This window comes from Burkholderia sp. BCC0405, from assembly GCF_902833075.1.
Classification (GTDB): Bacteria; Pseudomonadota; Gammaproteobacteria; order Burkholderiales; family Burkholderiaceae; genus Burkholderia.
The window spans coordinates 282,565-330,549 of the sequence record NZ_CADFEO010000008.1 but is presented as its reverse complement, the minus strand read 5'-3'; the positions used below and the strand labels follow the sequence as shown (position 1 = coordinate 330,549).

The 47,985-nt window shown below is 67.7% G+C and carries 41 protein-coding genes and 1 pseudogene (1 of these 42 only partly in view); 28 read left to right on the top strand and 14 right to left on the bottom strand.

Annotated features, from left to right (window positions below; translation table 11 throughout):
* Window positions 1-208: 208 nt before the first annotated feature.
* Window positions 209-469: a transposase gene (locus HWX36_RS16445; RefSeq protein WP_175953092.1), complete on the top strand. Its 261-nt coding sequence runs from the start codon at window positions 209-211 to the stop codon at window positions 467-469.
* A gap of 519 nt (window positions 470-988) precedes the next feature.
* On the opposite strand, the pseudogene HWX36_RS16435 reads toward HWX36_RS16445, so the two are convergent.
* The 3 genes and pseudogenes from HWX36_RS16435 to HWX36_RS16425 form a co-directional block, all read right to left on the bottom strand.
* Window positions 989-1,456: pseudogene (locus tag HWX36_RS16435) on the bottom strand (transposase); the annotation flags it as partial.
* A 380-nt stretch (window positions 1,457-1,836) separates the two neighbouring features.
* On the bottom strand, window positions 1,837-3,654 hold the full coding sequence (glmS, locus tag HWX36_RS16430) for a glutamine--fructose-6-phosphate transaminase (isomerizing) (RefSeq protein ID WP_175953090.1): 1,818 nt from the start codon (window positions 3,652-3,654) through the stop codon (window positions 1,837-1,839).
* 48 nt (window positions 3,655-3,702) lie between these two features.
* Window positions 3,703-4,791, bottom strand: coding sequence for a hypothetical protein (locus tag HWX36_RS16425; protein ID WP_175953089.1), 1,089 nt, complete (start codon window positions 4,789-4,791; stop codon window positions 3,703-3,705).
* A gap of 1,319 nt (window positions 4,792-6,110) precedes the next feature.
* Here HWX36_RS16425 and wecB point away from each other — a divergent pair.
* From wecB to HWX36_RS16390, 7 genes are all read left to right on the top strand, one after another.
* Window positions 6,111-7,328 carry a UDP-N-acetylglucosamine 2-epimerase (non-hydrolyzing) gene (gene wecB / locus HWX36_RS16420; RefSeq protein ID WP_175953088.1) on the top strand — a complete coding sequence of 406 codons (1,218 nt, stop codon included), beginning with the start codon at window positions 6,111-6,113 and terminating at the stop codon, window positions 7,326-7,328.
* Window positions 7,325-7,468, top strand: a complete 144-nt coding sequence (locus HWX36_RS16415; protein ID WP_175953087.1) for a hypothetical protein — start codon at window positions 7,325-7,327, stop codon at window positions 7,466-7,468. Before wecB ends, HWX36_RS16415 begins: the two co-directional genes overlap by 4 nt.
* A gap of 571 nt (window positions 7,469-8,039) precedes the next feature.
* On the top strand, window positions 8,040-8,501 hold the full coding sequence (locus HWX36_RS16410) for a (2Fe-2S)-binding protein (RefSeq protein ID WP_175953086.1): 462 nt from the start codon (window positions 8,040-8,042) through the stop codon (window positions 8,499-8,501).
* The gene (locus tag HWX36_RS16405) at window positions 8,498-10,822 is read left to right on the top strand and encodes a molybdopterin cofactor-binding domain-containing protein (RefSeq protein WP_175953085.1); all 2,325 of its coding nucleotides are present in this window, start codon (window positions 8,498-8,500) and stop codon (window positions 10,820-10,822) included. The genes HWX36_RS16410 and HWX36_RS16405 overlap by 4 nt, the downstream gene beginning before the upstream one ends.
* A gap of 68 nt (window positions 10,823-10,890) precedes the next feature.
* Window positions 10,891-11,658 (top strand): class II aldolase/adducin family protein, encoded by a 768-nt coding sequence (locus HWX36_RS16400; RefSeq protein WP_175953084.1) that lies wholly within the window; start codon window positions 10,891-10,893, stop codon window positions 11,656-11,658.
* A gap of 107 nt (window positions 11,659-11,765) precedes the next feature.
* Window positions 11,766-13,595: an acyl-CoA dehydrogenase gene (locus HWX36_RS16395; protein ID WP_175953083.1), complete on the top strand. Its 1,830-nt coding sequence runs from the start codon at window positions 11,766-11,768 to the stop codon at window positions 13,593-13,595.
* A 148-nt stretch (window positions 13,596-13,743) separates the two neighbouring features.
* Window positions 13,744-14,724: an NADPH:quinone oxidoreductase family protein gene (locus HWX36_RS16390; protein WP_175953082.1), complete on the top strand. Its 981-nt coding sequence runs from the start codon at window positions 13,744-13,746 to the stop codon at window positions 14,722-14,724.
* 77 nt (window positions 14,725-14,801) lie between these two features.
* Here HWX36_RS16390 and HWX36_RS37635 read toward each other — a convergent pair whose 3' ends face one another.
* Window positions 14,802-14,930 (bottom strand): hypothetical protein, encoded by a 129-nt coding sequence (locus HWX36_RS37635; protein ID WP_264165985.1) that lies wholly within the window; start codon window positions 14,928-14,930, stop codon window positions 14,802-14,804.
* A gap of 22 nt (window positions 14,931-14,952) precedes the next feature.
* Window positions 14,953-15,489, bottom strand: a complete 537-nt coding sequence (locus tag HWX36_RS16380) for a PadR family transcriptional regulator (protein WP_175953081.1) — start codon at window positions 15,487-15,489, stop codon at window positions 14,953-14,955.
* 151 nt (window positions 15,490-15,640) lie between these two features.
* On the opposite strand from HWX36_RS16380, the gene HWX36_RS16375 reads away from it, so the two are divergent.
* Together HWX36_RS16375 and HWX36_RS16370 are read left to right on the top strand one after the other, a co-directional pair.
* On the top strand, window positions 15,641-17,665 hold the full coding sequence (locus HWX36_RS16375; RefSeq protein WP_175953080.1) for an NADPH-dependent 2,4-dienoyl-CoA reductase: 2,025 nt from the start codon (window positions 15,641-15,643) through the stop codon (window positions 17,663-17,665).
* Window positions 17,666-17,714: 49 nt separating this feature from the next.
* Entirely contained in the window at window positions 17,715-18,155 is a 441-nt protein-coding gene (locus HWX36_RS16370; RefSeq protein WP_175953079.1) for a nuclear transport factor 2 family protein, read from the top strand.
* 96 nt (window positions 18,156-18,251) lie between these two features.
* Here the strand turns inward: HWX36_RS16370 and HWX36_RS16365 are convergent, their stop codons facing one another.
* Entirely contained in the window at window positions 18,252-19,133 is an 882-nt protein-coding gene (locus HWX36_RS16365) for an intradiol ring-cleavage dioxygenase (RefSeq protein WP_175953078.1), read from the bottom strand.
* Window positions 19,134-19,251: 118 nt separating this feature from the next.
* Between HWX36_RS16365 and HWX36_RS16360 the strand changes: the two genes are divergently transcribed.
* The 5 genes from HWX36_RS16360 (at window position 19,252) to HWX36_RS16340 (ending at window position 25,737) form a co-directional block, all read left to right on the top strand.
* Window positions 19,252-20,175: a LysR family transcriptional regulator gene (locus HWX36_RS16360; RefSeq protein WP_175953077.1), complete on the top strand. Its 924-nt coding sequence runs from the start codon at window positions 19,252-19,254 to the stop codon at window positions 20,173-20,175.
* 636 nt (window positions 20,176-20,811) lie between these two features.
* Complete coding sequence (locus tag HWX36_RS16355) at window positions 20,812-22,902, top strand: TonB-dependent receptor (protein WP_175953104.1); 2,091 nt, start codon at window positions 20,812-20,814, stop codon at window positions 22,900-22,902.
* Complete coding sequence (locus HWX36_RS16350) at window positions 22,902-23,699, top strand: ABC transporter ATP-binding protein (RefSeq protein ID WP_175953105.1); 798 nt, start codon at window positions 22,902-22,904, stop codon at window positions 23,697-23,699. The genes HWX36_RS16355 and HWX36_RS16350 overlap by 1 nt, the downstream gene beginning before the upstream one ends.
* On the top strand, window positions 23,696-24,700 hold the full coding sequence (locus HWX36_RS16345; protein ID WP_175953076.1) for an ABC transporter substrate-binding protein: 1,005 nt from the start codon (window positions 23,696-23,698) through the stop codon (window positions 24,698-24,700). The genes HWX36_RS16350 and HWX36_RS16345 overlap by 4 nt, the downstream gene beginning before the upstream one ends.
* Window positions 24,697-25,737, top strand: coding sequence for an iron ABC transporter permease (locus HWX36_RS16340; protein ID WP_175953075.1), 1,041 nt, complete (start codon window positions 24,697-24,699; stop codon window positions 25,735-25,737). Before HWX36_RS16345 ends, HWX36_RS16340 begins: the two co-directional genes overlap by 4 nt.
* A gap of 63 nt (window positions 25,738-25,800) precedes the next feature.
* Here the strand turns inward: HWX36_RS16340 and HWX36_RS16335 are convergent, their stop codons facing one another.
* Window positions 25,801-27,177, bottom strand: coding sequence for an ATP-binding protein (locus HWX36_RS16335; protein WP_175953074.1), 1,377 nt, complete (start codon window positions 27,175-27,177; stop codon window positions 25,801-25,803).
* On the bottom strand, window positions 27,178-27,906 hold the full coding sequence (locus HWX36_RS16330) for a response regulator transcription factor (protein ID WP_175953073.1): 729 nt from the start codon (window positions 27,904-27,906) through the stop codon (window positions 27,178-27,180).
* Between the two features lie 241 nt (window positions 27,907-28,147).
* Between HWX36_RS16330 and HWX36_RS16325 the strand changes: the two genes are divergently transcribed.
* Window positions 28,148-28,894 carry a MipA/OmpV family protein gene (locus HWX36_RS16325; protein WP_175953072.1) on the top strand — a complete coding sequence of 249 codons (747 nt, stop codon included), beginning with the start codon at window positions 28,148-28,150 and terminating at the stop codon, window positions 28,892-28,894.
* A gap of 339 nt (window positions 28,895-29,233) precedes the next feature.
* Window positions 29,234-29,563 (top strand): hypothetical protein, encoded by a 330-nt coding sequence (locus HWX36_RS16320; protein WP_175953071.1) that lies wholly within the window; start codon window positions 29,234-29,236, stop codon window positions 29,561-29,563.
* A 270-nt stretch (window positions 29,564-29,833) separates the two neighbouring features.
* On the opposite strand, the gene HWX36_RS16315 is transcribed toward HWX36_RS16320, so the two are convergent.
* Together HWX36_RS16315 and HWX36_RS16310 are read right to left on the bottom strand one after the other, a co-directional pair.
* Window positions 29,834-31,054 carry a transglycosylase SLT domain-containing protein gene (locus HWX36_RS16315; protein ID WP_175953070.1) on the bottom strand — a complete coding sequence of 407 codons (1,221 nt, stop codon included), beginning with the start codon at window positions 31,052-31,054 and terminating at the stop codon, window positions 29,834-29,836.
* Window positions 31,055-31,469: 415 nt separating this feature from the next.
* Window positions 31,470-32,630 (bottom strand): porin, encoded by a 1,161-nt coding sequence (locus HWX36_RS16310; protein ID WP_175953069.1) that lies wholly within the window; start codon window positions 32,628-32,630, stop codon window positions 31,470-31,472.
* Between the two features lie 482 nt (window positions 32,631-33,112).
* Between HWX36_RS16310 and HWX36_RS16305 the strand changes: the two genes are divergently transcribed.
* The 4 genes from HWX36_RS16305 to HWX36_RS16290 are packed head-to-tail and all read left to right on the top strand — an operon-like array spanning window position 33,113 to window position 38,077.
* Window positions 33,113-33,622, top strand: coding sequence for a sigma-70 family RNA polymerase sigma factor (locus HWX36_RS16305; protein WP_175953068.1), 510 nt, complete (start codon window positions 33,113-33,115; stop codon window positions 33,620-33,622).
* 3 nt (window positions 33,623-33,625) lie between these two features.
* Complete coding sequence (locus tag HWX36_RS16300; protein ID WP_175953067.1) at window positions 33,626-34,612, top strand: FecR domain-containing protein; 987 nt, start codon at window positions 33,626-33,628, stop codon at window positions 34,610-34,612.
* A 53-nt stretch (window positions 34,613-34,665) separates the two neighbouring features.
* Window positions 34,666-37,242 carry a TonB-dependent receptor gene (locus HWX36_RS16295; protein WP_175953066.1) on the top strand — a complete coding sequence of 859 codons (2,577 nt, stop codon included), beginning with the start codon at window positions 34,666-34,668 and terminating at the stop codon, window positions 37,240-37,242.
* Between the two features lie 55 nt (window positions 37,243-37,297).
* Window positions 37,298-38,077, top strand: a complete 780-nt coding sequence (locus HWX36_RS16290) for a hypothetical protein (protein WP_175953065.1) — start codon at window positions 37,298-37,300, stop codon at window positions 38,075-38,077.
* Window positions 38,078-38,284: 207 nt separating this feature from the next.
* Here the strand turns inward: HWX36_RS16290 and HWX36_RS16285 are convergent, their stop codons facing one another.
* Window positions 38,285-39,160 carry a LysR family transcriptional regulator gene (locus HWX36_RS16285; RefSeq protein ID WP_175953064.1) on the bottom strand — a complete coding sequence of 292 codons (876 nt, stop codon included), beginning with the start codon at window positions 39,158-39,160 and terminating at the stop codon, window positions 38,285-38,287.
* A gap of 112 nt (window positions 39,161-39,272) precedes the next feature.
* Here HWX36_RS16285 and HWX36_RS16280 point away from each other — a divergent pair, with 112 nt between their 5' ends.
* A complete protein-coding gene (locus HWX36_RS16280) occupies window positions 39,273-39,698 on the top strand; it encodes a VOC family protein (RefSeq protein ID WP_175953063.1) in 426 nt (141 codons plus the stop codon).
* A gap of 133 nt (window positions 39,699-39,831) precedes the next feature.
* On the top strand, window positions 39,832-40,416 hold the full coding sequence (locus tag HWX36_RS16275; protein ID WP_175953062.1) for a flavin reductase family protein: 585 nt from the start codon (window positions 39,832-39,834) through the stop codon (window positions 40,414-40,416).
* 42 nt (window positions 40,417-40,458) lie between these two features.
* On the opposite strand, the gene HWX36_RS16270 is transcribed toward HWX36_RS16275, so the two are convergent.
* Window positions 40,459-41,355, bottom strand: a complete 897-nt coding sequence (locus HWX36_RS16270; RefSeq protein WP_175953061.1) for a LysR family transcriptional regulator — start codon at window positions 41,353-41,355, stop codon at window positions 40,459-40,461.
* Between the two features lie 97 nt (window positions 41,356-41,452).
* Between HWX36_RS16270 and HWX36_RS16265 the strand changes: the two genes are divergently transcribed.
* From HWX36_RS16265 to HWX36_RS16255, 3 genes are read left to right on the top strand one after another with little or no spacing between them, the layout of a single operon-like run.
* Entirely contained in the window at window positions 41,453-42,751 is a 1,299-nt protein-coding gene (locus tag HWX36_RS16265) for a citrate:proton symporter (protein WP_175953060.1), read from the top strand.
* A 40-nt stretch (window positions 42,752-42,791) separates the two neighbouring features.
* Complete coding sequence (locus tag HWX36_RS16260) at window positions 42,792-44,150, top strand: acyclic terpene utilization AtuA family protein (RefSeq protein WP_175953059.1); 1,359 nt, start codon at window positions 42,792-42,794, stop codon at window positions 44,148-44,150.
* The gene (locus HWX36_RS16255) at window positions 44,150-44,461 is read left to right on the top strand and encodes a hypothetical protein (RefSeq protein ID WP_175953058.1); all 312 of its coding nucleotides are present in this window, start codon (window positions 44,150-44,152) and stop codon (window positions 44,459-44,461) included. Before HWX36_RS16260 ends, HWX36_RS16255 begins: the two co-directional genes overlap by 1 nt.
* 30 nt (window positions 44,462-44,491) lie before the next feature.
* Here the strand turns inward: HWX36_RS16255 and HWX36_RS16250 are convergent, their stop codons facing one another.
* Entirely contained in the window at window positions 44,492-45,313 is an 822-nt protein-coding gene (locus tag HWX36_RS16250; protein ID WP_175953057.1) for a nitrilase-related carbon-nitrogen hydrolase, read from the bottom strand.
* Window positions 45,314-45,488: 175 nt separating this feature from the next.
* On the bottom strand, window positions 45,489-46,280 hold the full coding sequence (locus HWX36_RS16245; protein ID WP_175953056.1) for a helix-turn-helix transcriptional regulator: 792 nt from the start codon (window positions 46,278-46,280) through the stop codon (window positions 45,489-45,491).
* A gap of 105 nt (window positions 46,281-46,385) precedes the next feature.
* On the opposite strand from HWX36_RS16245, the gene HWX36_RS16240 reads away from it, so the two are divergent.
* Entirely contained in the window at window positions 46,386-47,153 is a 768-nt protein-coding gene (locus tag HWX36_RS16240) for a hypothetical protein (RefSeq protein WP_175953055.1), read from the top strand.
* A 56-nt stretch (window positions 47,154-47,209) separates the two neighbouring features.
* A protein-coding gene (locus HWX36_RS16235) for a topoisomerase IV (RefSeq protein WP_175953054.1) crosses the window boundary here: on the top strand, window positions 47,210-47,985 show its 5' portion. The gene runs 37 nt beyond the window's last position; the window shows 776 of its 813 coding nt (coding positions 1-776); the start codon lies at window positions 47,210-47,212; the stop codon falls past the right edge of the window.

The window sequence follows — 47,985 nt, the reverse complement described above, 5'->3', positions numbered from 1 at the left end:
GCGTTGAAATATCGCTCGCCAAGAGCGTTCCGTCGCGCAATGGATTCAGCAACCTTAGTGTGACGCTGTGTCCGGGATTACAGGGTCAACTCCAGTGACAGATCCCGACCTCGTCGATAGTGCGGTGCTGTTGCTTCAATGGCCTTTTGACCTGCTCCCCGCGTTTGGTACGGTAGCGGTGTAGAGTCCGTTCCAGAGAGGAACGGCAATGAAAAAGCGATTCACCGAAGAACAAATCATCGGCATCTTGAAGGAAGCTGAGGCTGGCCTGAAGCCGGCGGAGCTGTGCCGCAAGTACGGCATATCGGAAGCGACCTACTACAACTGGAAAGCGAAGTTCGGCGGGATGACTGTCTCCGAAGCGCAGCGCCTGAAGGAACTGGAGCAGGAGAATAACAAGCTCAATCGCCTGCTGGCCGAATCGATGCTTGACAACGCCGCGCTGAAGGACCTACTGGTTCGAAAGTAGCAAGCCCGCAGGCCAAGCGCGAAGCGGTCCGGATATTGATGACCGAACGCGCCATGGGTGTTACCCGTGCCTGCGGGCTGGTGGGGATTTCGCGGTCGCTGTTTCGCTACGAATCACGCCGCAGCAGTGAGGACGCGGCGCTAACCGAGCGGATGATGGCTATTGTGGCGCAAAAGCGGCGCTACGGCTATCGCCGTATTCACGTGTTGTTGCGGCGTGCGGGTTGGCTGACGAATCACAAACGCGTTTGGCGCCAGTACAGCAAGGCGGGGCTGAGCGTGCGCAAGCGGCGACGCAAGCGTATTGCGGCTGTCGAGCGCACGCCGCTGCCGTCGCCAACAGGCCCGAATCAGAGTTGGTCGATGGACTTCGTTTCCGACGGGCTGGCCTATGGTCGGCGGTTTCGATGCCTGAACGTGGTCGACGACTATACGCGTGAATGCCTTGTTATCGAGGTCGACACATCGTTGCCCGGACTTCGCGTGAAACAGGTTTTACAGCGCTTGGGTGAGATGCGTGGACTACCGGCTTCGGCTCAAGCGGACGGTTCTGCCAGCTCAGGGCCTCGGCCATCACCTCGTCGGTGACCGAGCTGATGAAGTCGGGCGAGACCTCGGTGCCATAGTGCTCGGCCAGGAATCCCTGAATCTCGCGCACGCTCATGCCGCGGGCGTACATCGCGATGATGCGTTCGTCGAAGCCGGTGAAGCGACGCTCGTGCTTGGGAATCAGGATCGGCTCGAAGCTGCCGTCACGGTCACGAGGCACGTCGACCCGGACCGGACCACGATCGGTGATAACCGTCTTGCCGCTGGCGCCGTTGCGCTCGTTGGCCTGACCGGGCGGCTTGGGCTGGCAAGGCGCGTAGCCCAGATGCTGATTCATCTCGGCGCCCATCGCCCGTTCGATGACCGCCTTGTTGAACGCCAGCATCAGATCCTGCACCTCGGCCGGCGTCATCGGCCCCTTGACCAACTGGTCCAGCAGTTCCTAGGACAGTTCAGGCAGCGGCCCTCGGGCCGCTGCCTGACGCGCTACGGTTTGCCGTTTCTTCTTCATTGGCATATCCATGACTTTTACACCTCATGATATGCCTCGCCCACGAAATCACGGATAGGTCCACGTCCTTCGTTGTTGCCCTGCCTCCAGACCAACTGCAAATCCTCCCCCAGGCCCCCCTCCTAACTAGAGAGATATGCTGAACGGCGTCTAATATGCAACTGATTGCGTATTAGACGACATTGATGGTTAAGGCTACAGGACGATCCAAGGGCAAAACACCAAATATAAGGGTTCGAATCGTGTAGGGCGGGCCAGCTACATCCCTCGAAAACCTTCACCAGTCCGCCCCGGTTCAGGCAACCCCCTCACTCCACCGTCACCGATTTCGCCAGATTCCTCGGCTTGTCGATATCCGCGCCGCGCAAACACGCCGCGTGATACGCGAGCAGCTGCAACGGCACGACATGCAGGATCGGCGACAACAACCCGTAGTAATCTGGCATCCGCAGCACCGACACGCCTTCGCTGTTGTCGATCCGCGTATCGGCATCGGCGAACACGTAAAGCTGCCCGCCGCGCGCGCGCACTTCCTGCATGTTCGACTTCAGCTTCTCGAGCAGCGCATCGTTCGGCGCGATCGTCGCGACGGGCATCGTGTGCGTCACGAGCGCCAGCGGCCCGTGCTTCAACTCGCCCGCGGGATACGCCTCCGCGTGGATATACGAAATCTCCTTCAGCTTCAGCGCACCTTCGAGCGCGATCGGGTAGTGCAGCCCGCGCCCGAGAAACAGCGCATTCTCGTGCTGCGAGAATTCCGCCGCCCAGCGCTCGATCTGCGGTTCGAGCCCGAGCACATCTTCCAGCGCGCCGGGCAGCCGCCGCAGTTGCATCGTATAGCGCGCGAGCTGCGCATCGTCGACGTAGCCGCGCAGCCGGCCGAGCGTGACGGCGAGAATGAACAGCGCGACGAGCTGCGTCGTGAACGCCTTGGTCGACGCGACACCGATTTCCGGGCCGGCCCGCGTCAGGAAGCGCAGGCCGGTCTGCCGCATCATCGCGCTGGTCGGCACGTTGCAGATCGCCAGCGTGTCGATATGGCCGAGCGCCTGCGCGTACTTCAACGCGGCGAGCGTGTCGGCGGTCTCGCCGGATTGCGACACGCTCACCACCAGCGTATTCGGCGTCGCGAGCGCGTCGCTGTAACGGTATTCGCTCGCGATCTCGACCTGCGCGGGCACGCGCGCGATCGTTTCGAGCCAGCGGCGCGCGGTCAGGCCGGAATAGTGACTCGTGCCGCACGCGAGAATCAGCACGTTGTCGATCTGCGCGAACGCCCGCGCGGCGTCCGGGCCGAATACGGCCGGATCGAACAGCCCTGCATCCGGGATGGTCGCGGCCACGGCCTGCGGCTGCTCGAAAATCTCCTTCTGCATGAAATGCCGGTACGGCCCGAGTTCGACCGCGGCCTGCGCGGAGGAAATGGTTTGTACCGCGCGCTCGACGGGGGCGCCGCTGCGATCGAGCACGCGCACGCCGCCCGGCGTCAGCTCGACGATGTCGCCTTCCTCGAGAAAGATGAAGCGGTCGGTGATGCCGGCGAGCGCGAGCGCGTCGGAGGCGAGAAAGCATTCGCCGTCCTTTATACCGACGACGAGCGGCGAGCCGGCCTTTGCGCCGATCAGCCGCTGGGGCTCGTGCTTGCTGAACACCGCGATTGCGTACGCGCCGTGAAGCTGCGACGTTGCTGCGCGCACGGCGGCGAGCAGGTCGCCTCGATACTTGCTGTGGATCAGGTGCGCGACGACCTCGGTGTCGGTCTGGCCATCGAATTCGTAGTGCGCGTCGGAAAGTTGCTTGCGCAACGTTTCGTGGTTTTCAATGATGCCGTTGTGCACGAGCGCGATTTCGTCTCGCGAGAAGATCGGATGCGCGTTGCAGGTGGCCGGCGCGCCGTGCGTCGCCCAGCGCGTGTGCGCGATGCCGGTGCTGCCGGTCAGGCCGGCGGTGCGCACGTGCGCGTCGAGATCGGCGACGCGCGACACGCTGCGCTCGCGACGCGCCTGGCCGTTCACGACCGTCGCCACGCCGCATGAATCGTAGCCGCGATACTCGAGGCGACGCAAACCTTCAATCAGAACCGGGACGATGTCCCGTTGCGCGACCGCGCCGACGATGCCACACATGACACGTCACCTCCCTGTTAGTCATCGTGGACCGCACGCACCGTTGCGTCAGCGCGATGCGGTTGCCGTTGCCGCCGCCGTCGTGAATCCGCATCGAGCGGGTATGACGGGGTCGGCCATCCGGCTTTCGAATGCCAGATAAAGCGACTCCTCCAGTACGTTCCAGTGCGCGCCGTGCCGATATGGGCCCGACCGTGCTTTCCAGCAGGCAACCGTGCCCCAATCGTTCATCTTGAGCGCGACCAGCGCGATCAAGCTCCACGGATAGTCCGTGTCGGCGAGTTGCGGCCAGCTCTTGCCGTACTTTCGCATCCACTGCGCATAGATCGTCTCGCTGGATTGTTCGGGTACCTGAATACCGGACAGGAGCGGGAGGATCTGCGCGATCTTCGCCGGATAGAAACTCGTATCGCTGACCTGCTGCGTGCTGGCGCGAAAGCCGGATTCGGCGCCGCGCCAGAAGACCTTCAGGATCGCGGATGCCAGCCGGTCGGCGCGCTGGCTCCACGGCCCCGCATGCGTGTAGTCGGCGCGGCGGACGTAGTACGCCGCGAGGGCCTGGAACGCGCTGTGTACTTCGACGTTGTCCATCAGCAATGCGACGTGCTGCGACGACGAGATCTGATAGACGCCGGAGGGCTTGTCGAGCAGCGTGTCCAGATGCACGCCGGCGCGGTTCAGGCTGAGTTCCCACGCGGCAGGCAAGCCGTCGTGCGGCGCGAAGCGGGCGAGCAGTTCGATCCAGGTCGCCATCATCGCGTCGTCGGTTTCCGCGCCGGCGCATGCGCGGTAGCGGCCGTTCCTCGCGCAGTAGCGATCGAAGCCGCCATCCGGGCGCTGGCGCGGCAGCAACCATGCGATCCACGCGCGTGCAGCCTGACGGGCGTCGAGTTGCGCGTCGGACGCGGCGAGCAGCGCCTTCGCCGCGAAATACGGGTCGATGCCCACGCCGTTCAGGCGCACGGTGATCGCACCGTCGGCGCGTTGGTACAGGTCGTCGAGGCGGAGTTCGGCGGCGCTCGCGTGCAGCGCGAAGCCGCACGCGGCGAGACAGCAGGCGACATGCCACCGGCGACACAGCGCGACGGTGGCCGCGACGCGAGAGCGTCCGGTCGGGCAAAGCGCGGGCCGGTTCATGGTCTTGGGCTCCTGCGCGGCGGTCCAGTGCAATTGTCGCCGGGCGCGGCGTTGGCCGCGTCGCACCCGGCGAGCGTGTCGACGTTGCGGCTCGGTTCACCGTGGCGCGGTTGAACCCGAGGCTGGTAACGCTATTGGCGTTCACGGGCCGGTTCCTTACTTCGGAGCCGGAACCAGGTTCGTGGATCGCGCGTACTTCAACAAGGCACGTCGGCACGGTCGGCGCGCGGGAGCGCTGGTCTTTCGCTCCAGGCGGACGCGTCGCGTTTCCTCCCGGCCTCGTTGCCTGGGCGTCCCCGTTGGTCCGCTGCCGGACGAGTGCTTCGGGGCACACCTGACTGTCATTAAGCAAGGCATGAGCCATCGGCCGCGATGCCGCGCGCAGCAAGGGGCGGGGGGGAGGGCGGGCGCGTGGCGCGAACGAAGGCGGTGAATTTTGATTCATCGAAGAATCAGCGCGCGCAGGCCGAATGCCCGCACTCGATCGACGTCGCAGCCCGCGCGTCGTGCGTCGTGCGAATCGTCTGCCGAACCTGTGCCGCCTTGGCGGCACGACCCTGCACGGCGATGCGCACCGCGTCGTTCGTTGCGTGTGCATCGGCCGGAACGCCGGTGCATTCCAAGAGGCGCGTGCGTTGCATGAGCCGGACTTCGATGCAACACCCTCGTTTCGGACCCGCGTTACACATTCGCAACATTTCCCGCCCGTTGATTCGTGCGACGTGAATGACGTTGCCTGTGGAGTTAATTCCTCGCGCATGACCGTGGCCAGGCGATCGACCGCGCCGCCGGCTGCACAGACAAAAGCGGCGGATCAAGGAAGCGCAACGCGCTTCGACAGATGCGAGAGATCCGATGCGCAATGGACGCTCGACATGAGTTCGGGATTCGTCGGACGACGTTGTCGAAGGGGCCGGGCGATTGTCCCGATGTTTGCCGGTGTCGCGCTTGACCGGCGCTGCGACGCGCGTAGCAGTTGTGAAACATTCCGTCGCGCGCCGCGTGTGCGCAGTGCACGCAGTGCGAACCGGACACGGTCACAGGGCGGCTGGTTTGAATATTGCTGTAGAGGAACAGGCGTGACGAAAAGACGTGGCGCCTGGCCAAGCGAGGAAGGACTCATGACGTGACCGATCAAGCGTAACAGGACGCCGGTAGTACGACGATTCGCGTAGCGTAGACCGTGCGAATCGGGCGGCGCGCTCGCTCCGCGACACCGCAATGTGTCGATCGTGACGAGTACGGAAGGCGCCGCTTGAATTCATGCTTCGCGCCACGAGCAGGGTCATTCAGCGCGAAATGGCTCAACGAGGATAACGATGAAAAAGATTTTGCTTGTGTTCGGGACTCGGCCGGAGGCCATCAAGATGGCGCCGCTGGTGCGTGCATTGAAGGCACGAGCGGATGTCGACGCCAGGGTATGCGTGACCGCGCAGCACCGTGAAATGCTCGATCAGGTGCTGACGCTGTTCGACATCAAGCCCGATTACGATCTCAACGTGATGCGCCAAAGTCAGACGCTGACCGACGTGACGACCGGCATTCTGCAGGCAATCGGCATCGTGTTCGACGAATTGCGTCCGGACGTCGTGCTGGTACACGGCGATACGACGACCACGCTCGCGGTCAGTCTCGCGGCGTTCTACCGCTATTTGCCGGTCGGGCACGTGGAGGCCGGCTTGCGTAGCGGCGACATCTGGTCGCCCTGGCCGGAGGAGTTGAACCGCCGCGTGACCGATGCGGTGTCGTCGTGGCATTTCGCGCCGACCGGTCAGGCCCGCGACAACCTGCTCAGCGAGGGCGTACCGGGCGGGGCGGTCGTGCTGACCGGCAATACCGTGATCGATGCGCTGCACGAGGTCAAGCGCATGCTGGACTGCACTGCGGCGCTGTCGGAGAAGGTCGCCGGACAGTTTCCGTTTCTCGAGCCGTCGCGGCGCGTGGTGCTGATCACCGGGCATCGCCGCGAAAGTTTCGGCGAGCCGTTCCAGAATTTCTGCGACGCGCTACGCACGCTCGCGAACCGCTATCCCGATGCGCAGTTCGTCTATCCGCTGCACATGAATCCGAACGTGCGGAAGCCGGCGCGCGCACGGCTCGGCCACGTGCCGAACATCTACCTGATCGAGCCGCAAGAATATCTGTCGTTCGTATTCCTGATGTCGCGCGCGCATTTCATCATCACCGATTCCGGCGGCATTCAGGAAGAAGGGCCGGCGCTGGGCAAGCCGGTTCTGGTGACGCGCGAGACGACGGAGCGGCCCGAAGCGATCCAGGCCGGTACCGCACGGCTCGTCGGCACCGATCAGGAGCGGATCGTGTGGGAGGCGTCGCGGCTGTTCGACAGCGAGAGCGCGTACGGGGAAATGGCGCGCGCGAGCAATCCATACGGAGACGGTCACGCGAGCGAGAGGATCGTGCATGCGCTGATGCGCAATCCGGGGGCGCCCACGAAGGCGACGAGCTTTTCGATGGGGGCGTCGGAGATGCCGTTCAACGCGCTCACGCTGGGGTTGCAGGCGTTGAGATCGCCGTGAGCGTGGCGGGGCACCCGCATGCCGTGCGAGCGGGATGCCCGGCGCTCGATTCGCACGGCGGCCTGATGAAGCAGGCCACGATCACGATCGAGCGCGTCAAGGACCACAAGAAGACCGGTGTGGACGTGGTCTCGATGTAACGAAACACTGCCGCGAACCGTCGGCGCGTTGGTTCGCGGCAGCGTCGCGCTCCCATCGCTCGCCTGGACCGGCGCGTCGGTCGGCTCCACTCGCATGACAGACGTCATGCGTCATCGATTCCCTTTCAACCTCTCCGCGGTTTGCCTCGCCCGTGCCGATATGCACCGGCGGCGCAAAACTGCCGCACATCAGGTAGAGTTGAAGCCCGGGCCATTCCGCATACGATTCCGGTTCCCCCGAGCGACGTCGAAACCGCCGGGGCCGAACATGGCACGCAGGCGCCGCGATCCGGGGCGCCGTTTCTGGCCGTCCCGACATGGTCGCGTTGCCTGAATGACGGTTGGCATGGAGCAGAATCCGGGCTGGTGCGTGTCCGCTGTCGATCCGGATCGCATGCCCGATTGCCCTCCCCAGCCAGTCGCACCGATAACCACGCATTGACCGCTGGTCCTGCCGGCGGAGCAGTCGACAAGACGGCACGGGCCGGCGCAGCAGCACGCACCCGCTGTCGTTTGAATCCCCACCCGGCACCCGTGGTGCGATGCGGGCGCCTCGACCAGGAGGTGAACGATGATCACGCTGAGCGTCAACGGTAGCGAGCAGCACTTCGACGGCAATCCCGATATGCCGTTGCTCTGGTATCTGCGCGATGTCCTCGGCCACACCGGCACCAAGTTCGGCTGCGGCATGGCACTGTGCGGTGCATGCACCGTGCACCTCGACGGCGTTGCGATCCGGTCGTGCATCACGCCGGTCGCAGCGGCTTCCGGCAAGCGCGTGACGACGATCGAGGGACTGTCGACGGCCCTCGACCATCCGCTGCAGCAGGCCTGGCAGGAACTGAACGTCGCGCAGTGCGGCTACTGCCAGTCCGGGCAGATCATGCAGGCCGCGTCGCTGCTGAAAACGAATCCCCATCCGACCGACGCCGACATCGACGACGCGATGTCCGGGAACATCTGCCGCTGCGGCACCTATACGCGCATTCGCGCGGCCATCCGCCTGGCCGTTCGCCGCGGAGGTGCCGCATGAGTGCGTCCGAACTCTCCGTCCATAACGAAAGCCGCCGTGCGCTGCTGCTCGGCTTCGCATCCGGCGGGCTGCTGCTCGCGTTCGGCGTGCCGTCGCTCGCGCGCGCAGCCGTGCCGGTGCAGCCGCCCGTCAGCGCGAATCCGCAGTATGGCGGCGCGGGGATGCCGCACGGGTTGCGCGACGATCCGCACCTGTTCGTCGCGATCGCGCCGGACGGCACGGTCACCGTGACCTGTATCCGTTCCGAGATGGGGCAGGGCGTGCGCACGAGCGTCGCGCTCGTGGTGGCGGACGAACTGGGCGCGGACTGGGCGCGCGTGAAGGTCGCGCAGGCCGTCGGCGACGAGCCGCGCTATGGCAACCAGAACACCGACGGATCGCGCAGCCTGCGCCAGAGCTTCGCCGCGCTGCGCCGCGCGGGCGCGGCTGCGCGCACGATGCTCGAACAGGCGGCTGCCGCGGTGTGGGGCGTCGATACGCATCAGGTCAAGGCGATGGTGCATGAGGTCGTCGACACGAAGAGCGGGCGCACGCTCGGCTTCGGCGAACTAGCGGCGAAAGCAGCCGCGCTGCCGGCGCCGGATCCGGCAACGGTGGTGCTGAAGGCGCCGGCCGAATTCCGCTATATCGGCAAGGGCGAAACGGCGCTGATCGACGGGCGCGACATCGTCGGCGGTCGCGCGCACTACGGGATCGACACGCGGCTCGACGGCATGCTGTATGCAGTCGTCGCGCGACCGCCGGCCTACGGTGACACGGTTGCGTCGTTCGACGCATCGGCGGCAGAGAAGCTGCCGGGCGTGGTCAAGGTCGTGCAGCTCGCGCCGACACCGCTGCCGTCCGGTTTCCAGCCGCTCGGCGGCGTGGCGGTCGTCGCCCGCGATACGTGGACGGCGATCCAGGCGCGCGCGCAACTGAAGATCGACTGGAAGCGCGGGCCCCACGCGAACTACGATTCGGCCGAGTATCGCAAGACGCTCGAAGCGGCTGCCGCGCAACCGGGCGACGTGATCCGCAACGACGGCGACGCGGCGGCCGCGCTGGCCGGCGCCGCGAAGCGCGTGCGTGCGACGTACTACATCCCGCATCTCGCGCACGCGACGATGGAGCCGCCCGCGGCCGTCGCGCGCGTGGCCGACGGCCGCTGCGAAGTGTGGACCTGCACGCAGGCGCCACAGACCACGCGCGACGAGGTCGCGAAAGCGCTCGGGTTGCCGACGGAGCGCGTGACGGTCAACGTGACGCTGCTCGGCGGCGGTTTCGGCCGCAAGTCGAAGCCCGACTACGTGGTGGAGGCGGCGCTGCTGTCGAAGGCGGCCGGCGCGCCCGTCAAGCTGACGTTCACGCGTGAGGACGACATCGCGCACGACTATTTCCACGCGGTGTCGCTCGAGGCGTTCGATGGCGGGCTCGATGCGTCGGGGAACGTGGTCGCGTGGCAGCATCGCACGGTCGCGCCGTCGATCCAGTCGACGTTCCGGGCCGGCGTCGTACACGAGCAGCCGGGCGAGCTCGCGCAGGGGATTGCCGACCTGCCGTTCGCGATTCCGAACGTGCGGATCGAGAATCCGGCCGCGCAAGCGCATACGCGAATCGGCTGGTTCCGTTCGGTCTACAACATCCCGCATGCGTTCGGCATCCAGAGCTTCGTGTCGGAGCTGGCGCATGCGGCCGGCCGCGACCCGAAGGATTTCCTGCTCGAACTGATCGGTCCCGCGCGGCGATTCGAGCCGCACATCGCGGTGAGGAACGTGAACTACGGCGAGGATCCGGCGCTGTATCCGGTCGATACCGGGCGGCTGCGGCGCGTGGTCGAGACGGTCGCGCGCGGAGCAGGCTGGGGGCGCGCGCTGCCGAAGGGGCACGGGCTCGGGATCGCCGCGCATCGCAGCTTCGTGTCGTACACGGCGGCGGTGTGCGAGGTGCAGGTCGATGCCGACGGCAAGATCACGGTGCCGCGGGTCGACATCGCGATCGACTGCGGGCCGCAGGTCAATCCGGAGCGGGTACGCTCGCAGCTCGAGGGCGCGGTGGTGATGGGGCTCGGGATCGCGCTGCACGGGGAGATCACCTTCAAGGACGGCCATCCGGAGCAGAGCAACTTCAACGGCTTCCAGGTGCTGAGAATGAACGAAGCGCCGCGTGAAATCCGCGTGCATCTCGTCGCGCCGGACGATTTTGCGACGCCGCTCGGCGGCGTGGGCGAGCCGGGTTTGCCGCCCGTCGCGCCGGCGCTGACCAATGCGATCTTCGCGGCGACCGGCACGCGCATTCGCAGCCTGCCGGTCGCCGATCAGCTCGCGAAGCGCCGGGCGGGGTGACACCATCCCCACGCCGGGCCGCATCGTGCGGCCCGGTACGCATCCATCCATGAACAAGGAGTGTCGACGTGGCCTCATCCGATGTCAGCGTGAAGCAGGCAGTTTCCCCCACCGAATGGGATGCGCGAGTCAACCTGGCGGCGGCTTATCGCCTCACCGCGCTGTTCGGCTGGGACGATCTCGTGTTCACCCATATTTCCGCGCGCGTCCCCGGCCCGGAGCACCACTTCCTGATCAACCCGTACGGCATGATGTTCGACGAGATCACGGCATCGTCGCTGGTCAAGGTGGATCTCGACGGACGCAAGGTGTCCGAATCACCCTACGAGATCAACCCGGCCGGCTTCACCATCCACAGCGCGGTGCATGCGGCCCGCGACGACGCGCTGTGCGTGATGCATACGCACTCGATCAACGGCGTCGCCGTGTCGGCGCAGGAAGGCGGCTTGCTGCCGCTGTCGCAGCAGTCGCTCGGCGTGCTGGCGTCGCTCGGTTATCACGACTACGAGGGCATTGCGCTCGACGAGGGCGAGAAGGCGCGCCTCGTGCACGACCTCGGCGCCAACACGCACCTGATGTTGCGCAACCACGGCCTGCTGACCGTTGGCGCGACGCCGGCAGACGCGTTCGTCGCGATGTACTTCTTCGAAGCGGCCTGCATGATCCAGGTCCGTGCGCAGGCGGGCGGCTCGGCGCTGCTGCTGATCGCGCAACCGATTCTCGACGGCATCAAGCAGCAGATCGCCGCGGTGACGCGCGGGATGGGCGCCGGGGCGCTCGTCTGGCCCGGCTTGCTGCGCCGGCTCGATCGGCGCAATCCCGGGTACGCGAACTAGCGCATCTGTCGTTGTCGGTTTAGAACGACCGTGCTAAATTCCCGGCAGCACCTGCAGTCACGGAACCCTTCATTCGGCTGACGAAGCCGGCCCCGGGAGGCAGCACGATGAGCTTGTTGATGTCGCGACGCGATCTCGCGTTCCTGCTGTATGACTGGCTCGACGCGGAAGCGCTCGTCGCGCTGCCACATTACGCCGAGCACAGTCGCGAGACGTTCGACGCGGTGCTCGACACCAGCGAGCGGATTGCCGAAGACCTGTTCGCGCCGCATGCGGCGCGTGGCGATCGCGAGGAGCCGCGGTTCGACGGCGAGCGCGTGACGTTGATCCCGGACGTCGAACCGGCCGTGCGCGCCTTTGCGGACGCCGGGCTGATCGCCGCGGGCCATGACGAAGCGCTCGGCGGCATGCGCTTGCCGAAGCTGGTCGAAGCCGCGTCGTTCCTGTACTTCCAGGCCGCGAACATCGCGACGGCCGCCTATCCGTTCCTGACCGTCGCCAACGCGAACCTGCTCGTCGCGCACGGCAGCCCCGCGCAGATCGACGCGTTCGCGCGCCCGGAACTGGAAGGGCGCTACCTCGGCACCATGTGCCTGTCCGAGCCGCAAGCCGGTTCGTCGCTATCCGACATCGCGACGCGTGCGGATTTCGAAGGCGATTCGCCGCTCGGCCCGCGCTACCGGCTGACCGGCAACAAGATGTGGATCTCGGGCGGCGAGCACGAGCTGACGGAGAACATCGTTCACCTCGTGCTCGCGAAGATTCCCGACGAACATGGCCGGCTGCCGCCCGGCACGCGCGGCATCTCGCTGTTCATCGTGCCCAAGTACCTGCCGGGCAGCGACGGCGCGGCGCAGGGCGAGCACAACGACGTGGTGCTCGCCGGGCTGAACCACAAGATGGGCTACCGCGGCACCACCAACTGCCTGCTGAACTTCGGCGAAGGCACGCGCTATCGCCCGGGAGGGCGGGCAGGTGCGATCGGCTATCTGGTCGGCCAGCCGAACCACGGTCTGGCGTACATGTTCCACATGATGAGCGAGGCGCGCATCGGTGTCGGCGCGGGCGCGGTGGCGCTCGGCTACACGGGTTACCTGCACGCGCTCGACTACGCGCGCAACCGGCCGCAAGGGCGCCCGCTCGGGCCGGCGGGCAAGGATGCCGCCGCGCCGCAGGCGCCGATCGTCGAGCATCCGGACGTGCGGCGCATGCTGCTCGCGCAGAAGGCTTATGTCGAAGGCGGTCTCGCGCTGATCCTGTACTGCGCGAAGCTAGTCGATGAAGCACGCGCGCACGACGACGCGGCCGTGCGCGCCGAGGCCGCGCGCCTGCTCGACATCCTGACGCCGATCGCGAAAAGCTGGCCGTCGCAGTGGTGCCTTGCGGCGAACGACCTCGCGATCCAGGTGCACGGCGGCTATGGCTACACGCGCGATTACGCGGTCGAGCGGCTTTATCGCGACAATCGGCTCAACCCGATTCACGAAGGCACGCACGGGATCCAGGCGCTCGACCTGCTGGGCCGCAAGGTCGCGCAGGACGATGGCGCATTGCTGCGCGCACTGGATGCGCGGATCGGCACGACCATCGAACGTGCGCGCACGCTCGATGCCGGCCTGCGCGAGCACGCCGACGTGCTGGCGCGGCGCTGGGCGCGGCTGGTCGAGGTCACGCGGCAACTCGGCGCGATCGGCGATCCGCAGGTGCGGCTCGCGAATGCGAGCGTCTATCTGGAAGCGTTCGGCCATCTCGTCGTCGCATGGCTGTGGCTCGACGTGACGCTCGCCGCGCACGGGCAAGCCGACGATTTCCACGACGGCAAGCGTGCGGCCGCCCGTTATTTCTTCAAATGGGAAGTGCCGAAAGTGGATGCGCAGCTCGATCTGCTCGCGAGCGTCGATACGACGACGCTCGACATGCGCGACGCGTGGTTCTGATCATTGCTTCATCGACATTCCGGAATGCAGACGATGTCGCGGATGCCGATTCCGTCGGCTGTCGCGTATGCGTCGTGAACCGGTCGTGCGGGCGTGCCCCGCAGGCTGACCCAATGCGCGGCCACGCCGCACAAGGAGAGAGAAGCGCATGAAAGCCCTGTTGTGTACCGCATTCGGCCCGATCGACAGCTTGCGCATCGAGGACGTGGCGACTCCCGAGCCGGCCGCGGGCCAGGTCCGGGTTCAGGTGAAGGCCGCATCGCTCAATTTCCCCGACGCGCTGATCGTCCAGGGGTTGTACCAGGTGAAGCCGGCGCTGCCGTTTTCGCCGGGCGCGGAATTCGCCGGCGTGATCGACGCGGTGGGTGAAGGCGTGACCGCGTGGCGGCCGGGCGATTCGGTGGTTGCGTTCACCGGGCACGGCGGGTTCGCGCAGCAGTGCGTGGCTGACGTGCACCAGATTGCCGCGCTGCCGCCGGGCATGACGTTCGAGCAGGGCGCGGCGCTTGTGCTCGCGTATGGCACGTCGCTGCACGCATTGCAGCAGCGCGCGCGGCTGCAACAGGGCGAGACCTTGCTGGTGCTGGGCGCGGCGGGCGGGGTCGGGCTCGCCGCGATCGAGATCGCGAAGGCGCTCGGCGCGCGCGTGATCGCGGCGGCGTCGAGCGCGGACAAGCTGGCGTTGTGTCGTGAGGCGGGCGCTGACGAGACGATCGACTACGCGACCGAAGACCTGCGCCGCCGTGTGGACGAACTGACCGGCGGGCGCGGTGCGGACGTCGTCTACGATCCGGTGGGCGGCGCCTACAGCGAGGCGGCGTTGCGCGCGACTGCCTGGCGCGGCCGGTTCCTCGTGGTCGGTTTCGCGGCCGGCGAGATACCGAAGATCGCGCTGAACTTGGCGCTGCTCAAGGAGCGCGACATTCTGGGCGTGTTCTGGGGCGATGCCGTGCGCCGCGATCCGAAGCAGCATGTCGCGAACATGCGCTTGCTTGCCGAGTGGTTCGCGGCCGGCAAGGTGCGGCCCGCGATCACCGAGCGTGTGTCACTGGCAGGTGCGGCCGATGCGATCGCGCGGATGGCGAACCGGCAGGTGAAGGGCAAGGTGGTGATTCTGCCGGACGCGTGACGGCTTTGCGCACGCGGCGTGCCGGTGGACGCCGCGTGGTTGTGGCGCAGTGCTCGCGCGTGTCAGGCAACCCTTCTTCAATGACCCGCCGGCACGCGGGTCCAGCGCTCTTCGCGCGCAAACCGCTCGAGTATGCCGGCACGCGTCATCGGGCCTGTGCCGTGCGTGTTCGAATCGCCGTGGCAGAGCACGGTTTTCTGCGTCATCGTCCTTTCCTCCGTCAGCCGGTCAGTCTTTCGGCGAGCGCAGCACGTCGAGCGCCTGCTGCGAGAACTCGACCCAGAACCGCTCGTTCGCGATGCCGGCCTGCAGCACCAGGTGCTGAAGACGCTTCGTGCGCGAATCGGTGTCTTCCGGGAAATCGCGCGCCTCGATCTGCAGATACAGGTCGAGCTTCTCCTGGTGCAGCGCGATGCGCCGCCTGATTTCGTCTTCGAGGCCGGCCGGGCCGAGCACCGCTTCCGCGCGCAGACGCACCATCAGCGCTTCGCGCAGCGGCGTCGGATCCTCCTGTTCGGCGATCCAGCGCCGCAACTCCTTCTTGCCGGCCGGCAGGATCCGGTACGTGCGCTTGCGGCCGCGCCCCGATTCGGCCGGCAGCGATTCGATCCAGCCCGTTTCTTCGAGGCGCCCCAGCTCGCGATAGATCTGCTGGTGCGTCGCCTGCCAGAAATAGCCGATCGAGCGATCGAAGCGGTCGGCGAGTTCGGAGCCCGAACCGGGGCGTTCGGCGAGGGCGGTGAGGAGTGCGTGGGGCAGGGACATGTCGGGTCGGAGGAGGCCGCAGAATGAACCGCATCTTGCCATATCGGGATCACGGTACAAGATGACGGATGCGTTTATGCAACGGGTTGCATAAACAAAAGCGGTCGACTAACATTTGTGCAACTTGTTGCATAAAAATGGGAAGCCCCCGATGACACAGCGCTATCCGCATCTGACGACCCCGCTCGAGCTCGGCTTCACGTCGCTCAGGAACCGTGTACTGATGGGGTCGATGCACGTGGGCCTCGAGGAAGCGCCGAACGGCTTCGAGCGGATGGCGGCGTTCTATGCGGAGCGCGCGCGCGGCGAGGCCGGCCTGATCGTGACGGGCGGATTCGCGCCGAACGAACGGGGCCGTCCGGCGCCGGGCGGCGCGATGCTGACGACCGAAGCGGAGGCCGAGCGCCATCGTGTCGTGACGCACGCGGTGCACGCGGAGGGCGGCAAGATCGCGCTGCAGATCCTGCACTTCGGGCGCTATGCGTATCACCCGGCGCTCGCCGCACCGAGCGCGCTGAAGGCGCCGATCAACCCGTTCACGCCACATGCGCTGAGCAGCGACGAAGTCGACGAGACGATCGCCGATTTCGTGCGATGCGCGGCGCTCGCGCAGCATGCGGGTTACGACGGCGTCGAGATCATGGGGTCGGAGGGCTACCTGATCAACGAATTCATCGCCGCTCGCACGAACCACCGCGACGACGCATGGGGCGGTGCCTACGAGAACCGTATCCGTTTCCCGGTCGAGATCGTGCGGCGCGTGCGCGAGCGGGTCGGCACGAACTTCATCCTGATCTACCGGCTGTCGATGCTCGATCTCGTCGAAGGCGGCTCGACGCTCGACGAAGTGATCCGGCTCGCGCAGGCGATCGAAGCGGCCGGGGCAACGATCATCAATACGGGTATCGGCTGGCACGAGGCGCGCATTCCGACCATCGCGACGAAGGTGCCGCGCGCCGCTTACGCATGGGTCACGCGGCAGTTGATGGGCAAGGTCGGCATCCCGCTCGTCGCGACCAACCGGATCAACACGCCGGAAGTCGCGGAGCAGCTGCTGGCCGACGGTTATTGCGACATGGTGTCGATGGCGCGGCCGTTGCTCGCCGATGCCGAATTCGTCCGCAAGGCGCGGGAAGGGCGCGCGGACGAAATCAACACGTGCATCGGCTGCAACCAGGCCTGCCTCGACCATACGTTCAGCGGCAGGATCACGTCGTGCCTCGTGAATCCGCGCGCGTGCCATGAAACCGAGCTCGTGATTCGCCCCGCGCAGCAGCGCAAGCGGATCGCCGTGGTCGGCGCCGGGCCGGCGGGCCTCGGCTTCGCGGTGACCGCGGCCGAGCGCGGTCATGCGGTGACGCTGTACGAAGCCGGCGCCGAGATCGGCGGCCAGTTCAACATCGCGAAGAAGGTGCCCGGCAAGGAAGAGTTCAACGAGACGCTGCGCTATTTCCGCCGCCAGATCGCACTGCGCGGCGTGACGCTCCACGTCAATACGCGGGCGACCGCCGAGATGCTGCTGCAAGGCGAATTCGACGAAATCGTGATCGCGACGGGCATCGTGCCGCGCACGCCGCCGATCGATGGCGTCGGGCATGCGAAGACGCTCGGCTACCTCGACGTGTTGCGCGACGACAAGGCCGTGGGCCGCAGCGTCGCGATCGTCGGCGCCGGCGGCATCGGCTTCGACATTGCGGAATATCTCGTTCATCGCGAAGACGGTGAACAGGGCGGCCCGGACCGCTTCTTCGCCGAGTGGGGTGTCGATCCGTCGTATGCGAACGCAGGCGGCTTGCGCCGTGCGCAGCCCGAACCGGCGGCGCGACACATCCATCTGCTGCAGCGCAAGGCGTCGAAGGTCGGCGACGGGCTCGGCAAGACCACCGGATGGATCCACCGCACGGCGCTGAAGGCGCGCGGTGTCGGGATGTCGTCGGCGGTGACCTACGGCCGGATCGACGACGAGGGATTCCACGTGACGATCGACGGCGTCGAACAGACGCTGCCGGTGGACAACGTCGTGATCTGCGCGGGACAGGAACCGTTGCGCGAACTGGCGGCGCAACTGGAGGCGGCCGGGCGCAAGGTGCACGTGATCGGCGGCGCGTACGACGCGGCCGAACTCGATGCGAAGCGCGCGATTCACCAGGGTACGACGCTTGCCGCCGCCCTCTGAGGCTTGAGACTGATTCGCTTTTTTCCGCCCGACGATATTGGAGTCTTCGATGACGAACGCACCGCTGCATCTTCAACCCGCTGTCGCGCAATCGCTCGACAAGTGGCATGCGATGATCGAACGCAAGGATTTTGGCGCACTGGAATCGATCGTCCATCCGGACGCCGTGTTCCGTTCGCCGATGGCGTTCAAGCCCTACGGGCCGGCGCCCGCGCTGTTGCTGGCGCTGCGCACGGTCATCACGATCCTCGAGGATTTCACCTATCACCGGCAGTTCGTTACCGGCGACGGCAAGAGCGTGGTGCTGGAATTCAGCGCGGCCGTCGGCGACAAGGCGCTGACGGGGATCGACATGATCCGTTTCGACGACGAAGGGCGAATCGTCGAATTCGAGGTCATGATCCGGCCGTTCAACGCGCTGCAGGCGCTGGGCGCGGAAATGGGCGCGCGGCTCGGGCAGCAGTTGCCGACGTTCAAGATCGGCGGCTGAGCGTCGCATCGCCGGACGGCACGTCGACGAGCACGCGCATGGCGCGCGTGCTTGCGCGGATCGTCCTCGTTGACGACCTGCCCGAGACGTGGCGGATCATGCGGCGCGCGCCGCAGGATTGAGCACGAAGTCGTAGTCGAGCGTGTAGAACGGCGTGTCCATGCGCGATCCGTCCGGCGCGATGCCGGGCGCGTGCCGGACCCAGTCGGCAATGAGCGTCGACCGTACGCCGAACACCGCATCGGAGTCGAGATAGCGGTCGCCGTCGCGGAACACGTGCGTGATCAGCGTTTCGTAGCCGCGCGCCTCGATCATGAAGTGCAGGTGCGCGGGGCGCCACGGATGACGGCCGAGCGCGTCGAGCATCGCGCCGACGGGGCCGTCGTGCGGAATCGGATACGGCTCGGCGAGGATCGAGCGGAATGCGTAACGGCCGTCGGCGCCGGTGCGCAGCCGGCCGCGCGCGCGGTGCGTGACCGAGCCGTCGTCGGCCGGCAGCTGCACGTCGTAGTGCCCGTCCTCGTCGGCTTGCCAGACTTCCAGCGACGCGTGCGCGATCGGCATGCCGTCGATGCCGCGCACGTGGCCCGACACGAAACAGGGTTCGCCGCATGCGCCGTTCGCGATGTCGTCGAACATACCGAAGTCGCGGCTGCCTTCGACGTAGAACGGGCCGAATACGGTCGCTTCGGTACAGCCAGCCGGCTTCGCGTGATTCTGCGCGGTGACGAGGGTCGACAGCCCGAGCACGTCGGAAAGCAGGATGAACTCCTGACGCTTGTCGTCGGTGATGTGGCCGACGGCGGTCAGGAAGCCGATCGCGGCTTGCCATTCGGCCTCGGTGAGCTTCGTCTCCCGCGCAAACGAATGCAGGTGCTGGACGAGGCTGGTCATGACCGTGCGCAACCGCTCGTCGCGACAGCCGGCGAGCGACGCGATCACCGCCTGCGTAATGGTGTCTTCGTCGAGATTGCGCATAGGGGGTGTCTCCTGATGTCGTTGGATGGCGCGCAGACGTAACATTAATTCTTCCTTGAATCGTAAAAAAGAGGGTGGGGAGGAGTTTTGTTCTCCGCCAGGTGGAAGAATCGAACCCATGGACAAGTGGACGCAGATCGAATTTTTCGTGCAGGTCGCCGAGCTGGGCAGCCTGTCGAAGGCCGCCGAGCGGCTCGGGATGTCGAGCGCGGCGGCGAGCCGCTGCCTGAACGCGCTGGAGGAACGGCTCGGGGCGCGGCTCGTCGAGCGCACCACGCGGCGCCTGTGGCTGACCGACGCCGGGCATGAATATCACCGGCGCTGCGTCGCGATCCTGATGGAACTGTCGGAGGCCGATGCGGCGGTCAACGAAGCGAGCGTCAACCCGGCCGGCACGCTGCGCGTGACCGCGTCGGTATCGTTCGCGTCGATCTATCTCGCACCCGCATTGCCGGAGTTTCACCGGCGCTACCCGAACCTGAACGTGCAGATCGTCGCGGCGAACCGCTATCCGGATTTCATCGAGGCCGGCATCGACGTGGCGATCCGCACGCGCGAGCATGAAGCGGATTCGGGCATCACCGTGCGCAAGCTCGCCGAGACGCGGCGCGTGCTGGCCGCGTCGCCCGGGTATCTGGCGAAGCACGGCGCGCCGGAGACGCCCGATGCGCTGGGCGACCACCGGCTGCTGGTCTACAACCTCGCGAACGACCCGTACGTCCTGCATTTCCGCCACGGCGCGAAGAAGCGGTCGGTCACGATCAAGAGCGTACTCGATGCGAACGAAGGGCAGGTGATCCGCGCCGCGGCGCTTGCCGGGCTCGGCATCCTGATCCAGCCGCTCTACATCATTCACGACGATATCGTCGCGGGGAAGCTGGTGCCGGTGCTCACCGACTGGCAACTGCCGCTGCTCACCGTCAACATCGCGTACCAGAGTCGCCGTCACCAGCCGGCGAAGATCCGCGTCTTCACCGAGTTCCTGATCGAGCGGTTCGAACGTCTCGGGCTCGCGCGCAAATGGAAGGAAGTCGGCCGCTGAGCGCAGGCAGGTGCTGCACCGTTGTGCATTTCTCCATGTCACGAAGAACGGATCCCCCGAGCGTCGTCTGTTGCGCCGCTGTCGTGCGCTTGACATGGCGTCTCCCCGGGCCTGCGATGCCCGGCTGGCGGTGACACGATAGCAATCCGCTCAGGAAACGGCATGAAATTCGCATTGCGACGGATGTCGTTGGCATTCCTGATCGCCTGGGACATTCAGGTTCCGGCGCCGGCGACGGAGAACGGGCAGATCCGCTATCCGTTCGGCGTCGACACGGTGCCGAACGGGCGGCTTTCGCCGCCCGGCAACACGCGGTACTTCAACGACACGCCGTACTCGGCATCGAACCGGTTTGCCGGGCGGATGGCGGTAGCGCGACACCCGTCGGCAGGGCGGTTGGCTCAACCTGACAAATTCCCGACGAATCGGGTTGATATTTTGTATCATCTGACGTTTTGCGTTGCCGCCCGCCCGGGCTACCCGGTGCGGCCGCGCGCGGCGACTCCATCCGAAGATCGATACGACGTGACGAACACCAGATTCAACCCGGCGCGCGGGGAGCGGCACGCTGCCGCGCCGCGCCGGCAGGCTCGCGCTTGGCGCGCACGCGGCTGCACGACCCTGCTGGGTTGCGCGATGGCGACCTCCGGCGCGATGGCCGGCGAAGCGGCCGCACCCGCACCGGACGAGCGGCATGCGCTGCCGGCGATCAACGTCAGCGCGCAAGCCGCACCGGCCGACCCGCTGACGCAGCCGCTCGAGACGGGCTCGCGGCTCGGGCTCGCGAGCCTCGACACGCCCGCGAGCGTCGAGACGGTCACGGCCGCCACGATCGACGCGCGCGGCGATCGCACGGTGCTCGACGCGGTGACGCGCACCGCGGGGTTCTCGAGCGCGATGGCGCCCGGCAACGGCGGCACCGCATTGAGCGTGCGAGGCTTCAGCGGGCAGGAATCGGTGATGACGCTGCTGGACGGCGTGCGGCTGATGCCGGCCGCCGGCACGATCACGTTCCCGTTCGATACGTGGTCGGTCGAGCGTATCGAGGTGCTGCGCGGCCCGGCATCGGTGCTGTACGGCGAAGGGGCGATCGGCGGTGTCGTGAACGTCGTGCCGAAGCGGCCGCAGCGCATGCGCGAGACCACGCTGCAGGTCGGTGTGGGCCCCGACGGCGCGAAGCGCGTCGCGTTCGATACGACGGGTGCGCTCGGCTCGCAGCTGTCGTATCGCTTCTATGCGAGCGATGCGCGCGCGAACGGTCTCGCCGAGCGGGCCGATGCGCATACGACGGCCGTTGGCGGCGCGCTGAAGTTCGACGTGAGCCCGAAGCTCACGCTGACGCTCGACTTCGACTACGGCCGCCAGATGCCGGCGACCTACTATGGCGTGCCGGCGCCAAACGGCGTGCTCGATCCGTCGCTGCGCAAGCTCAACTACAACGTCGCCGATGCGACGATGTCCTACTACGACCAGTGGACGCGCCTGTCGGCCCGCTACCGGCCGACGGCCGGCGTGACGATCGACAACCAGCTTTACTACCTGACGTCGAATCGCCACTGGCGCAATGCCGAATCGTATGCGCTCGATGCCGCGACGGGTCTCGTCACGCGGGGCGACTATCTCGACATCGGCCACCATCAGCGGCAGATCGGCGACCGGCTGAGCGCGCGCTTCGACAGCACGCTGTTCGGCCGTGCGAACCGCTTCGTCGTCGGCACGGAATTCAGCCAGATCACGTTCAGCGGCACCAACAATTCGCCGTATGGCGGTGAATCCACGGTGCCCGCGCACGGCTTCGATCCCGGCGTGTTCACGAGCCCCGACCCGACGGTGCCGCAGTTCAGCACGCGGGCGCGGCAGGCCGCGGTGTTCGCCGAGAACCGGCTCGAAGTGCTGCCGCGGCTTGCGTGGGTGAGCGGCCTGCGCTACGACCACATCGCGTTCAGTCGCGAGCAGGCGGCGACCGGAGCGGGCTTCGACAAGCGTTTCGCGAATGTCGGCTGGCGCACGGGCTTCGTGTTCGACGTTGCGCCGACGCTCAGCGCGTATGCGCAGTACACGACGGGCGCGGAGGGCCTCGGCTCGCTCGTGACGCTGTCCGCGTCGCAGGCAAGCTACCGGCTCGCGACCGGCGAGCAGTGGGAGGCCGGGCTCAAGCAGACGCTGCTCGACGGCCGCGCATACTGGACGTTCGCCGTGTACGACATCACGAAGCGCAACCTGCTGAGTACCGATCCGTTCAATCCGGCGCTACGCCAGCAGGTCGGCCGGCAATCGTCGCGCGGCATCGAGCTGACGGGCGGCGCGCGGCTGCCGCACGGCTGGACGGTCGATGCGAACGTCGCGCTGCTGCGTGCACGCTACGACGCGTTCAACCAGACGACCGGCGGCGCAACGGTGTCGCGGGCCGGCAACGCGCCGGCCAACGTGCCGCAGCAGACCGCGAACCTCTGGCTCGGCTGGGCGTTTGCCGAGCGCTGGCAGGCGAATGCGGGCGTGCGCTATGTCGGCGCGACGTACGGCGACGACGCGAACCGCGTGCAGGTGCCGTCCTACACGGTGTTCGATGCATCGCTGCGCTGGCAGCCGACGTCGCGCACCGAGCTGGCGTTGTACCTGCGCAATCTCGCGAACCGCACGTATGCGGTGACGACGTCGAACGGCGGCGAGCAATGGCTGCTCGGCCCGTCGCGGTCGGCGGAGCTCGTCGCGACGATGCGCTTCTGATGCGGCGCGACGAGCCTCCCGTGGCGCACATGCTCGATATCGAGCGCGTGAGCTGGTCTCCCGGCGGCGCGGTCACCGTGCTCGATTCGGTGACGCTGAGCGTGGCCGAAGGCGAGTTCGTCGGGCTGGTCGGCCCGAACGGCAGCGGCAAGACGAGCCTGCTGCGCTGCGTGTTCCGTTACGCGCGGCCCGATGCCGGCCGCGTCGCGTTCGATGCGCAGGACGTGTGGCGCATGCGGCCGCGCGCGGTCGCGCAGCGCATCGCGGTGCTGCAGCAGGAGACGCCGGACGATTTCGGGCTGACGGTCGACGAACTGGTCGGCATGGGGCGCACGCCGCACCTGCGGCCGTTCGATGCGGAGACGGCGGACGATTGCCGGATCGTCGAATCCGCATTGCGCGACGTCGGCCTCGTCGAGCGCCGTGCGCAACGCTTCGCGTCGCTGTCGGGTGGCGAGAAGCAGCGCGCGCTGCTGGCCCGCGCGCTCGCGCAGCAGCCTGAATTGCTGCTGCTCGACGAGCCGACCAACCATCTCGACCTGCGCCATCAGCTCGAACTGCTCGCGCGCGTGCGACGCCTCGGCATCGCGACGCTCGCCACGATTCACGACCTCAATCTCGCGGCCGCGTATTGCGACCGGCTCCACGTGCTCGCGCACGGCAGGGTCGTCGCATCGGGCGTGCCGGCCGACGTGCTGACCGAAGCGCTGCTGCGCGACGTGTTCGGCGTCGCCGCGCTCGTCGATCGCCATCCCGTCACGGGCCGGCCGCGCATCACGCCGCTTCATCCGGAATGACCGCCATGCCGTTTCCTGTCTTGTCCTCCGCTTTGTCATCCCTGTCCCGTCGGCTGGTTGCCGCGACCGTGCTCGGCTGCGCGGCCGCTCATGCGGGGGCCTATCCCGTCACCGTGCGCAGTTGCGATCGCGACGTGACGTTCGAGCGTGCGCCGACGCGTGCGGTGAGCAACGACGTGAACCTGACCGAGATGATGCTCGTGCTCGGCCTGAAGGACCGGCTCGTCGGCTACACCGGGATCGGCGGCTGGAAGACAGGCACCGCGCGCGTGCGCGATGCGCTGCGCGGCGTGCCCGAACTGGCAAGCCAGTATCCGTCGCTCGAGGTGCTGGCGGCCGCGCGCGCCGACTTCTATCTCGCGGGCTGGAACTACGGGATGCATGTCGGCGGCCCGGTGACGCCCGCGACGCTCGCGCCATTCGGCATCCGTACCTACGAGCTGACCGAATCGTGCTCGCACGTGATGAAACAGTCGGCGGCCTCGTTCGACGACGTGTTCCGCGACCTGAACAATCTCGGCCGGATCTTCGGTGTCGACGCGCGCGCCGCGCAGGTCGTCGCCGCGATGCGCGCGCGTCTCGCGGCGGTGTCGCGTACGATCGGGCGCCCGCAGCCGCTGCGCGTGTTCGTGTACGACAGCGGCACCGACAAGCCGATGACGGCCGGCGCTCTCGCGATGCCGACCGCGCTGCTGGCCGCGGCGGGCGCGCGCAACGTGATGGACGACCTGCCGCGCAGCTGGACGCAGGTGAGCTGGGAGAGCGTGGTCGCGCGCGATCCGCAGGTGATCGTGATCGTCGACTATTCGGCCGTGACGGCCGCGCAGAAGCAGCAGTTCCTGCTGAGCCAGCCGTCGCTCGCTCGCGTGGCTGCGATCCGCGACCGGCGCTTCGTCGTGATTCCTTACGACGCGGCGACGCCGGGCCCCGAGAACGTCGCGGCCGTCGAGACGTTGGCGCGCGCGTTGTATCCGGCCGCGTTCGCCGGGCCGGCGCGATGAGCGTGCGCGTGCCTGCATCGCGGCCCCACATGCGCGTGGTGCTGCCGGCGCTGGCGCTGCTGCTGGTCGTGTCGATCGTCGGGTCGGCCGCGTTCGGCCCGGCGCCGATTGCGATGCCGGCTGCGGTGCGGATCGTCGCCACGCACATCGTGTCGGCGTTCGGCGAGACCGGCGCGTTCGCGGCGGGGGCGGGCGACGACAGCATCGTCTGGCTGATCCGGATGCCGCGCGCGCTGCTGGCCGCGATCGTCGGCGCGACGCTGGCCGCGGTCGGCGTGGCGCTGCAGGCCGCGACCGCGAACCGCCTGGCCGATCCGCACCTGCTCGGCGTGAGCGCGGGCGCGATGCTCGGCGCCGTCGCGGTCACCGTGATGGCCGGTGCGGCATTCGGCCCGTTCACGCTGTCGGCTGCCGCGTTCGCGGGCGCGCTCGCGGCGACCGCTTGCGTCGTTGCGCTTGCTTACCGGCGTGGCCGGCTCGAATCGGACCGGCTGCTGCTCGCCGGCGTATCCGTGTCGTTCATGATGGCGGCGTTCGGCAACCTGCTGCTGTATCTCGGCGACCAGCGCGCAGCGTCGTCGGTGCTGTTCTGGATGCTCGGCGGCGTCGGGCTCGCGCGCTGGGATCTGTTGCCGGTGCCGGCCGTATGCGCGGCGCTTGCCGGCGGCGCGTTGTACGCGCGCCGGCGCGAACTGAATGCGCTGATGTCGGGCGATGCTGCCGCGGCTGCGCTCGGCGTGCCGAGCGCGCGGATGCGGCGCGAGGTGTTCGTCGTCGCGTCGTTCGCGACCGGCGCGATGGTGGCGGTGAGCGGGGCGATCGGCTTCGTCGGGCTCGTGACGCCGCATCTGTGCCGTCGCGTCGTCGGCGCCGAGCACGGCAGGCTGCTGCCGGTGGCCGCGCTGACCGGTGCGATTCTGCTCGTATGGGCCGATGTGGCCGCTCGCACGCTCGCGGCGCCGGAGGATCTGCCGATCGGAATCGTGACCGCGATGTTCGGCAGCCTGTTCTTCGTCGCGCTGCTGCGCCGCCGCTGAGCGGCGCGCACGCCCCGGCGGCAGGCGGTCAGGCGAAGGCGGCCGGGGCGCCTGCCGCGCGCTTCATTGCCGCGGGATGGCCATGCCGGCGCTGCCGCCGAACGCGTCGGTACGCGCGAGGGTGTCCGGCAAATCGAGCAGATTGGCCGGCAGCGCCAGCGCGGGCAGTGTGATCACGAAGCGTGCGCCGCCAAGCGGCGAATCCTCGAGCCGCACGTCGCCCCCATGCACCAGCGCGACGCGCCGCACGATCGCGAGCCCGAGCCCGAAGCCGCCGGTCTGCCGGTCGCGGCTGGAGTCGAGCCGCTGGAACGGCTCGAATACGCGGGCGCGTTCGGCGGCCGGAATACCGGGGCCATCGTCGTCGACGCTCAGCACGAGCGCGCCGGACGCGTTGCGCTCGGCGGCGAGCAGCACCGTGCGCGATGCGTAGCGCGCGCCGTTGCGGATCAGGTTCAGCAACGCGCGGGCGACCAGCTTCGGGTCGCACACGTGGGTCGCGGGCGCGCCGAGCGCCGACACGTCGAGCGTGATGCCGCGATCGACGATGTCGTTCGCGACGTTGCCGGCGACGCTGTCGAGCAGCGCATCGACGACGACTTCCATCGGCGCGAGCTGGCTCGCGCCCTGTTCGAGCCGGCCGATCGTCAGCAGCTCGGTCACGAGTTCGTCGAGCTCGCGCACATCGCGCCGCAGCGCGTCGCGGCGTTCGCGCATGCGGCCTGTCTCGTCGGGCTCCGCGAGCAGCGCGAGCCCGAATTCGAGCCGCGCGAGCGGCGTCTTCAGTTCGTGCGAGATGCCGTGCATCATTTCGCGCTGCTGCTTGATCGACGCTTCGATGCGTTCGGCCATGTCGTTGAACTGCTGCGACAGCTCGTAGATGTTCGACCGGCCCGACAGCTTCACGCGCGTCGACAGGTTGCCCGCGCCGAACGCGCGCGCGGCTTCCTGCAGCCGGCGCAGGTCGCGCCAGTGATACGAGGTCCACAGCGCGACGGCGAACAGCGCCGCGAACGCGATCACCAGGTACGCATAGATCTTGATGTCGAGGTCGGCGGGCTCGATCGGGCGCGCATGGAGCACGGAGCCGTCCGCGAGCGGCATGTAGTAGTTCCTGCTGTCGTAGCTGATTGCGATCTTGCCGGCGTCGAGGTCGCGCAGCGGCGCGCCGCTCAGTTGCGCACGGGCGTCGGCCATCGTCACGAAACCGAATCGTTCGTTGCCGTGTTGCGCGAGTTCGCGCAGCGCGAGCATGCGCTGCGCGCCCGGATGGCGTTCGAGGTAGTCGTTCAGCACGAACGCGTAGGTGGTCAGCGAATCGCGCTGCGCCTGTGCCGCGCGCTCGTAGAAAATCCTGTCGAACGAGAGTTGGATGAACACGATCGAGGCGGCGCCGCACAGGATCACGATGAGGTACAGCTTGATCAGCGGGCGCAGCATTTACTCGTCCCAGGCGGAAGGGCTGAACAGGTAGCCGCGGCCCCAGATCGTCTTGATCCGGTGCGGCTCCGACGACGCATCCTCGAAGCGGCGGCGCAGCTTCGAGATGCCGGAATCGACCGAGCGGTCGAGTCCGTCGAACTCGATCCCGCGCAGCTGCTTCAGGATGTCGTCGCGGCTCAGCACGGTGCCGGCCGCGCGCGCGAGGATCAGCAGCAGGTTGAATTCGGTGGTCTTCAGGTCGACCGGCTCGCCGCGCCACGTGACCGTCCGGTTCGGCGGCGAAATCGTCAGCTCGCCGAACACGAGGGCTTGCGGCTCGGCGGCGGCCGGTTCCGGCGCGGCGGGCTGCGCACGGCGCAACAGCGCGCGGGCGCGCGCGACCAGCACGCGCGGCTCGATCGGCTTCGTCACGTAGTCGTCGGCGCCGGTCTCGAGGCCCGCAACCTGGTCGTAGACATCGGCGCGCGCGGTGAGAATCAGCACCGGGATGTTGGTGAACGCGCGAATGCGCCGGCAGACTTCCATCCCGTCGAGATTCGGCAGCATCAGGTCGAGTATCACCAGCGCCGGCCGGTGCTCGCGTACCGCGGCGACGGCGAGATCGCCGCGCCGCACGACCGTCACCGCGAATTCGTAGCCGTCGAGGTATTCGCGCACGAGCTGCGCGAGGCGGTCGTCGTCCTCGATCAGCAGCACACGGTATTTGAGCGGATTGTCGTTCTTCATGGTCTCCTCGGAATGCGCGCGTCGTCTTCCACCCCTGCACGCGGGCGCGCGGCACGCGAATTCTATCCGGCGTTCCGACGGCCGGGGCGGCCGTACGACAATCAGGAACAATCGAACACATTTGCGCACAGATTCACCGCAGATTCCGGACAGTCCCGGCGCGCGGCGATCCCTAGACTGCGGGCTCCGTCACTCTTATTTCAATATTGTGCGCCCATCTCTCCGCTCCTTGCGCTATTGCATGCCGCTTGCCGGCCTGACCCTTGCCGCCGTCGCCCACGCCGAAAACCAGTATGCGATATCGCTCGGCGGCGGATTCGCCCCGCGCTACCAGGGGAGCAACCAGTATCGCGGCGTGGTCGCGCCGTCGTTTTCCGCGATGTTCGGCAACGGCTTCTTCATTGACGGCACGCAGGGCGCCGGCTACCGGCTGGACTTGCCGCACGGCGCGTTCGTGTCGGCGGCGTTGGGCTACGACGCGGGCCGCGCCGACGAAAACCGCTTCGACCTGCCGGGTTCGAACCACCTGAAGGGGATGGGGCGGGTTCCGGGTTCGGTGCTCGTCGGCTTGCGTGCCGGCGTGAAGCTGCTGGACGGCGGCGAACTGACCGTCGCGATCGACGCGCCGGTCACGCATGCGTCGCGCGGCCTGTCCGGGCATGTCGACCTCGCGGTGCCGGTGTTCACGGCCGCGCGGCACACGATCGTCGTGACGGGCAGCGTGCATGCCGGCACGGGCCGCTACATGCAGACGTTCTACGGCGTGACCGACGCGCAGTCGATGACGAGCGGGTTCCGGCCGTATTCGACGAGCGGCGGGGTCGACAGCGCGACGCTGTCGCTTGCGTGGAACTGGGATCTGTCGCGGCACTGGGCGGTGCGCGCGACCGGCGGCATGACGCGGCTGCTGGGGCGCTATGGGGACAGCCCGATCGTCCAGACGCGCAGCAACTACTACGGCATGGCCGGCGTGACGTACAAGTTCTGAGCCGGTTGTCGACGGTGGCCCCGAGCGCCGCGTTGCATCGGCAGGCATGGGACGGCGAGATCGAGCCATGGCGCTGCGCGATGCGTGGGCGCCGCGCCGTGGCGGCCGACCGCCTGCGGTAACATGCAGGCGGCTGTGGCTGTGGCTGTGGCTGTGGCTTTGTGCCGGGCCCGAGGCTCCGCTAGCCGAACCGGCGCAGCCGGCGCGCACGAGGTCGCGGTTGGCCGGCCGGCATCCGCCGGAACACGGCTGGCGATGCGCGCAAACCAATCATGTATGCAACGCCCGGCGGGCGAGGCGCGTCGCACCTGTTTCGCCGGGCGCGCAAGGGAGAAACCGATGAAGAAGACGATCGCGATGATGATGGCGCTGGTTGCGGGCGCAACGTTTGCGGGATGCACGGACATGAAAACGAAGAATGCGACCGCGGGCGGCATGATGATGAACGGCGAGCCGGCAGTCACGTCGCAGGCATGCAAGGCGGACGCGGGGCCGGACGACGCGCTGGTCGGCAAGGCCGAGGCCGACGCGGCCGCGCTGCTCGACGGTTGCCCGTGGCGCGTGCTCGAGCGCGACGGCAAATCGTTGCCGGGCACGATGGATTACCGGCAGGAACGCCGCAATCTCGGCATTCGCGACGGCAAGGTGATCTGGGTGCGGCGCGGGTGAGGCGTTGGGCCGGCGGTGGCGTGCCTGCGGGTACGCGAGTGAATTGGCGGCATGCGTGCGGTGCCCGGCATTGCCGTGTTGTCGACGCAGTCCAGGGCAGGCGATCGACGCGACGATTCCGCAGGGGAATCGTCACGTCGCGCTATCTGCGCGCGTATTTCAGGAAGAACGGCGCGGCAGCCCTGCAATGGGTGGGCGACCTGAACCCGTCCAAGTTGCCGCCGATCGTGGAGAAACGATCGCCGCGCGACACGTGGGGCCGGCGGTGCGCTACTTCGAGATGTACCACAGCGCATCCGCGCTGGCGCGCGAAGGCTGAGCGGCTGCGGCCGGCACTTGGGCCGGCGCGGGCGGCGGCGTGTTCGACGTGATGGCCGTCGGCAGCGTGGCCGGAATGTTCGCGGTCGACGGCGAGGCCGCCGTGGTTCCCGACGTCGAAGGCGTATTCACGTACCACAGCGCATCGGCCGACGCCGTGCGTTTTGAGGCGGTTGCCGCGGGACCGGCTGCCGTATTCGCCGCCGTATTCGCCGACTTTTTCGAGCCCGCGGCCGCAGCCGTCGCCGGGCCCGCCGTACCTGCCTGCGCCGTCATGCCGGCATCATTGCCCGCGCTACGCTGCGCACGCGCCTCGAACGGCCCGAGCTGGAAGATCAACGTTTGCGCGGGACGCGTCAGGACGGCATACGGAAACTGCAGCTCCCACGACATCAGCACGCGGCCGGACGACGTCTCGGTGAAGATCGCCGGCACGTGTTTCATGTCGCTGAACTGCACATACACCCGCGCGCCATCGTCGAAGACCTGGGTCGGCTTCGCCTGGTCGGCGCCCGTGACCGTCCATCCGAAGTTGTACGAGCCGGCCGGGCCGGCGGGGCCGCCCTGCGGCGGCGGGGGCGGCGGGGCCGACGAGATCGTGCGCGGACGCGTGACGGGCGGCGCCGACACGCTCAGGCTCGCGAACGGGTTGTACGCCTGGGCCTGTTGCGGCGGCGTAAAGGACGGTGGAAGGATAGGCATGGGAGTATCCGGCGAATCCGCCATGGTGCGGATTGCATCATAGACCTTGCGTGCATACGCGAGGCGCTTGTCGGGCGATGCGGAGTTGTACGCGCCGATCGCGTTCCAGTTGGCGCCGAGCTGGCGAATGTTCTGCGACAGGATCCACGCGCCGACATACGCGTTCGTGCAAGCATCGAACAGGCTCTCCCGCGTGATGCCTTCGCGCGCGAGCGTCGGCAGCCAGGTGCTGTTGATCTGCATCAGGCCGATGTCGACCGTGCCGTTCGTATTGGTGTTGACGGCGTTCGGATTCATGCCCGACTCGACCTGCGCGATGCCGCGCATCAGGCTGACACTCACGTGCTGGAACGCGGCCGCGTCGTCGAGACAATCGGCCCGGGCGACGCCGTGCAGCGCGCACGCCATCGCGATCGTCGAGGCGATTTTCAGCGTTTCTCGGCTGATCGAACGGGTTGTCTGACGCGGCATGGCAGGATGGGGCGGAATCCGGCCGCCCGGTGCAAGGAAATTACGCAGACGCGAAGTGTGCCATAGCGAGCAGGCAAATGGCTCGCGTCAAACTTTCCTTTGCATTTGCCCATGCGTTCGCCACGCATTTTTATCGCGTCCGATCGCGGGGGGGCGGCGAAGCATTATCGGTAAAAATGGCCGGATTATCGCGTGAATACCGGGGCAGTGACGGTGCTGGAATGCTGACGCATCGCGTCATTTGCTGGGGGAAAATCGGTGCTGAATCAAACGGGATGGAAATCGCGCGGCAGTCGATATTCGGGATGAAAAGGGCGATGACGCGGCGATCCGGAAACAACGGCGGCCGATGCCGCCGTGTCGGCCAATGCGGATTCGACCGGCCGCGCGACGCGCAGCCGGCCGTTGTTTTGCATCAGAAGCGGTGGCGCAGGCCGAGGTTGACCATCGTCTGCGAGCTCGTGCCCGCATAACCGTACGACCCGATCGACGCCTGTGCGGCCATCGAGCCGCCGTTGCCGTCGCCGGTCCGGCCGCTGGCGTGCTGGTACGCGGCGGTCAGGTAGACGTCGGTGCGCTTCGACAGGTTGTAGTCCGCGCCGGCCGATACCTGGTGATAGGTGGCCGACGTGTCGCCGCCCGAGCGCGTGTAGCTGTAGCCGACGCCGACCAGCAGCGCGTTGGTCGCCTGGTAGTTCACGAAGCCTTGCCCCGTGTTGTAGTGCTCGTTCGAGCCGAACGCCGAGCTTCCATCGCGGCGGTACTGCGCGTTGCTGTAGCCAAGGCCGAACGTGAACGGGCCGGCGACGTACTGGCCCGCGATGCGGGCGATGCCGATCGAATGCGCGCTCGCATAGCCGTTGTTGATCGGGCCGTCGAACGTGCCGTCCGACGAACTCGTCCAGCCGCTGCGGAGCGTGTTCGACGCGGGGCTGTTGGTCGTGTGGAAGTAGCCGCCCGCGACGCTGAACGGCCCGTGGTTGTACGACACGGCGGCCGAATACGAATTCGCGGCGCCGGTGCTCCCGGCGATGCCGCCGAACGAATACATCGCCGCGAACTGCAGGCCCGCATAGACGGCCGACGTGTACTTCACCGCGTTGTCGACGCGGAAGCTGTTGTCGTAGTTGTCGACGTCGCCCGGCGTCGCGAACGCGCTGCCCAGATAGTTGTCGGCGGTGATGCCCTGCACGAGATCGACGAGCGGATCGTACTGGCGGCCGAATGTGAGCGTGCCGTAGCGGTCGCTCGTCAGGCCGACGAACGCCTGCCGGCCGAACATGCGGCCGCCCTGGCCGAGCCGGCCGTTGCTCGGGTCGAAGCCGTCCTCCAACTGGAACAGCGCCTTCAGCCCGCCGCCGAGATCCTCGCTGCCTTTCACGCCCCAGCGGCTGCCGGCCAGGTTGCCCGCGCTGCTGTTGCCGAGCATCCATGCGTTGTCCTTGCCTTGTGCATGGTTCACATAGGTGATCGACGTGTCGATCACACCGTACAGCGTGACGCTGGACTGCGCATGCGCGACGGGCATCGCCGCGAACGACGCGAGCGAAATCAGCGAGAGGGTCGTGCGTTTCATGTCATCTCCTTGCGCATGGGTGTGTTCGTGATCCGGAATGGCAGGAGACTACCGAGTCGCAATCGAACGGCAAAAATGAAATTCTCCGTTGTGGCCTGATCCCGACAGGCGTGTTCCCGGAAATGCATTTTTGAGGGATTTGAATTATTGATCGCTTCGTATCAATGGGTTGCCGTTCCGCGATTTTTTCATTGCGTTTTACATCGGGCGTGATAATTCGGCGCGATTTTCGGGCGAATTGCCGCAATCTCAATATTGTTATCGATCCGTCAAATCATTATTGAACGAATCGAATTGGCCGGGCTGGAGCGGATGTGATATCCGCGTGCGGGTCGCAGTCGGCGGACGATACGCGGCTTGACCATCCGTCGCCGCAGCGACGTCGCCCGCACGCCAAAGCAGCAGTCGCTACCTTACTTTTGTATATAATAATCATTCTCATTTACAAAATCGTTGACGCGTGCGCACCCCGGAACCCGGCCATGTCCGCTGACAAGCTGCTTCTTCATCGAGAAATCGACGCTCTCTACACCGGCCACCACGCGTGGCTGCGCGGCTGGCTGAGCCGGAAGCTCGGTTGCGCGCATCGCGCGGCCGATCTCGCGCACGACACGTTCATGCGCCTGCTCGCGCGCGACGAGCCGATCGGCGCCGACGAGCCGCGCGCGTTCCTGACGACGGTCGCGCAGCGCGTGCTGAGCAACCACTGGCGGCGCGAGCAGATCGAGCGCGCGTATCTCGATGCGCTCGCGCTGCGCCCCGAAGCGCATGCGCCGTCGCCGGAGGAGCGGGCCGTCGTGCTCGAGACGCTGCTCGAGATCGACCGGTTGCTCGACGGCCTGCCGCTCGCGGCGAAGCGGGCGTTCCTGCTCGCGCAGCTCGACGGGCTCACGCAGGCCGAGATCGCGCGCGAACTCGGCGTGTCGCTCGCGACGGTGAAGCGCTATCTCGTGAAGGCCGGCACGCAGTGCTTCTTCGCGATGGCGGCCTGACCGATGACCGCCCCGGGAGCGCCGGCGGTGCCGCCGCAGGTTGCGCGTCGCGCGGTCGAATGGTGGGTCGACCGGCAGGCCGGCCGTACCGATGCAGCGTTCGACGCCGCGCTCGCGCAATGGCGCGCGGAGGATCCCGCGCACGACGCGGCGTGGCGCCACATCGAGACGATGCAGCGCAGGTTCGGCGGGCTGGCAGCCGGGCTCGACCCGCAGGCCGCCCACGCGGCGCTGCTGCCGCCGCGTGCGGGCCGCCGCCGCGCGGCCGTGAAGACGCTGGCCGTGCTGCTGTTCGCGGGGGGCGCCGCATGGATGGCCGAACCCGCGCGGCGTGCGGTGATCTGGCCGGCGGACCTGCGCACGGCGGTCGGCGAGCGGCGCACGGTGACGCTCGCGGATCGCACGATCGTCGTCCTCGATACCGACACGGCGCTCGACGTGCGCTTCGACGATACGGTGCGCCACTTGCGCCTGCTGCGCGGCACGGTCATGGTGACGAGCGGCCACGACGATCGCGTGCCCGCGCGGCCGCTCGTCGTCGCGACCGCGCAGGGCGAACTGCGGCCGCTCGGCACGCGCTTCGCGGTGCGGCAGCGCGACGGCGCGACGCGTATCGAGGTGTTCGCCGGTGCCGTGCGCGTGCGGCCCGGCGACGCGTCGGCCGGCGCGCGCGTGATCGCGGCCGGAGAGGGCGCGGATTTCACGCGCGACACGATCGACGCGGCGGCGCCGCTCGATGCGTACGCGTCCGCGTGGACGAGCGGCATGCTCGTCGCGTCGCGCATGCGGCTGGCCGACCTCGTCGCCGAGCTCGACCGCTATCGCCGCGGCAGCCTGCGCTGCGATGCGGCCGTGGCCGACCTGCGCGTGTCGGGCACCTATCCGCTCGACGATCCCGCGCGCGTGCTCGACACACTGAAGGCGACGCTGCCGATCGACGTTCACTACCTGACGCGCTACTGGGCGACGGTCGTGCCGGCCCGTTCGTGAGCGCATCAAAAAATTTTCCGCCGACCTGAGCTGTTTCTCGATGGTCGCGTGACATGGGTAATGAAAGCCGCACTGTCCCATCGTCCACCGACTTCCCGATCATGGTTTCCATCCGTCTCACGTATCGGCGCCGTCCGGCGCCTGCCCGACATCTGCCGCGCGTGTCACGCGCGGCTGCACCCGCCGCGCCGGGTCGCCTCGCGCGCCGGCTGGCCGGCGCCGTCCTGGTGTCGGCGCTGCTGCCGCTGCCCGCGCTGGCCGACACCGACGCCGATGCGGCGCCGGCCGCGCAGCGCGCGGCGCGGCGTGCGTTCGACGTTCCGGCCGGGCCGCTCGAAGCGGCGCTGAACCGGTTCGGCCGCGACGCGGGCATCCTGCTCGCGTTTCCGGCCGAGCTGACCGCCGGCCTGAAGAGCGGCGGCGTGCAGGGCCGCTTCGACGTCGACGGCGCGCTCGACCGCCTGCTCGCGGGCACGGGGCTCGTCGCGTTGCGACAGCCGGGCGGCGGTTATACGCTCAAGCGCGCGGACGGTTCGGTCGCACGGCCCGTGGCGGCCGGCGTGGCCGCGGGCGCCGAGTTGCCCGCGATCAATGTGCGCACGAGCGCGCTGCGCGCCGAAAGCTATCGCGCGCCGAAGGAAGCGGGCGTGCTGCGTTCCGAGATCCCGCTGCTCGATACCGCGCAGGCCGTCAACATCGTGCCTGCGCAGGTGTTGCGCGACCAGCGTCCGCGCAACCTGGACGACGCGCTCGGCAACGTCAGCGGCATCACGCAGGGCAACACGCTCGCGGGCACGCAGGACACGATCATGAAGCGCGGCTTCGGCGGCAATCGCGACGGTTCGGTCATGCAGAACGGGATGCCGCTCGTGCAAGGGCGCGCGTTCAACGCGGCGGTCGACAGCGTCGAGGTGCTGAAGGGGCCGACGTCGCTGCTGTACGGGCTGATGGACCCGGGCGGCGTGGTCAACGTCGTCACCAAGCAGCCGCAGCTCAAGCGCTACAACGCGATCTCGCTCGGCGCGTCGACGTTCGGGCACGGCAAGAACGGCGGCGGCGCAACCTTCGATTCGACCGGGCCGGTCGGCGATTCGCGGCTCGCCTACCGGCTGATCGTCGACCAGTCGAACGAGCAGTACTGGCGCAACTTCGGCGAATACCGGCAGACCTTCGTCGCGCCGTCGCTCGCGTGGTACGGCCGCGATACGCAGGTCGCGGTGTCCTACCAGTACCGGAAATTCCATTCGCCGTTCGATCGCGGCACCGCGCTCGACCCGCGCACCAACGCGCCGCTCGACATTCCCGCGCGGCGGCGCATCGACGAGCCGTTCAACAACATGGACGGCGAATCGCACCTCGCGCAGTTGAGCGTCGATCACCAGTTCAACGCGGACTGGAGCGCGCATTTCGGCTACAGCTACAACCGCGAGACCTACGACGCGAACCAGTTGCGCACGACGGGCGTCGATCCGGTGAAGGGCACGATGACGCGCAGCAACGACGCGACGCACGGCTCGCTCAGCACCGACAGCTACGGGATCGGCTACGTGAACGGCAGGCTGATGCTGGGCGGGATGCGGCACGACGTGCAGGTCGGCTTCGATACCGAATACCGCCGCATCTACCGCAAGGACATGCTGCGGCAGGCCGTGAAGACGCCGTTCAGCTATCTCGATCCCGTCTACGGGCTGCTGCCGCCGTCGAGCACGGTGTCGGCGAGCGACAGCGACCAGACCGACACGCTGCACGATGCGTCGGCGTTCGTACAGGACACGATCCACCTGACCGACAAGTGGATCGTGTCGGGCGGGTTGCGCTACATCACGTACAACCAGGTCGCGGGGCGGGGGCGGCCGTTCGTCGCGAACACCGATCTCAGCGGCTCGAAATGGCTGCCGCGCGCGGGCGTCGTCTACAAGTGGACCGACACGTTCTCGCTGTACGGCAGCTATTCGCAGTCGCTGAAGCCGTCGTCGTCGATCGCGCCGATGACGGGCTACATCATCGACGGCGCGACGCCGCCCGAGGAAGCGACCGCGTGGGAAGTGGGCGGCAAGCTCGACCTGCCGGGCGGGATGACGGGCACGCTCGCGTTGTTCAACATCGACAAGAAGAACGTGCTCGTGTCGCAGTACAACGACGCAACCAGGCTGACCGACTGGCGCACGTCGGGCAGGGCGCGCTCGCGCGGGATCGAGCTCGACGTGTCGGGCAAGCTCGGCGAGCGCGTGAACGTGATCGCGAGCTACGCGTACATCGACGCGAAGACGACCGAGGATCCGCTGTACACGGGCAACCAGCTGTGGAACGTCGCGCGTCACACCGCGTCGCTCGCGGCCGTCTACGACTTCGGCACGGTGGTGGGCGGCGACGACCTGCGCATCGGCGCGGACGTGCGCTACGTCGGCGCGCGGCCCGGCGATTCGGCGAACAGCTTCACGCTGCCTTCGTACGTGCTCGCCGACGCGTTCGCCACGTACGACACGCGGATCGGCAAGCAGAAGCTGTCGTTCCAGCTCAACGTGAAGAATCTCTTCAATCGCACCTACTACCCGTCGAGCGCGAACCGTTACTTCGTCGCGATCGGCGATGCGCGACAGGTGTCGCTGCTCACCACGCTGCAGTTCTGACCACGCAATCGCCGCGCGGCCGTCACGGCGGCGCGTGGCTTCGGAGACGATCCAGATGAACCGGAACATGAAGACCGGCGCCGTGCGCGCCGTTGCCGCCGGCGCGCGGCGTCGCGCATTGCGCGCGATCGCGGGCTCGGTGCTCGCGATCGGCGCGGGCCTCGGCCTCGGCGCAGGGGCGGCCGCCCCCGCGTTGGCGGTCGATGCACCGCAGGCCGTCACGCGTGTCGCGATGCTCGTCCAGCTGCGCGGCCCGAACCTGAAGGTCGACGAGCGCATCGGCCAGCATCTTGGCGAACGCGGCTATGCGGTGCAGCTGATCGACGAGTCGGCCACGCCCGATGCGGCGCGCGACGCCGACCTGGTCGTGATTTCGTCGACGGTGTCGTCGAAGAACGTGCGGCCCGGCTGGCGCACGCTCGACAAGCCGCTCGTGACCTGGGAAAACGACCTGCTCGACGATCTCGCGATGACGGGCAAGCGTCATGACGTCGACTTCGGCGAAACGGGCAAGGAGCGCTACCTGTGGCTCGTCAATGCGCCGCACCCGATCTCGGCCGGGCTACCGGCCGGCGCGACGAACGTGTACGGCAAGCAGGCGCCGATGAGCTGGGGCAAGCCGGGGCTCGGCGCGATCACGATTGCAACCGTGTACGGCCAGCCCGACAAGGCCGCGATCTTCGCGTACGAGAAGGGCGCGACGATGGACTACGAAGCGCTCGCGCCGGCGCGCCGCGTGATGTTCTTCCTCGACAACGACACGTTCGTGAACCTGTCGCCGGCCGGGCTCGCGCTGTTCGACGCGGCGGTGGACTGGGCGGCCGGGCGGCGCTGATTTGCAACATCGGCCCCAGGGCTAGTTCACGCTAATAACGGGCTTGCGAACGTGCGTTGCCGGCTGCAGAGCAAGAAGCAAGGAGCGCCGTTTGGCCGAGCCGGACAAGCGACGCGCGACGCCGCAATGCGGCCGGCAACGCACGTTCCCCTGTTTGGAAAAATCATTCGTGGGGCCAGCGCACGCCCGTTATTAGCGTGAACAGGCCTAGGCCGCCTGCCGCGACGCCGCTTCGATCAGTCGTGCCAGCATCTGCGCCGGTTCCGACATCGTCCGCCGCGCGCGATGCACGAGCCCGATGTCGCGGTGGAACGTATGGTGTCCGAGATCGAGCGCGCGCACGCCGGCCGGCCAGCGGCGATACGCGGCGGTCTGCGGGACGATCGCGACGCCGACACCGTTCTCGACCAGCTTGACGATCGCGTCGAGCTCGTCGAGTTCGCAGGTGTCGCGCACCGCGATGTGCATCTTCCTCAGGAAACGGTCGACCTGGCGGCCGCCGAACGACGCGCGGTCGTAGCGCACGAACGGCTCGCTCGCGAGCAACTCGGCCCAGTCCCTGCCTTTCACGCCGCGCGGCACGATCAGCCGGAACGGTTCCTGCGCGAGTGTCGTCCAGTGCAGGTCGCTCTGCAGCGAAAACGGCGGCCGGATGATCGCGGCCAGGTCGATCTCGCCCGCATCGACCCGGTTGACCAGCTCGATCGACAGCCCCGGTATCACGCGCGTGCGGCACGCGGGATGCCGGCGATGGAACTCGGCGAGCGCAGCCGGCAGCAGCGCGCTCTGCACCGACGCGATCGCGCCGATCGTCACGCGCACGTTGGCAGGCGAACCGGGGGCCGTCGAGCTCAGGTTCTCGTACAGGCCGATCAGCGCCTGCGCCTGGTCGAGCACGTGATGACCCCGCTCGTTGAGCCGCGCCGAGCGGCCTTGCCGGTCGAACAGCGCGAAGCCAAGCTCGGCTTCCAGACGCTGCATCTGCGCGCTCACGGCCGCCTGCGTGAGCCCGATACGGTTGCCGGCCGCGGCGAACGTGCCTTCCCGGGCGACGGCGACGAGGGTTTTCAGTTCGCGGATCATTCATCAATTCCATTTGTGAATGACGAAACTATATATTGATTTAATTTCTGATTGACCTTGACTACCATGGTGCCGTCCTCGCGCCACGCGAGCGTTCCATCACGAGGCAACCATGAGTCTTTCCCCGTTTCACCTGGCGATCCCGGTCTACGACCTGCCGGCCGCGCGCGATTTCTACGGCCGTGTGTTCGGGCTGGCAGAGGGGCGCTCGAGCGCGCAGTGGGTCGACTTCGACTTCTACGGGCACCAGCTCGTGATCCACGAGCATCCGAAGACCGCGTCGCAGGCAAGCGCGCATACGAACGCGGTGGACGGTCACGACGTGCCGGTGCCGCATTTCGGGATCGTGCTCGACTGGCCGAGCTGGGAAGCGCTGGCCGAGCGGCTGAAAGCGTTCGGCGTGACCTTCGCGATCGAGCCGTATGTGCGGTTCCAGGGGCAGGTCGGCGAGCAGGCGACGATGTTCCTGTTCGATCCGTGCGGCAATGCACTCGAATTCAAGGCGTTCCGCGACATCGGCCAGTTGTTCGCGAAGTGACGGATCGGGCGAATCTGCGCCGATTGAAATTGGGTGCGAGAATGCGGCCTCCGGCCCGGCTGCGCGCACGCGCGCCGGCCGGCGCCGCGCCGCACGGCATCCGTCCGTGCGCGACGTTCTCCAAGGAACCCGTATGGACAGTCACATCGCTCCGGTGGAGCTGAAGAAGGCCTACCGTCTCCTCAACCACGGCCCGACCGTGCTCGTGTCGGCCCGCCACGATGGCGTCGACAACGTGATGGCCGCCGCATGGGCGTGCGCGCTGGACTTCCTGCCGCCGAAGCTGACGGTCGTGCTCGACAAGACCGCGAAGACGCGCGAGCTCGTCGAGCGCAGCGGCACGTTCGTGATCCAGGTGCCGACGGCCGCGCAGATTCGGCTCACGCATGCGGTGGGCAGCCACAGTCTCGCGGAGTGGCCCGACAAGCTGCGCGAAGCGGGCGTCGCGCTGTTCGACGTCGAAGGCCACGATCTGCCGTTCGTCGCCGGATGTTCGGGCTGGCTCGCGTGCAAGCTGATTCCGGAGCCGCACAACCAGCAGGCCTATGACCTGTTCATCGGCGAGGTGGTCGCGGCGTGGTCCGATACGCGCGTGTTCCGCGACGGCCACTGGTATTTCGAATCGGCCGATCCGGCACTGCGCAGCCTGCACTACATCGCGGGCGGCAATTTCTATGCGATCGGCGAATCGCTGCACGTCGATCCGGACGCGAAATAAGCGCCGGGCGGGCTGCCGGTTCCGCCGATCCTGGCGCGCGGTTCACGCGCGCTTGTTCAATTCCGTCAGCATGGTTTCGGCGAACGCCTGCGCGACGCGCGGCAGCGTGCGGCCGCGCTTCGTGACGAGTGCGATCGGCCGCACGAACGCGGGATCGTCGATCGGCTTCGCGACCAGCTCGGGCTCGGCGCGCACCTCGCGCGCGGTCGCGGGCAGGATCGTCACGCCGAGGCCGCCGCGCACCATTGCGACGGCCGTCATCATGTAGGTCGGTTCGCACGCGATGTCGGGCGTGCAGCCGGCCGCGTCCAGCGCGGCATCGACGACGCTGCGCACGCTCGTGCCCTGTGCGGTGAGCACGAGCGGCACGGCCGCGACGTCGGCGGTGCTCACGCGGCGCTTGCGCGCGAGCGGGTGATCCTTCGGGCATACGGCGACGAGCCGGTCGGCGCCCGCATACAGCACCTCCAGCGACGTATCGAACGCGTCGCCGCCGGTCAATCCGAGATCGGCTTCCTCATTGCGCACGAGCGCGGTGACGAGGCTCGCGACGCCGTCGCGGATCTCGAAGCCCGCGCGCGGCACGTCGCGCCGGAACGACTGGATCAGCTCGGGCAGCATGCTGGATGCGAAGGTCGGCAGGCACGCGAGCCGCACCGTGCCGCTCGTGCCTTCGCCGAGCGCGCGCGCATCGCGCAGCACGCGCTCCATGTCGTCGAGCGAGCGTTGCAGCAGCGGCAGCAGCTCGCGCCCGGTCTGCGTGAGCGCGACGCTGCGGCTATTGCGGTCGAAGAGGCGCGCGCCGACGATCTCCTCGAGCCGGCGGATCTGCACGGTCAGCGCCGGCTGCGACAGGTGCAGGCGCGCGGCCGCGCGCGTGAAGTTGCCGGCCTGTGCGACGGTGACGAACGCGCGAATGTCGCGAAGGTTCAGATCCATAACGACTCGTGATTGCTGCGATCAAATCATTTCAATTGTGCTATCGCTGCGCCGACCTTACGCTCGTCTCCAACAAAAGACAAGGTAGGAGACACGGATGTTGCCGTTACTCGGGCTTGGCACGATCGTCGTGCTGCTGGCCGCGATTCTGTCGAAGCGGATGTCGCCGCTCGTCGCGCTGATCGTCGTGCCGATCGCCGCATCGCTGATCGGCGGCTTCGGGCTGCACACGAGCAAGTTCGTCATCGACGGGCTGAAGGGCCTCGCGCCCGTCGTCGGGATGTTCGTGTTCGCGATCCTCTATTTCGGGACGATCACCGACGCCGGCACGCTCGACCCGATCATCGACCGCATCCTGCGCGCGGTCGGCACGCGGCCGACGCGCATCGTGATGGGCACGACGCTGCTCGCGCTGCTGATCCACCTCGACGGCTCGGGCGCCGTCTGCTTTCTCGTGACGATTCCGGCCGTGCTGCCGCTGTACGACCGGCTGAAGATGGATCGGCGCGTGCTGGCCGCCGCGGTGTCGATGGCCGCGGGTATCAACTTCCTGCCGTGGACGGGGCCGATGATTCGTGCGTCGGCGTCGCTGCACCTGCCGGTGTCGGCGCTGTTCAACCCGCTGATCCCGGTGCAGGCGATCGGGCTCGTGTTCGTGTTCGGTGTCGCGTACTGGCTCGGGCGGCGCGAGGAGAAGCGGCTTGGCCTGTCGCGCGACGATGCATCGATTCCGCTGCCGAAGCGCGAACTGACGCCCGACGAGCAGGCGCTGCGCCGGCCGCACCTGTTCTGGTTCAACCTGGTGCTGACGCTCGTCGTGCTCGGCACGATGGTCGTGATGGGCGAGAAGATCCCGCCCGCGATCATGTTCATGGTCGGGCTGTGCATCGCGCTGATGGTGAACTACCCGGACGTCGACATGCAGCGAAAGCGCATCGACGCGCATGCGCGCGCCGCGCTGATGATGGCCGGCATCCTGCTCGCGGCCGGCGTGTTCACGGGGATCATGCAGGGCAGCGGGATGCTGAAGGCGATGGCGCAGGCGGCGGTCGGCTTCGTGCCGCCGTCGATGGCCGGCCACATTCCGGTGGCGCTCGGCCTCGCGTCGATGCCGCTCAGCATGCTGTTCGATCCCGATTCGTTCTACTTCGGCGTGCTGCCCGTGATCGCCGAGGTGGCCGGCCAGCTCGGCGTGCCGGCCGTGCAGGTCGGGCAGGCCGCGCTGCTCGGCCAGATGACGACCGGCTTCCCGGTCAGCCCGCTGACGCCCGCGACCTTCCTCGTCGTCGGCCTGTGCGGCATCGAGCTGGCCGAGCACCAGAAATTCACCTTCCCGCTGCTGTTCGGCGCGTCGATCGTGATGACGGTCGCGTGCGTCGCGCTGGGCATCTTTTGATCTTTCCCGGCGGCGAAACCCGCCGGACGACGGTACGGACATGACAGCAAAGCAACCTGAACGGCGTGTGCGCATCGGCGCGGGCGCCGGCTACTCGGGCGACCGGATCGAGCCCGCGGTCGAACTGGCCGCACACGGGCAGCTCGACTACCTCGTCTTCGAATGCCTGGCCGAGCGCACGATCGCGATCGCGCAGCAGGCGCGGCGCAAGGCCCCGGCACTCGGCTACGACCCGCTGCTCGATGCGCGGATGCGCGCGGTATTGCCGGTCGCCGCGCCGAACGGCGTGCGCATCGTGTCGAACATGGGTGCGGCGAATCCGCGTGCGGCCGCACGGCGCACCGCACGGATCGCGCAATCGCTTGGCCTCGCGAAGCTGAAGGTGGCGGCGGTCGAAGGCGACGACGTGCTCGACGTGGTGCTGCGCGGCGCATTCCGCTTCGAGGAATCCGGCGACGACGTCGCCGGATATCGCGACCGCATCGTGTCCGCGAACGCGTACCTCGGCGCCGCGCCGATCGTCGATGCGCTTGCGGCCGGCGCGGACGTCGTGCTGACCGGGCGCGTCGCCGATCCGTCGCTGTTCGCCGCGCCGCTGATCCACGCGTTCGGCTGGCGGATGGAGGACTGGGACATGCTCGGGCAGGCGACGGTCGTCGGCCATCTGCTCGAATGCGCAGGGCAGGTGACGGGCGGTTATTTTGCAGACCCCGGCTACAAGGACGTGCCGAACCTCGCGCGGCTCGGGTTCCCGATCGGCGAAGTCGCGGCCGACGGCGCGGTCGTGATCACGAAGGTGTCGCACGCGGGCGGCCGCGTGAGCGCGGCGACCTGCAAGGAACAGCTGCTCTACGAGATTCACGACCCGGCGCGTTATCTGCAACCCGACGTCGTCGCGGATTTCACGCGCGTGGCGGTCGTGGAGGAGGCGATCGATCGCGTGCGCGTGACGGGCGGGCGCGGCACCGCGCGGCCCGATACGCTGAAGGTGTCGGTGGCTTACGTCGACGGCTGGATCGGCGAAGGCCAGATCTCGTACGGCGGCCCGGGCGCGCTCGAACGTGCGCGCCTCGCGCTCGAGATCGTCCGCGAGCGGCTGGCGTTGACCGGCGTCGCCGCGACCGAGTTGCGCTTCGACCTGATCGGTGTCGATTCGCTCTATGGCGACGCGACGCCGGCCGTGCGCGGCGAGCCGGCCGAGGTGCGCGTGCGGGTGGCCGGCCGCGCGGCGAGCGCCGATGAAGCGGCGCGCATCGGCAACGAAGTCGAGACGCTCTATACGAACGGGCCGGCCGGCGGCGGCGGCGCGTTCAAGTCGACGCGCGAGGTCATCGCCGTGCAGTCGGTGCTGCTGCCGCGCGCGGCCGTGACGCCGTCGTTTTCATTCGTGGAGGCATGATGCAACTGCGTGAACTGGCGCATGCGCGCACCGGCGACAAGGGCAATACGCTGAACGTGTCGGTCATCTGCCGCGATCCGCGCCATTACGATCACCTGCGCACGCATCTGGATGCCGACGCAGTGAAGGCGTGGCTCGCGGGCATCGTGCATGGCAACGTCGTGCGTTACGAATTGCCGGCGCTCGGTGCATTCAATTTCGTGCTGCGCGATGCGCTCGGCGGCGGCGTCACGCGTTCGCTCGCGCTCGACGCGCACGGCAAGTCGGTCAGTTCGGCGCTGCTGGCGATCGAGGTGCCCGACCCGACGTAACGGATGTCGCCGCCGCGGGCGGGCAAGCGCTTACGGAATCAGCAGTTCGCGAAGGCCGTTGGCGTGCTCGATGCGTTCGCCCGCGATGGGCAGGCGCTGATCCCGGCGATAGTCGTAGACCGCACGCGACGCGGCGAGCTGGTCGAAATCGAGTTCGACCGCATGACGTGATTCGGTATGGCCGGCCTCGAAGATCAGGTTGCCGAACGGATCGGCCGCGAGGCTGCCGCCCGCGAACACGACGTCGTGCGTGCTGCCGCCGACGCGGTTGGCGACTACCGCGAACACCTGGTTCTCCATCGCCCGCGCCGTTGCCGACGTGCGGTGGACCGGGCGGTACGGCTCCATGTTGCCGTCGGTGATGAGGATCAGCTCGGCGCCGAGTGCGGCGAGCGCGCGACCGGTTTCGGGGAATTCGTTGTCGTAGCAGATCAGCAGGCCGATCCGTGCGCCGCGCCATTCGATCGTCGCGTAGCGGTCGCCGGGCAGGACGACGCCGCGCTCGCTCACCCACAGGTGGGTCTTGCGATAGCGCAGCGCGATGCCGTCCGGCGTGACGAACACGGTGGTGTTGTAGAAGCGGCCGCCGTCGTTCTCGATCAGCCCGACCACGACCGCCACATCGCGTGCACGCGCGGCCGCGATGACCGCCGCGACGCTCGCGCCGTCGAGCGGCTCGGCGCATTCGGCAAGATTCGACGGATCGAGGAAGCCGGTGAGCTGCGCTTCCGGAAACATCACGATGTCGGTGCCCGGGGCGCAGGTGGCGATCGCTTCGAGCGTGCGCTGCAGGTTGTAGTGCGTGTCGCCGTCGCGGCCGGCGAGCTGGACGATATCGAGCTTCAGTTTCATGGCGATTTTGGTGGCAGGGGCCCGTCGCCGGTGGCGCCGGAAGGGGGTAAGGAGGCCCCAGTATGCGCCGAAGCGGCGGATTTCCCATCCCGCCGGCGCGTTAACCCTTCGGGGGTATTGATCCGTGACGCCGCCAGTGGCGGCGAGCGCCGACATGCGTGACCCGCGACGCTTGTCAGGGGCCGGTCTGCGCGTTCAGGAACAGCGAGAACAGCTCCGATTGCGAGTTGATGGCGAGCTTTCCGTAGATGTTGCGGCGATGCACCTTGACCGTTTCGGCGGAAATCGACAGCTTGTTCGCGACTTCCTTGTTCGAGCGCCCGCTCAGGATCAGCCGGATCACGTCGAGCTCGCGTGCGGTCAGCGGCGTGCCGAGCCGCGCCATCGCCTGCTCGAAGCCGTCGTGCGCGCCGGGCCGGCGCGGCGGCGCAGGGTCCGCGGTTGCAGGCTCGAACGCGAGCCGCTGCCGCATCAGCGCGGCCACCCACGGCCGGATCAGGTCGAGCAGCGCAACCTGCTCGGGGCTGAAACGCCGCTTGCTGCCGAGCGACAGGCACAGCGTGCGCGCGTCGTCGAGCACGACGTTGAACTGCACCTCGTCCTCGACGACGTTGTGCGTGAAATAGCGCGTGTAGTACTCGGTATCGCGGAAGCACTCGGGCGCAACGTCGGACAGCCGGAACAGGCCGCTCTTCGGTGCGTCGCGGTTCGCGATGTAGAACGGGTCGAGCTGGTACAGGCCCTGCACGTAGTCGCGGAACAGCGGGTCGGGGCCGCCGCCCTCGTACGGGCATTCGGCGAACACCTGCGGGCGGCCGTCGCCGAACGTCAGCGCGACCCAGCTGTCGACCGCGACGTATTCCTCGATCAGCCGGATCAGCGCCAGCCAGAAGCCCGGCTGATCGAGCGACTCGATGAGCCGCCCGACCGACCGGTGCCATGCGACATCCTGCAAGGTGAGGTTCATGCGTAGGTCCATGTCGGCAGGTGCGATGCGCGTTTGCGGTGCCGCGCCGTGCGTGTACGCTACGGGCTCGCGGGCAGATTCCCGTGCGCATCGAACGGAGCCTGGGTGAAGAACGAGATCGTAACGCCGGCCGGCGCGAATGGCGAGGCCGTACGCCGCCGCCGGTTCGCCGCGGTTGCCGCCGTGCATGCTGCCATGGCATGGTCGGGCGCAATGGCCGTACAGACGGCCGCCGCCGCGCCACTGGCGTCGTGCAACGATCAACTGACGCGGTTGATCGTGCCGGCACTGCGGCAGACACAGATGAACCGGCGCGACATCCGTGCCGACGTGGACGAGCGTGACGGCGACGTCTACCGCGTCAGGCTGTACACGATACCGGACCACCCGGGCACCCCGAATCGCGAGGCGACGATCGGCTGGGTGACGCTCGATCCGCAGGCGATGCGTGCGCTCGACGTCACGCGCGATCCGGACCGGCCGGACGTGCTGAATATCGACCGGCGCGCGTTGTCGCGATTCGTGTCGACGTGCATTGCCCTGGCGGCGCCGGCCGCCCCCGTGCGCAACGCCGTCGATTGCGATGCGCTGAACCGCCGCGCGCAGGCGCAGGGCGATGATGTGACGGGCAGCGACGCCGGGCGCGTCGTCACCGGCAAGGGGCGCCTGCCGTTCTATTCCGCGCCGGACGACGCATGCCGGATCGACGGGCTGTTCATCGTCGAGCACGACCACGTCGATGCGCGCACCGACTATGGCCGCTTCACGTCGGTCGTCTATCTGAATCCGCGCACACGCGGCATCGCCGAAGGGTGGGTGCCAGCCGCGCGGCTGAAGCCGGACGGCACCGGCATCGCGCCACGGCAACCGTGATCGTGTGTGCCCGCCACCCTTCGCCCCACACCTTTTCGACCAGAACGATCCTCGTCATGACAGTCCCGCACCGGAACAAGCATCTGAAGCCGCTCGCCGCGCTGGGCGCACTCGCGGCGCTCACCGCACTCTCCGCGTTGTCGCCCATCCAGGCGGCCGAGCCTGCGCAGCCCGACCATCAACTGAAAACCTTTCTCCACGACACTTACGGCAAGTGGCGCGCGGACCGCAAGGGCTGGCAGGCGGACGGGGACGATTTTGTCCATGCGCCGTGCGGTTCGCTGCGCGTCGCGACCGCGGATGGCCCGCGCACGCTGCTCGCGATGTGCGGCGAGACCGCGGCAGCGGTGCAGAACGGGATGCCCGGGATGGATTCGGACGCGACGACCGGCACGATCGACCTGTACGTGCTGAAGCCGGCGGCGGACGGCAAGACGCTCGAGCCGGTCATGAAGAAAACGGAGATCGCGTCGGGCGGGCGCGGCGAGCCTGGCACCGTGCGCATCGAGCGGCTCGGGCCGCATTTGTTCGGGTTCGTCATCGGCGAAAGTGACATGCGGCAAGGCTATTCGCAAAGCTTCCGCTCGATCTGGCTGCCGGTCGGCAATGCACTGGTGCTGGCGGCGGCGCGCATCGACGAGGCGCTCGACAACGCGGATTCGACCGACTGTGCGAACGCCCGGGCGCGCTGCGAGCAACGTCGCTTCGAGATCACGCCGGACCTGACCGGCACCGGCGACGTGTATCCGTTGACGGTCACGGAAACGGGCACGCGCGGCGACAAGACGATCCGCGCACGCTACACGGTGAAGTTCGACGCGGTGCGTGGCCG

What these genes read in the sequence shown, in the direction of transcription:
- HWX36_RS16265 (WP_175953060.1), top strand. Translation starts at nt 41,453, where the DNA reads ATGTTGCCGTTACTCGGGCTTGGCACGATCGTCGTGCTGCTGGCCGCG.
- HWX36_RS16365 (WP_175953078.1), bottom strand. Translation starts at nt 19,133, where the DNA reads ATGCGCAATCTCGACGAAGACACCATTACGCAGGCGGTGATCGCGTCG.
- HWX36_RS16310 (WP_175953069.1), bottom strand. Translation starts at nt 32,630, where the DNA reads ATGAAACGCACGACCCTCTCGCTGATTTCGCTCGCGTCGTTCGCGGCG.
- HWX36_RS16300 (WP_175953067.1), top strand. Translation starts at nt 33,626, where the DNA reads ATGACCGCCCCGGGAGCGCCGGCGGTGCCGCCGCAGGTTGCGCGTCGC.
- HWX36_RS16445 (WP_175953092.1), top strand. Translation starts at nt 209, where the DNA reads ATGAAAAAGCGATTCACCGAAGAACAAATCATCGGCATCTTGAAGGAA.
- HWX36_RS16295 (WP_175953066.1), top strand. Translation starts at nt 34,666, where the DNA reads ATGGGTAATGAAAGCCGCACTGTCCCATCGTCCACCGACTTCCCGATC.
- HWX36_RS16350 (WP_175953105.1), top strand. Translation starts at nt 22,902, where the DNA reads ATGCGGCGCGACGAGCCTCCCGTGGCGCACATGCTCGATATCGAGCGC.
- HWX36_RS16325 (WP_175953072.1), top strand. Translation starts at nt 28,148, where the DNA reads ATGCCGCTTGCCGGCCTGACCCTTGCCGCCGTCGCCCACGCCGAAAAC.
- HWX36_RS16410 (WP_175953086.1), top strand. Translation starts at nt 8,040, where the DNA reads ATGATCACGCTGAGCGTCAACGGTAGCGAGCAGCACTTCGACGGCAAT.
- HWX36_RS16340 (WP_175953075.1), top strand. Translation starts at nt 24,697, where the DNA reads ATGAGCGTGCGCGTGCCTGCATCGCGGCCCCACATGCGCGTGGTGCTG.
- HWX36_RS16270 (WP_175953061.1), bottom strand. Translation starts at nt 41,355, where the DNA reads ATGGATCTGAACCTTCGCGACATTCGCGCGTTCGTCACCGTCGCACAG.
- HWX36_RS16305 (WP_175953068.1), top strand. Translation starts at nt 33,113, where the DNA reads ATGTCCGCTGACAAGCTGCTTCTTCATCGAGAAATCGACGCTCTCTAC.
- HWX36_RS16275 (WP_175953062.1), top strand. Translation starts at nt 39,832, where the DNA reads ATGGACAGTCACATCGCTCCGGTGGAGCTGAAGAAGGCCTACCGTCTC.
- HWX36_RS16280 (WP_175953063.1), top strand. Translation starts at nt 39,273, where the DNA reads ATGAGTCTTTCCCCGTTTCACCTGGCGATCCCGGTCTACGACCTGCCG.
- HWX36_RS16345 (WP_175953076.1), top strand. Translation starts at nt 23,696, where the DNA reads ATGACCGCCATGCCGTTTCCTGTCTTGTCCTCCGCTTTGTCATCCCTG.
- HWX36_RS16360 (WP_175953077.1), top strand. Translation starts at nt 19,252, where the DNA reads ATGGACAAGTGGACGCAGATCGAATTTTTCGTGCAGGTCGCCGAGCTG.
- HWX36_RS16260 (WP_175953059.1), top strand. Translation starts at nt 42,792, where the DNA reads ATGACAGCAAAGCAACCTGAACGGCGTGTGCGCATCGGCGCGGGCGCC.
- HWX36_RS16335 (WP_175953074.1), bottom strand. Translation starts at nt 27,177, where the DNA reads ATGCTGCGCCCGCTGATCAAGCTGTACCTCATCGTGATCCTGTGCGGC.
- HWX36_RS16250 (WP_175953057.1), bottom strand. Translation starts at nt 45,313, where the DNA reads ATGAAACTGAAGCTCGATATCGTCCAGCTCGCCGGCCGCGACGGCGAC.
- HWX36_RS16380 (WP_175953081.1), bottom strand. Translation starts at nt 15,489, where the DNA reads ATGTCCCTGCCCCACGCACTCCTCACCGCCCTCGCCGAACGCCCCGGT.
- HWX36_RS16395 (WP_175953083.1), top strand. Translation starts at nt 11,766, where the DNA reads ATGAGCTTGTTGATGTCGCGACGCGATCTCGCGTTCCTGCTGTATGAC.
- HWX36_RS16315 (WP_175953070.1), bottom strand. Translation starts at nt 31,054, where the DNA reads ATGCCGCGTCAGACAACCCGTTCGATCAGCCGAGAAACGCTGAAAATC.
- HWX36_RS16245 (WP_175953056.1), bottom strand. Translation starts at nt 46,280, where the DNA reads ATGAACCTCACCTTGCAGGATGTCGCATGGCACCGGTCGGTCGGGCGG.
- HWX36_RS16405 (WP_175953085.1), top strand. Translation starts at nt 8,498, where the DNA reads ATGAGTGCGTCCGAACTCTCCGTCCATAACGAAAGCCGCCGTGCGCTG.
- wecB (WP_175953088.1), top strand. Translation starts at nt 6,111, where the DNA reads ATGAAAAAGATTTTGCTTGTGTTCGGGACTCGGCCGGAGGCCATCAAG.
- HWX36_RS16425 (WP_175953089.1), bottom strand. Translation starts at nt 4,791, where the DNA reads ATGAACCGGCCCGCGCTTTGCCCGACCGGACGCTCTCGCGTCGCGGCC.
- HWX36_RS16375 (WP_175953080.1), top strand. Translation starts at nt 15,641, where the DNA reads ATGACACAGCGCTATCCGCATCTGACGACCCCGCTCGAGCTCGGCTTC.
- glmS (WP_175953090.1), bottom strand. Translation starts at nt 3,654, where the DNA reads ATGTGTGGCATCGTCGGCGCGGTCGCGCAACGGGACATCGTCCCGGTT.
- HWX36_RS16390 (WP_175953082.1), top strand. Translation starts at nt 13,744, where the DNA reads ATGAAAGCCCTGTTGTGTACCGCATTCGGCCCGATCGACAGCTTGCGC.
- HWX36_RS16320 (WP_175953071.1), top strand. Translation starts at nt 29,234, where the DNA reads ATGAAGAAGACGATCGCGATGATGATGGCGCTGGTTGCGGGCGCAACG.
- HWX36_RS16370 (WP_175953079.1), top strand. Translation starts at nt 17,715, where the DNA reads ATGACGAACGCACCGCTGCATCTTCAACCCGCTGTCGCGCAATCGCTC.
- HWX36_RS16255 (WP_175953058.1), top strand. Translation starts at nt 44,150, where the DNA reads ATGCAACTGCGTGAACTGGCGCATGCGCGCACCGGCGACAAGGGCAAT.
- HWX36_RS16330 (WP_175953073.1), bottom strand. Translation starts at nt 27,906, where the DNA reads ATGAAGAACGACAATCCGCTCAAATACCGTGTGCTGCTGATCGAGGAC.
- HWX36_RS16290 (WP_175953065.1), top strand. Translation starts at nt 37,298, where the DNA reads ATGAACCGGAACATGAAGACCGGCGCCGTGCGCGCCGTTGCCGCCGGC.
- HWX36_RS16285 (WP_175953064.1), bottom strand. Translation starts at nt 39,160, where the DNA reads ATGATCCGCGAACTGAAAACCCTCGTCGCCGTCGCCCGGGAAGGCACG.
- HWX36_RS16355 (WP_175953104.1), top strand. Translation starts at nt 20,812, where the DNA reads ATGGCGACCTCCGGCGCGATGGCCGGCGAAGCGGCCGCACCCGCACCG.
- HWX36_RS37635 (WP_264165985.1), bottom strand. Translation starts at nt 14,930, where the DNA reads ATGACGCAGAAAACCGTGCTCTGCCACGGCGATTCGAACACGCACGGC.